Here is a 56,645-nt window from a genome sequence, read left to right as displayed (position 1 = left end):
AAACGATGTCACTTCGTAAGAAGGAAGCTCAGTGGCGAAGGCACCGGCCGAACTCGCAATCATGGCACCGGCAACGGCAATCATCGAGAGAACACGCATTGGAAAATCTCCGTGGAAGATGTCAATCGGAGGTTTGGTCGCGTCGACGCCGGAACAGGTTCGCTCGTGCGCGAACATTCCCGTCGCCTTCGGCGGAGATATTGATTGCTTGATGCGAACGGATGAAACGAGGAGGAAGTTGTCAGCGCCAATGTTTCCGGACGGTTTCGAGGAAGCGCCGATGCGCCGCTTAACGTTCTTGCAGATCAAGCTGCGGAGATTTGACCGGGGCGGGGGCCGCGGGAAAGCGCAGGCTCATCGTCGTGCCGCAGCCGGGCGTGGAAGAGACGATCAACTCGCCGCCGTGGGCGGCCATGATCTCGCGGACGATCGACAGGCCGAGGCCCGCGCCATCGCCGGCGGCGTTGCCGGTCTGAAAGGGCTCGATCAGCCCGTGCTCGGCGCCATCGGGCAGGCCCGCGCCGTCATCGTGAATCGAGATGCCATCGCGGCCGAGCGTGGCGACGATGCGTCGCGCGCCATGGGCGTGGATGATCGCGTTGCCGACGAGATTGGCAAGCGCACTGCGGATCGCAGCGTCCACACCCTGCACCAGGAATGGACCTTTCCCATCCTGCTCCAGCGCAAGCTCGATGCCGGCGTCCAGCGCCGATGGGCTGAAATCGGCCAGCACATCCAGCGTGACCTGGGCAAGATCGATCGGTCGCGTCTCGATCGCATGATTCTGCAGTCGCGCCAGGTCGAGCATGGCGGCGACCAGCGAGGTCAGGCGGCGGACGTCGCGCACCAATTCGGTTCTGAGGGCCGGCTCGGGCACGTCCTCGATTTTCGCGCGCAGCAGCGTCAGGGGCGTGCGCAGCTGGTGCGCGGCATTGCCGAGGAAGCGGCGCTGCATCCGGATATAGGCGTCGATCTCGCCGAAGGCGCGGTTCAGCGCCTCGACCAGCGGCTTCAACTCGCGAGGGACCTCGGACAGGGAGATCAGACCTTGCGGTGCTGCAGGGTCGATCGCGAGCGCGCGAAGCGCCACCCGTTCAATACCGCGTGAGACGAAACGCGCGGCCAGCGCCGCGCCGACGGCGACGGTCGCTGCAAAGGCCAGCGCCAGCAGCATGATCGAAAAGACGCTGCGGATGAGAAAGTTTCTTGCAAGCCGGCCGAAACGGACTTGAGGCTCGCCGACCATCATGGCGAGCTGCAACGAACCCCTTTGCACGACGGCGAGGCAAAAGGTGCTCTTCTGGTCGAGTGTGCTGAAGACCGATGAGCCGACGGGCCCGTGATAGGGAAACGCGAAGGGAAGGGCGGGCCGGCGTTCGCTGCCGTACTCGCTGACCAGCTCGCCCGCGGACACGACGTACCAGAGGTTCGGGCTGTCCGCCTTCAGCTCTTCGAGGGCGCGCGTCGGACGCACCGTGAGCTTCTGCCCTTCGATATCGGTGGCGCGATCGAGAACGGCGGCCACGGCCCGGCAAGCCCTGAACTCGCGCTCCTCCATCGGATAGCGCCATATGAAGAGGCCGAGCATGATCAGGAAAATCGTCGTCGCGGCGATGCCGAGCGACAGCTCAAAGGTTCGGGCGATCGACCTCATCGCGGACTTGCCAGCCGCAGGATGTAGCCGATGCCCCGCATGCTGCGGATCTCGACGTCGCCGCCGAGTTCGGTCAGCTTCTTCCGCAGGCGCGAGACCTGCGCTTCGAGCGTGTTGGACTCGATCTCGTCGTCGAAGCCGTAAATCTCCTCGATCAGGGCGGCGCGGGTGATGACGCGGTCGCGCCGCATCAGGAGTGCCCCCAAGATCAGCGCCTCGCGCCGGCGCAGCAGGATTTTGGTGTCGGCGACCACCGCCTCGTTGCTGCCGAGATGCAGCTCGACATTGCCGAGCGACAAGACGGACGGGGCGAGCAGCCGGGGCCGGCGCAAGACGGCGCGTACCCGCGCAAGCAGCTCCTGCGGCTCGAACGGCTTGCCGAGATAGTCGTCGGCGCCGCCGTTGAGGCCGTCGACGACATCCTCCTTGGTGTCCTTGGACGTCAGCATGATGATCGCGGGACGTTCCGCCGACTGGCTCAGCGCCGCGACCACCTGGAGTGCATCTCCGTCGGGCAGCATCCGGTCGACGATCGCCAGATCATATCTGAAGTTCTCCAGCGCCTGGCGGGCCTCTGCAATCGAGCCGACGAGGTCGACGATACCGTGCAGTTGCCCGAGCAGCCGGCTGACATAGGCGCCGATCTGCGGTTCGTCTTCGATCACGAGGGAGCGCACGCGGGTCGTCCTTGACTCTGCTGGGGTAACAAAACCCTGACCGTGACGCTCCCTGGCCGACGCCTGGCGTTTCGGCTCGTGCGCTAGGGTTCCCATTAAGGCAGCGAGCTTGGCGAATAAAAGGCAGGAACGGGAGAGTTCGCGGGCACCGCCCGTCAACATTTGAGGGCGTGACTGCGGCGCGGCAATGTTCGGGCAATGTTGGTCCGCCGGCGTCTGGCGCGCGACGTTTCGGACGACGGCTCTCGCCTTGCAATCTTGGGGCAATTTTGCCGGACCACATGCTGTGGCTCTGAACCACACGAGTCGACCAGGCCCGCAAGGCCGGTCCGGGGGCCCCCGTAATGATGTATTTCGAAGAAGCCGCTCTCCGCCTCACGGCGACCGCGCGGCGGACGACCGCCTGTCTTGCTGCGCTCGGTGCGATCATGGCGAGCGCGCAATCTGTATCGGCGCAGAGCGCGTTCACGCTGCCAGCGCCACCGTTCGAGCTGCCGATGCTGCCTTCGCCCTCCGGAAATTGGACCGTCATGGTCGGTATCGGCGGCGAATACATGCCTGACTTCGTCGGATCGAAGAACGGCAAACTCATGCCGATTCCGATCTTCTCCATTCGTCGCGCCGGATCGATCGACCAGTTTCGCGGTCCGCGCGACAGCGCCAGCATCGCGTTGCTCGACGTCGGCAATTTTCGCGCCGGGCCTGCGTTCAAGTACGTCGCCTCGCGCAAGAGCGACAAATATTCGGAGCTGACCGGCCTCGGCGACGTCAAGGCCGCCTACGAGCTCGGCGGCTTCGTCGAATATTATCCCGTCGACTGGCTCCGCCTGCGCAGCGAACTGCGCCAGGGGATGGGCGGCCATACCGGCACCGTGGTCGACGTCTCGGCCGACATCATCGTGCCGCTGATCCAAAGGCTGACGATCTCGGCCGGCCCACGCTTCACCTGGAAAAGCACCAAGGCGACCGCGCCGTATTTCGGCGTCGATGCCGTGCAGGCGCTGGCATCGGGGTTGCCGACGTACAATGCCAGGGGCGGCGCGCACTCGGTCGGCTTCGGCAGCCAGATCTCCTATCGCATCAATCCGCAGTGGGAGGTGCACGCCTATGTCGAGTACGAGAAGCTGCTCGGCGATGCCGCGGACAGTCCTCTGGTGAAGCTGCGGGGATCGTCGAACCAGACCACCGTCGGCCTCGGTGCGTCCTATTCGTTCGATTTCAGAATCCGATAGGTCGTCATGCGCCGCATTGCTTTTCTATGGGTTGGCCTCGCGGCCGCGTGTATCGCCCTCGGCGCCGCCGCGGCGTTCGAGACGCGCGCGACGAAGCTCCAGGCGATCAAGACCGTCGGCATCGTCTCGGCGATCGGCGAGGAGATGAGCCTGACGCAAGCCGGCCTGACCGCGCTCGGCAACACCGGGCAAAGCGTCTCGATTAACGCATGGGGGCTGGACGAGCTGATCGTCCAGCAGGCGACGAAGCTGCTCAGTGGACGTTTTCGCGTGCAGCCGGTGAACTACAGGCGCGCTGCCTTCGGTGCGATCAGGGATTCGGCGGTTGCGCCCGTCAATCTGCTGCGCAGCGATCCGTTCAAGGAGCTGGTGCGCAGCGATGTCACGCCGCAGGGTCTGGATGCGTACATCGTCATCACCCGGGCGAGATCGAAGCTTGGAAACGGCCGCAACGTCGAGGGCGTCGGGCTCGCCGAATATCGGACGCTGCTTGCGGACTACGGCCTGATCCACGCGCTCTACGAGGTTCGCGTCATCGACGGCAAGACGTACGACGTGATCGAGAAGCGCGCGGCCGCGCCGCTCGACAACACCGGCACGGTGAGGATCGCCGGCCCGAGCGGATCGGTCGACGAGTCGTTCGAGAGCTCGGCTTCGAGTGAACGGCTTCGCGCGGCGATAGCGGACCTCATCATCCGCAGCCTGCCGCTGACGCTGGGCGACATGCACCTGATCGACAGTCCGTGACCCCTCAGGTCACCGGCGCCGGATTGAACAGCGTCAAATCGTTGTGGATGCCCCAGCGGTCCGACCACGGCTTGGTGCGGCCAGAGGCGACGTCGAGGATCAGGCGGAACAGGTCCCAGCCGCATTCCTCAATGGTCTTCTCACCGGTGGCAATGCTGCCGGCGTCGAAATCGATCAGGTCCTTCCAGCGGCGCGCAAGCTCGCTGCGGGTGGCGACCTTGATCACGGGGGCGGCGGCAAGGCCATAGGGGGTGCCGCGGCCGGTCGTGAACACCTGCAACGTCATGCCGGAGGCGAGCTGGAGCGTGCCGCAGATAAAGTCCGAGGCGGGCGTTGCCGCGAACAGCATGCCCTTCTGCGTCGCCTTCTCGCCGGGCGAGAGCACGCCGGTGATGGCGCTCGATCCGGACTTCACGATCGAGCCCAATGACTTCTCGACGATGTTGGCGAGACCGCCCTTCTTGTTGCCCGGCGTGGTGTTGGCGCTGCGATCGGCGCCGCCGCGTGCAAGATAGGAATCGTACCAGGCCATCTCGCGCACCAGCGCGCGGCCGACATCCTCGTTGATCGCGCGCCGGGTGAGGAGCTGGATGGCGTCACGCACCTCGGTGACTTCCGAGAACATCACGGTGGCGCCGGCGCGCACCAGGAGATCGGCGGCGAAGCCGACGGCGGGGTTCGCAGTGACGCCGGAGAAGGCATCGCTGCCGCCGCATTGCAGGCCGATGACGAGATCGGAGGCCGGGCAGGTCTCGCGCTTGCGGGCGTTGAGCACCTTCAGCCGGGCCTCGGCCTGGGTCATGATCGCATCGACGATGGCGCCGAAGCCGTCGAAGGCTTCATCCTGCATGCGCACGATGGCATCGCCCACGCCTTGCGGCACCAGCCGTTCCGGCGCCAGCTTCTCGCAGCCGAGGCCGACGACCAAAATCTCGCCGCCGAAATTGGGATTGAGCGCGAGGTTCTGCAGGGTGCGGATCGGCACCACCGCGTCGGGCGCATTGATGGCGACGCCGCAGCCATAGGCATGGGTCAGCGGCACGACGTCATCGACGTTCGCATATTTCGGCAACAGCTCGGCGCGGATGCGCTTGACCGCATATTCCATCGTGCCCTTGACGCATTGCACGGACGAGGAGATGCCGAGGATGTTCTTGGTGCCGACCGAGCCGTCGGGATTGCGGTAACCCTCGAAGGTGAAACCTTCGAGCGGCGGCAGCGGCGCGGGGACGGCGGTGGAGATTTCCAGTCTGTCGAGGGCAGGGGCCTCCGGCATGCGGATGCGGGCTTCATCCACCCATTCGCCGGCCTCGATGGGAGAGAGTGCGTAGCCGATGATTTCGCCATAGCGGATGATGGGCGCGCCTTCCGCGATGTCGACCAGCGCCGTCTTGTGTCCCTGTGGAACAAAGGCGCGCAGCGTCAGTCCGCAGGCGAACCGGGAGCCGGCGGGAAGCCCGAAATCATTGACCACGATCGCGACATTGTCGCGCTCGTTGAGCTTGATGTAGCGGGGCTGCTCTTTTGCCGAGACGTCCTGGTCCATCTGCGCTTGCCTCAAGAACGGAAGAAGCCGTGTTTTCGTTCACCTCTCCCCGGAGGGGAGCGGTCGGCGCGTGGCGCCGGGTGAGGGGCCGCGGCTTCCAAGTGAGGGCGTAACCCCTCACCCGGATCGCTGTGCGATCCGACCTCTCCCAAAGGGAGAGGTGGGCACCTGCGCCGCGGCACGAACATCGCTCGTCAACCCGGATACGTATAAGCGGTCTTCACCGTCGTGTAGAACTCGCGGGCATAGGAGCCCTGCTCGCGGGCGCCGTAGCTCGAGCCCTTCCGGCCGCCGAATGGCACGTGATAGTCGACGCCGGCGGTCGGCAGATTGACCATCACCATGCCGGACTCGCTGTTGCGCTTGTAGTGCGAAGCGTATTTCAGGCTGGTGGTGCAGATGCCGGAGGCAAGGCCGAACTCGGTATCGTTGGAGATCGCGAGCGCCTCCTCGTAGTTCTTGGCGCGGATGACGGCGGCGACAGGGCCAAAAATCTCCTCACGCGCGATGCGCATGTTGTTGTTGGCTTCGGTGAAAAGGGCCGGCTGGAGATAGTGACCGGGGTTCTCGCGCTTGAGCAGCTCGCCGCCGAAGGCGAGCTTGGCGCCCTCGTCCTGGCCGATCTTGATGTAGCGCAGGTCCTGGTCGAGCTGGCTTTGATCAACGACGGGACCGATATGCACGCCGGCCTTGAGCGCGTCGTCCACCGACAGGGCCTTGAGCCGCTCGGCCATCGCCGCAACGAAGCGGTCATGGATGCCTTCGGTGACGATCAGGCGAGAGGAGGCGGTGCAGCGCTGGCCGGTGGAGAAATAGGCACCGTTGACGGCGACTTCGACGGCGGTCTTGAGGTCCGCGTCGTCGAGCACGACCAGCGGGTTCTTGCCGCCCATCTCGAGCTGGAATTTCTTCATGGGGTTCGACAGCACGCAGGCCTGCGCGATCTTGCGGCCCGTTTGCACCGAGCCGGTGAAGGAGATCGCGGCGACGTCGGGATGCTCGAGCAGCGTCTGGCCGACCACGGAGCCGGAGCCGACCACGAGGTTGAACACGCCGGCCGGAAGCCCGGAGCGGGCGATGATCTCGGACAGCGCATGCGCCGTGCCGGGCACCAGCTCGGCCGGCTTGAACACCACCGTGTTGCCGTAGCAGAGCGCGGGCGCGATCTTCCATGCCGGGATCGCGATCGGGAAATTCCAGGGCGTGATCATGCCGACGATGCCGACCGGCTCGCGCGTGAGCTCGACATCGAGGCCGGGACGGACCGAGGCGCCCTTCTCGCCGATCAGGCGCAGCGCTTCACCGGCGAAGAACGCGAAGATCTGGCCGGCGCGCGCGACCTCGCCGATGCCTTCCGGCAAGGTCTTGCCTTCCTCGCGGGCGAGCAGGCGGCCGAGCTCTTCCTTGCGGGAGAGGATTTCGGCGGAGATCTTGTTCAGCGCGTCATAACGCTCCTGCGGGGTCGAGCGCGCCCAGGCGGGGAAGGCGGCCTTGGCAGCGGCGATCGCCTTTTCGGTCTGCGCCTTGTCGGCCTTCGCATATTCGCCGACGAGGTCGTTGGTGTTGGAGGGGTTGATGTTCCTGGTGACGCCGGAGCCGTCGACCCATTCGCCGCCGATGAAGTTCTTCAGGATCGCTGTCATCTTTTTTCCTCCCTGTTCATGGGGCATGATCCTATCGGAAAACCGGTGTCCACTTTTCCGGGATCATGCCTGACGTTTCTTATCGCACGAGGCACGGACGCTTGTCGTCGAATGTCCAGCCCGGGATCAGGTCCTGCATGGCCATAGCGTCATCCCGGGCGCCAAGTCCATGCTTCTTGTAAAGCTCATGCGCAGCCTCGATGGCCGCGCGGTCGATCTCGATGCCAAGGCCGGGGCGATCCGGCACCGTGATCTTGCCGCCCCTGATCTGGAGCGGCTCTTTCGTCAGCGCCTGGCCGTCCTGCCAGATCCAGTGGGTATCGATCGCGGTCACGTTGCCGGGGGCGGCTGCCCCGACATGGGTGAACATGGCGAGCGAGATGTCAAAGTGGTTGTTGGAGTGCGAGCCCCAGGTCAGGCCGTTGTCACGGCAGGTCTGGGCCACGCGCACGGAGCCTTGCATGGTCCAGAAATGGGGATCGGCCAGCGGGATGTCCACCGACCCTAAGCGCAGCGCGTGGGAGAGCTGCCGCCAGTCGGTGGCGACCATGTTGGTTGCTGTCGGCAAACCGGTGGCGCGGCGGAACTCGGCCATGATCTCGCGGCCGGAAAAGCCGGCTTCAGGGCCGCAGGGATCCTCGGCATAGGCGAGGATCCCGTGCATGCCCTTGCAGAGCCTGACGGCCTCGTCGAGCGACCAGGCGCCGTTAGGGTCGAGCGTGACGCGCGAGCCGGGGAAGCGTTTTGCGATGGCGGTGACGGCCTCGATCTCCTGCTCGCCGCGGAGCACGCCGCCCTTCAGCTTGAAGTCGGCGAAGCCGTAGTGGTCGTGGGTGGCCTCCGCGAGCCGCACCACGGTCTCGGGCGTCATCGCCTCCTGATGGCGGAGGTTGAACCATTCTGCCTTGCCGGTCTCGCCTTCCACATAGGGCAGGCGGGACTTGCCGCGGTCTCCGACGAAGAAGAGATAGCCGAGAGTCTCGACGCTCTTGCGCTGCTGGCCTTCGCCGAGCAGAGCGGCGACCGGAAGGTCGAGATGCTGGCCGAGCAGATCGAGCAGCGCGGATTCGATTGCCGTGACCGCGTGGATCATGACGCGGAGGTCGAAGGTCTGCTTGCCGCGGCCGCCGGCGTCGCGGTCGGCGAAGGCGGTGCGGACATCGGCGAGGATGTTGTTCATCGCGCCGACGGTCTTGCCGATCACGAGATCGCGGGCGTCCTGGAGCGTCTGCCAGATCTTCTGCCCGCCCGGCACCTCGCCGACGCCGGTGTGACCTGAATTGTCGGTGAGGATGACGATGTTGCGCGTGAAGAACGGCGCATGCGCGCCGCTGAGGTTGAGGAGCATGCTGTCGCGGCCCGCGACCGGGATCACCTGCATCGCCGTGACAACAGGTGCGCCAGAGATATCAGTCCGGGCCATCGCATGCTCCTCCCTGTCGTCGTCCGTTATTCTGCCGCCTGTTGTGTCGATCGGATGGCGGGCAAATTCTTCACCAGCGCGGTCAGCTCCGCCATCTCCTGCTCGGTGAGGTCGGTCAGCGGCGGCCGGACCGGGCCGGAGTCGCGGTCGATCACCTTCATGCCGGCCTTGATGATCGAGACCGCATAGCCCTTCTTGCGGTTGCGGATCGCGATCAGCGGCAGGATGAAGTTCTTCAGGCCGGCATGGATCGTCTCGTGGTCGCGCTGGCGCACGGCGGCGTAGAAGTTGGTGGCGAACTCCGGAACGAAGTTGAACACCGCCGAGGAATAGGTCGTCACGCCCATGTCGAGATAAGGCAGCGCGAACGTCTCCGCGGTCGGCAGGCCGCCGATATAGGTGAGGCGATCGCCGAGCCTGGTGTAGACGCGGGTCATCAGCTCGATATCGCCGATGCCATCCTTGTAGCCGACCAGGTTCGGGCAGCGCTCGGCGAGGCGGGCCAGCGTGTCGGGCTGGAGAATGGCGTTGTCGCGGTTGTAGACGATGACGCCGATCTTCACGGCGGCACAGACTGCCTCGACATGGGCGGCGAGGCCGTCCTGCTCGGAATGGGTGAGATAGGGCGGCAGCAGCAGCAGGCCGTCGGCGCCGGCCTTCTCGGCACCGACGGCGATCTCGCGCGCGATTGCGGTGCCGTAGCCGGTGCCGGCAAGCACGGGCACGCGGCCCTTGGTCTCCTCGACGGCGACCTTGACGATCTGCGGAACCTCTGACGGCGTCAGTGAGAAGAACTCGCCGGTGCCGCCGGCGGCGAACAGGCCGGCAACGTCGTAGCCGCACAGCCAGTCCATGTTGGCGCGGTAGGTCGCCTCGTCGAAGGAGTAGTCAGCCCTGAACGGCGTGACGGGGAAGGACAGGAGGCCGGATCCGATCTTTCGGGCCATTTCCTGCGAGGTCATCTTGCTCACGGGCGCTGCTCCCTTCGTGCGTGCTACGGAGGACGCAAGCCTGCGCGTCCATGCGCCGTGGTTTAGAAGACCGTTCGATGCGCGTCCAAGCCAAAGCCTATATCGACCGATGCGGATTGAGCATCAATCCTCCGTCAGCTCCGCGGAGGACAATTCGCCGGCGATTTTGACCAGAGCCGAGAGCAGCGGATTCTCGTCCTCGCGCCGCCACACCATGAACAGCTCGACGGGCACGCGGGTGCGCAACTTCAGGGGACGCAGGCGCACGTCGGAGATCTTCAGGCTCGCGGCTGCGGCCGGCACGATGGCAAGGCCGAGGCCGGCGCGCACCATCGCGAGGATCGAGTGGATCTGGCTGAGATGCTGGACGTAGCGCGGCAGCACGTCGGCGCGGGTGAACAGCGCGACCAGGAGGTCGTGGAAGTAGCGGCTCTCATAGGGCGAGTACATCACGAAGGGCTGGTCGTCGAAATCCTTGATGGCGATGCTCTCGGCGTTCGCCAGCGGATGCTTTCTCGGGATCGCCGCCAGCAGCGGCTCTGCAACGACGCGGCGGCTGGCGAGTTCGGGACGCGCGATCGGCGGCCTCAGCAGGCCGGCATCGATCTGGCCGGAGGTCAGTGCCTCGAACTGGTCGCCGGACACCATCTCCTTCAGCGAGAAATCGACCTCGGGCAGCTTGGCGCGGCAGGCGGCGACGAGCTCCGGCAGGAAGCCGTAGGCCGCGGCCGCGGTGAAGCCGATCTTGAGCGAGCCGATCTTGCCGAGCGCGATGCGGCGGGCGACTTGCGAGGCGCTTTCCGCAAGCTTGAGGATGCGCCGCGCCTCCGGCAGGAAGCTGCGCCCGGCTGGGGTGAGGCGCACCGAGCGGCTGGTGCGTTCGAGCAGCGGCGCATCGATGATGTGCTCGAGCACCTGGATCTGCCGCGACAGCGGCGGCTGCGTCATGTTCAGCCGTGCAGCGGCGCGGCCGAAATGCAGTTCCTCTGCCACGGTGACGAAGCAGCGGAGCTGGTTGAGGTCGAACATCGATACATGCCTTAGATGGATAAGGCGTTTCCCCGGCACTTCTAGCATCGATCACCCCCAATACAAGACGGCGGCTGGTGAGCCGCCGCAAGTTGCCTGGTCAAGCTCCCGTGAGAGCCCTCAGGAGGAACCTTTGAGCACCACCCGCTCGATCTTGCCGACGATGACGAGATGGGCGAACGCCGCCACCAGCGCGTTGAGGCCGACGAACACCAGCGCGCCGTTGAAGGAGCCGGTCGCAGCCAGGATGTAGCCGATCACGATCGGAGTGGTGATCGAGGAGAGATTGCCGAAGGTGTTGAACAGGCCGCCGGAGACGCCGCCGGCCTCCTTCGGCGAGGTGTCGGAGACGACGGCCCAGCCGAGTGCGCCGATGCCCTTGCCGAAGAAGGCGAGCGCCATGAAGCCCACCACGAGCGCCTGGCCGTCGACATAGTTGCAGGCGATGATCGACATCGACAGCAGCATGCCGCCGACGATCGGGATCTTGCGCGCCATGGTCAGCGAGCCGGTCCTGCGCAGGATCGCATCGGAGATGATGCCGCCGAGCACGCCGCCGATGAAGCCGCAAAGCGCGGGAAGCGTCGCGACGAAGCCGGCTTGCAGGATCGACAGCCCGCGTTCCTTGACGAGGTAGACCGGAAACCAGGTCAGGAAGAAATAAGTCAGCGTGTTGATGCAGTACTGGCCGAGATAGACGCCGAGCATCATGCGGTTGGAGAGCAGCTGGCGGATGTGGTCCCACCCGGAGCCGGATTGCGGTGCACGCTCCTGCTTCAGATCGTCCTTGGGTGCATCGAGATCGACCAGCGCGCCGCCGTCCTTGATGTAGTCGAACTCGGCCTCGTTGATCGAAGGATGCTCCTTCGGGCCGTAGACGGTCTTGATCCAGGCGACACCCATGACGATGCCGAGCGCCCCCATCACGAAGAACACGAAGCGCCAGCCATAGGCGTGCGCGATCCAGCCCATCAGCGGCGCGAAGATCACGGTCGCGAAGTACTGCCCCGAATTGAAGAAGGCCGACGCAGTGCCGCGCTCATTGCCCGGAAACCAGGCCGCGACGATGCGGGCGTTGGCGGGAAACGACGGTGCTTCCGCGACGCCGACGAGGAGGCGCAGCGCGAACAGCACGACGACGGCCGCGCTGGCGCTAAGGAAGCCTACCCAGCCCTGCATCAGCGTGAACAGCGACCAGACGATGATGCTGAAGGCATAGACGAGGCGCGAACCATAGCGGTCGAGCAGCCAGCCGCCCGGCACCTGCGCGATCACATAGGACCAACCGAAAGCCGAGAAGATCCAGCCCATGGCGACGGGATCCAGAAGCAGCTCCCTGGAGAGCGCAGGGCCCGCGATCGACAGCGTGGCGCGGTCGGCATAGTTGACGGTCGTGACCAGAAACAACATGGTCACGATCAACAGCCTGACGCGAGACCTCCTCACGTCCGCTGCGGACACCAGTGCGCTCATCACGCGCCTCCTTAGAACTCGAACATTTCCTCGAGGCGAGTCCTAGAGGCGCGCGCGGCAAAGTGTCCAAGTTCAAGGCAGTATCGATCGATGCCGTCTTTGGATCGATGGGCCAAAGGCGCTGCCTGCGTTGTGGTACGGTGGTGCCACCGCCGTCAGTCTCGCATTTCGTCGCGTCTCGGCGATCACTGGACGGCGACGGCGGTCAGCTTGGCCGCGCCCGGGAACATCTCGGAGCCTGGCAGATTACCCTGAAGTCGAAACAGCCACGGTGATTGACATGCGCGTTCGTCTTCAAATCTCGGCCATGGTGTTCATGATGGCGCAGGCTGTGCTGTTCGGTGCAGGCATGCTGGGGATTCTGCTCAGTCCCCTTCGTGATGAGGCTTCGTTTTACATCCCGGTCATGATCGTCCTGAGCGCAATTGCCTCAGTTGCGATCGCTTGGGAAATCGCGCCGCGGCTGCAGATGCGTTACTGGCACAGCCGGGGCGTCGACCACGATTTCATTTCTGGCTGAACTCCCAGCCGTCGCGCCGAAGCAACGGTGCCCGACGCTACTGCCGCGCGCCCGGCAGCAGCGGTGCGAGCAGTCCGCGCGTTACGCCGGGCGGCACTGCATCGAGCCCCAGCACGGCGCTCGCGGCCGGCAGCGCGGCGTCCGCCATCGCGGCGTGGCCTTCGGCGCTCGGATGCACGGCGCCGCCATAGACGGCGGAGAGCACGCCCCAGGTCGCATCGTGAATGTCGGTGGGCTGGCTCGCGGCCGGTAAGCCCTGCGGATAGGTCATCGCTGCGAAATAGCTGTCATTGGCGTCGCGGATCCAGCGCGCGCGGGGCAGGTAGGCGCGATATTCCGAGGCGCCGCGGCCGCACAGCATGGGCTGGCTCGCCGCGCTGACAATGTCCGGATTGAAGCTCTGGCCGTTCTCGGCAAAACAGGTCCGGTCGAATTCGGGGTCATTGCCCGAATGGGCGCAGAAGCCGTGATCGGCGAACGCGGCCTGGTGCGCATCGACGAAGGTCATGCGGTCGGCTTCGGGATCGCGGCACAGCGCACCGCGGGTGCAGGTGGCGAGCCCTTTCAGCTGCGGCAGGAATTCCGTGTCGACGAAGGTGGAGACGCGGGCGATGCGCTGCGGATCGGCGTTGAAGGACGGATGGATGTCGAAGCCGGCGCGGCCGCCGCGGCAGGGCACGCCGCCGTCGGCGAGCGCAGGATTGGCGTAGGAGACATAGACGACGCGCGAGAGGTCGCCGCCGACGAGCGGCTTCAGCGCCTCGCGTAGCTTGACGAAGCTTTGCGGCAGCTCACGCGTTAGCGCATCGCGGGAATCATCGACGCTCGCCATCACGCCGGAGCGGCGGAACAGCGTCCGCTCGGTCGCGGTGTCGACGATGACGTCGGCGACGAGGCCGGAGAAGTAGACGTCGTTGGCGCCCACCGAAAGCAGCACGAGGTCGAGCGTCCGATCGGGCTGGCGCTTCTTTGCCGCGGTGAGCGCTTCGCGCAGCTCGGCGACCTGGGCGGTCACGCTGGTGTTGCAGACGCCGGACTTGCCGGGCGGGCATTCGCGGGCGCGCTGCGAGCCGAGCAGCCCGTCGGCAATGCTGGCGCCGGTGCAGGCGAGCGGCAGGTAGGTCACGGCGATGTGGGTGTAGCGCAATGCGAGCGCCAGCGCGGTGCGCGTCTGGTAGCTGTACAGCGAGCGGTGGCAGGGCGCGTTGAACCAGAGCGCGCTGTAGCGTTGCCAGTTGGCGAGCGTATCCGGCGCCTCGCAGGCGCGGCCGCCCTTGAAGCCGTGGCGGCTCGGCCGGTAGTACTGCGCGCCGGCGGTACCGAGATAGGAGCGGAAGCAAAATCCTTCGTCCGAGAGTGCCAGCGGCCGGTCCGGATTGCCCTCGCCGGAGGCGATGCTGTCCCCGAGGCCGGCGACGAAAATGTCGCGGACACGGATCTCGGTCTGGAGGCGCTGGGTCGGATCGGAGCCGGCGGAGACATCGACGGTCGCGACCGTCTGCCTGCCGTAGCGGACGCGCAGATTGATCGGCTCGGCGCAGTCGAAGGTCGATTGTTGCGGCCCGTCGCCGTCGTCGAACGACCAGGCGCAGGTGGCGCCCACCGGCACCGCGCCGGTCAGCCGTACCGTCACGGGATGGTCGATCGGGGTGATGTAGTTCTCTTTGACGTTGTCGCGGGTACAGGGCTGGTTGACCCGGCCCTGGAGGTCGATGCAGAGCCGGTTGACCATGTTGCGGGCCCAGCCGCGGCCTTCGCTCTGGAGCTCCAGCGATTGCTCGGCGGCGAGGATGCTGCGGTTACGCGCGTTCTCGACATGGAGCAGGAAGTCGCGCTCCTCGCGAAACAGCCGGAAGCGGTTACGCACCTCCCAATCGATCTGCATGGCGCCGGCATCCTGCGCGGCGGCGCGCTCGGACGGAAAGGCAGTCAAAAGCCCGGCAACCAGCAGAGCGGCCGCGGCGAGAATACGAAGGGGTAAAGGGATCATGGCCCGGGTCTTCAACGGCAAAGTTGAGGCGGAAATAAGAGAGCATTGCTCCGCCGCCCGCAACCTTTGTCTGCGCCAGCTGCCTTAGCGCTTATTGGCCTGCCGCAGCAATCGCTCCCGCTCCATCGGTGTCACTTGCTTTGGCAGGTTGGCCTGCGCGCAGGCCTCCGCCAGCCGCCGCCGCTCCTGCCAAGGCTCGACCACGTTCATCCAGAGCTCGCGCGTGCCCATGATGGAGATGGCGAGGCCGAACGGGATCACGAAATAGAGGATGCGGAACACCAGCAGCGTTGCCAGAAGCTGCTCGCGGCCGAATTCGGGCAGCGCCACCAGCATGGCAGCATCGAACACGCCGATCGAGCCGGGCGCGTGGCTGGCAAAGCCGATCAGGGTCGCCAGAATGAACACGACGGCGAGCGACATGAAGTCGATCGATGGGCTCGCCGGCATCAACAGGTACATGGCCGTGGCGCAGAAGCCGAGATCGACCACGCCGATCAGGATCTGTACCAGGGTCAGCGGCGCCGATGGCAGCACCACCTTCCAGCCCTTTTGGCCGAGCTCGCGGCGCTTCTTGCCCATGCAGAGCCAGACCAGATAGGCGCCGATCGAGGCGAGGCCGCCGAGAGCGATCAGACGGTTGATCGACGACGGGAGCTGATCGATCGCGGAGGCGGCATCCGGATGGATGGCCAGGCCGATCGAGAGCACGAAGATGTTACCGAGCCAGAAGGTCAGACCCGACAGGAAGCAGATTTTGGCGACGTCGATCGCGTTCAGCCCGTAGTCCGAATAGATCCGGAAACGGATCGCACCACCGGTGAATACCGTCGCGCCGATGTTGTGGCCGATCGAATAGGACGTGAAGCTGGAAAGCGCCGCGATGCGATAGGGCACGTGCTTCTTGCCGATCGTTCGCAGCGCAAAAAAATCGTAGAAGGTCAGCGTGCAGAACGCGAAGAAGACGCAGATCGCCGCCAGTCCGATGCTGCCGCGCGGAATCTCGGTCAACGCGGTCAGGATGACCCCGGTATCGATGCCCTTGAGGGTCCGCACCAGCGTGGTGATCGCGAAGGCGATGATGAAGATGCTCGCGGCAATTCCCAGCCGTCGCCAGCCGATCCATCTCTTGAAGCCGCGCTTCAACGCGGGCAGCAGTCCGTGCATTCATCCTCCCGGCGGGGGCAAGACCGGCCGGGCCAGGCTTGGCCGGTCGGGCGCGATCATGGCCAAAGGCAGGCATCGATCGCTAGGCATGATCAAGCTCATTTAAGGCAAAATCAGCGGCTTGTGCAGCCCTTGACAACAATAGGTTCTGCGTTGGACCGGCCACTTTTGTCATACGCGGTTCATATCGGATGCGCGTTAAGCATATGAGTCGTGAAACGGCTCCGCTCGCGCGTTCAGTGCGCCGAGATGATTTCAGATCCTGGCGCCGTCCGCATTGTTCCAGCGCAAGCGGTATCGGCACTTTTTGGAACGTCGATGCCACGTGCTCGTTAGGATTCATCAGCAATCGAACATGGCGGAATATGCGGCTTTTCTCGTGCAAGCCGGCGCCTCCGTGTTCCCCGAAACCCGAGAGGATCGGAACGATGGGACTGTTCACAAAAGACATCAAAACCATGAACGACCTGTTCGTGCATCAGCTTCAGGACATCTATTACGCCGAGCAGCAGCTCACCAAGGCGCTGCCGAAGATGGCAAGCAAGGCCACCGATCCGCAGCTGAAACAGGGCTTTTTGACGCACCTCGAGGAAACCAGGCAGCACGTCGCTCGACTTGAGGAAGTGTTCAAGATGCACGGCATCCCCGTCAAGGCGGTCGACTGCCCGGCCATCGACGGCATCATCGAGGAAGCCGACGAGACCGCCGGCGAAGTCGCCGACAAGGCGGTGCTCGACGCCGCACTGATCAACGCGGCGCAGGCCGCCGAACATTACGAGATCGTGCGCTACGGCAGCCTGATCGCCTGGGCCAAGCAGCTCGGTCGCAACGATTGCGCGGCGGTGCTCGCCAAGACGCTCGAGGAGGAAAAGGCGACCGACAAGAAGCTGACGACGCTCGCCGAAAGCAAGGTGAACCTGCGCGCAGCGAGCTAGCAATAACAGTGCAGCCAGAAAGCGCCGCGCGGCCAACGCGCGGCGCTTTCGTTTCACGCATATCATTCGGTGCTATGAGCGCGCCTGCGTGGGTCGGCGTAGCGCGCGTCAGCCGCGGCGCAGCGCGAAATGCGCGCCGCAAAACGCCATGACGGCACCGAGGCAGAGCGCGGCGAGCCCGGCCAGCACGCCCGAGACGGTCGGGATCGGGCTCGGCGCCGAGGCAGCCTGGCCCGCTCCCGCTAGCAGCAGCACGCCGACCGCGATCAGGAATTGCCGCATCCGCTGCGGGATCTGTCCGGAGACGGCGCTCTGCATCAGGCTCGCCGTGAAATAGCCGCCGGAGAAGCCGACCGTGGCGATCAGCCACCATGCGATCGCCGCGCCCGCCGGCATGAACTCGTGCGTGTCGGAGCGCCAGAGGCCGCCGAGGTCGAGACCATAGCGCGCGCCCAGCATGTGGACCGCGAGCGCGAGCAGCACGCCGGAGATCACGGCGGCGCCGAGAATCAGGCGGCGCGGAAAAAACATCGTCTGAGCCATGTCTCGCTTGTAGGATGGGCGAGGGCGGTCGCGCAAGCGGATCGCGAACGGGATCAATGATCGAGATGCGGGGAGCTGAAGCTGGTTCGGCCACGAGCTACGCCTACAAGGCCTCGCTGATCGGGTCGGCGCATCGTTTCGAGCTGACGGAGCAGGGGCTGTCCTGGCACATCGCCGGACGCTCCGGCCTGTGGCGCTACGACGAGATCTCGGCGATCCGGCTGTCGTTCCGCCCGGTCTCGATGCAACAGCACCGCTTCCGTGCCGATGTCAGCCGCACTGGCGGCGGGCGCATCGCGATCCTCTCGACGAGCTGGCAGACCGCGGCGCTGATGGCGCCGCAGGACAGCGGCTTCCGCGATTTCATTCTCGCGCTGCACGCGCGGATGGCGCAGGCCGGCAGCCGGGCCGAGTTGACCGCCGGCCTTGGCCGCAAGACCTATGCGGCGGCGCTGGCTTTCCTGGCGGTGCTGGCGGTGGCGATGGCGGGGCTGTTGATCCGCGCGCTTCTGATCGGCGAGTTCGCCGGCGCGCTGTTCATTGTCGGCTTCGCCGCGCTATTCGCCTGGCAGGTCGGCGGCTTCGTGCGGCGCAATCAGCCGCAGAGCTACAGTTTCGATCGCGTGCCGATGGCCCTGCTTCCTTAAGTGCAATCGGCCGCAATCAAACGTGACTTCGCCTCGCGGCGCCGGCGTCGCATCTTGCATTCATGTCAGTCATGGACCGCAGCACCCGTCTGCCGACGGCAGACGAGATCGCCAGAATCAACCGCACGCATCTGATCGACACGCCGCTGCGGCCAGCCGACCTGCTGTTCATGTTCGGCACCCGCGAAGACGTTGGCTTGCGTGCCGACACTGCCGCAAGGCTCTGGCGCGAGGGTCTGTTCCGCTGGTCGATTGTCAGCGGCGGTGTAACGCCGGGCTCGGAGCAATCCGAGTGCACGATCATCAAGGCAGCGATGATTGCGGCGGGCATTCCGGCGGACGTTATCCTCGAGGAGCATCGCGCGATGAACACCGGCGAGAACGTGATCTTCTCGCTGCCGGTCATCGACGCGGCGCTCGGACGGCAGAACATCCGCAGTGTGATCTGCCTCGGCAACACCTGGACCGCGCGGCGTTACCCGATGACGCTGCAGCGGCACTGGCCGGAGGTCGAGAAGATGCTGCTCACTGTCGATAGCTTCGCGACGCCGCGTGCGCTCTGGCATACCGATGTCGAATTTCGTCGCCGCATGCTGCACGAATGGGACAAGATCGAGCCTTACAAGGCGTGGGGCTTCATCGCGGATTGGCCGGAGGTCTGAGCTACTCCGTCGAGTCGAAATCCTCTTCCTTGGTGCCGAGTAGCGAGGCGATCGTGCGCAGGCCGGAATCGAGCTGCTCGGGCGACGGCGGAGCGAGGGCGAGCCGCACCGCGTTTGGTGCATGACCATGCGCGATCGCGAAGGTCGAGGACGGCGTCAGCGCGATGCCACGCCTTGCCGCCGCGGCGACGAAGGTCTGCGAGCGCCAGTGCGGCGGCAGTGTCAGCCAGAGATGATAGGAGCGCGCATCCGCGGCGAGCTGGTAGCCGGCCAGGAGCCTTGCGGCGGTCTGCTGGCGGCGCGCCGCGTCGATGCGCTTCAGGCGCGTCAACTCGGCGACGGTGCCGTCGGCCATCAGCCGCTGCCCGGCCGCCAGCGCGTGGCCGGAGGCGATCCAGCCGCCGGTGCGGACCGCGCTCATGACGCTTTCGCGCAAGTGAGGCGGCGCGACCAGGATGCCGAGCGCAAGGCCGGGCGCGACCTTCTTGGACAGGCTGTCGATCACGATGCAGCGATCCGGCCCGAGCGCGGCCAGCGGCGTGTCGTCGGCGAGGAAGCCGTAGACGGTGTCCTCGATGATGGGAAGATCGAGCTTTTCGGCGACGCGCATGATGTCGGCGCGCCGCGTCGCGTTCATGGTGACACCGAGTGGATTCTGGATGATGGGCTGGAGATACAGCGCCGACAGGTGCGCCTCGCGATGCGCCTTCTGGATCGCATCCGGCCGCGCGCCGTGCTCGTCCATCGGAATCGGGACCAGCGTCACACCTAGCCGCGCGGCGATGCTCTTGACGTATGGATAGGTCAGCGCCTCGACACCGCAGCGGCCACCGGTGGGAACGAGCGCCGCAAGCGCGGCCGCGAGCGATTGCTTGCCGTTGGCGGTGAAGAAGATCTGGTCTGCCTGCGGCGCAAAATCCCTGCGCGCGAGATAGGCGGCGGCCGCAACGCGCGCGCTCCTGGTGCCGGTGCTGGTCGAAACGCGCAGCGCGGACTCGAGCGCGTCGACGCGCTCCAGTCCCGCAAGGCTCTTGGCGATCATCGCCCATTGCTGCGGCAGCAGCGGGTAATTGACCTCGAAATTGATGCGCGCCTCGGCCGGCTCGCGCGTCGTCTCGACCTGGCGCCTGATGTCGCCGGAGATGAAGGTGCCGCGGCCGACCTCGCCGACCACGAGGCCGCGGCGGAGCAATTCCGTATAAACCCGGCTCGCGGTCGAGACCGCAATGCCACGGTCATAGGCAAAATTGCGCTGCGGCGGCAGCCGGTCGCCGGGCCTTAACGTGCCGTTAGTGATATCGGCCGCAATGGCATCGGCAAGCTTCACGTACTCGAACTTGGACATTATTGCACCGAGAGCAATGTTTTGCTTGCTCCGAGGAATGTACCGGAGCATTTAAGTTCCATCAAGGTCCGCGATTGAGCCGAGGAGAGCGAGAGCAATCCGACGGCAAATGAGGTGCAGGCGCTGACAGCGTCCGCACCAACGGCACTGCCGTGCCGCGCGGGACGACAGGCCGGAGAAGAAAAATGACCACGATCTCGCAAACTGCCGGGCGGAGTTTACGCCCATCCTCGTCGGGCGGATTTTTCGGCGCGCTCGCCCATGGTGTCTCTGCGCTGTTCGATCGCATCGAGCGCCGCTCCGCCGTCAAGACGCTGAACGAGCTCGACGACCGCGCCTTGCGCGACATCGGCATCACGCGCAGCCAGATCGAGGACGCGGTGTACGGGCAGTTCAAGGCCGGGCTGACGCGGTATTTGTGACTCTCTCTTGTGTCCCGGACGCGCCGCAATGCCTAGCATTGCTGCGCAGAGCCGGGACCCAGCAGGCCACGGCACGCGCTGACGCATGGGCCCCGGCTCTGCCGCGCATCGTCGAAGAGACGCTGCGCTGCGTCCGGGGCACGAGACCGTGGTTTCGTCGCACACTGCGTCAACATCGTCATTGCGAGCCAAGGGGTCCGCGCGAAGCGCGGCCCGATGACGGGTCCGCGAAGCAATCCAGAATCCCACTGCGGAAAGACTCTGGATTGCTTCGTTGGCTCGCAATGACGGAGCAAGGGGCGAGAGCGTACTCTTCAAATTCGCATCTCGCCTGCAATGGGACGCGTTCAGCGCGCCGCACTCAATGCCTGACCACCAGCACCGAGCATTTCGCGTAGCGCACGACGTGCCCGGCGTTGGAGCCGAGGAAATAGGTGCGCATCGCCGGCCGGTGCGAGGTCATCACGATCAGGTCGGCCTTCATCTGCGCGGCTTCCTCCAGGATCTCGTGGTAGATGCCGCCCTGGCGCACCACGCTGGAGATGCGGCTCGGTTCGATGCCGGACTCGCGCGCGACGATGGCGAGGGCCTCCTCCGAGGTCTGACGCTGCTGCTCGTCGAAATCGGCCGGTACGTATTCGGCCAGCATCACCGGCGTCATCGGCAGCACGTTGAGCAGGCGCACCGTGCCGCTCCAGGTCTGCGACAGCGTCGCCGCTGTTGCGATCGCCGGCTTGGCGAGATCGGTGTCGGCGAGGTCGATGGGCACGAGGATGGACTTGAACATCTGCGCCTCCAAATCTTTCGGTCAGCATGTCTTGCCGTAGGTCGCGCGATCATCCCGATCGAAGCAGCTTGGGGCTGACGAACAGCACCAGCTTGCCGCGGCGGTAGGCCACGTCTCCCCAATCCTTGACGTCAAAGTCGAAGATCGCAAGCCCCGCGGTGGGCAGGTTGTCGCTGAGCGCCTTGGCGCCGGCCGGGTCGCCGCCGCCTATCAGCATCAGGGCGGCCTCGTGCATGCCGGGGTTGTGGCCGATCAGCAGCAACCGCTTTGGGTCGGCCGGGGCGGTTGCGGTGCGAATGGCTTCAAGGATTTCCGCGGAATCGGCGCCGTAGAGTTCCGGCAGGACCTCGACCTGCGGCACGGGGACGCGGTCCTTCATCGCCTCCCAGGCGATGTCCCAGGTCTGCCGGGCCCGCACGGCGTGCGACACCAGCACGGTATCGGGGAAGGGTGGATGGGCGGCGATCCAGTCGCCCATCCGCGCAGCATCCTTGTGGCCACGCTCGTCGAGCCGGCGGTCCTGGTCGCGGCCGCTCGGCGCGTCGGTCTCGGTCTTGGCGTGACGCAGCAGCATCAAACGGCGCATGGCATTCTCGAATCGTTGTGTGTCTAGAATAATCTACGGGCGCGGGTCGAGAACAAGGTGACAAGCGCCGGACAGGTCCAAAAGCGCGATGAGTTGGGACGAATCGCCATCGCGCTTTAGAGTTATTGTTTTGAGCATGATCTCCGCGCAAACGCATTTTGCGTTCGTCGCGAGGGAAAACCGCTGCACACCTCTTCGGATCATGCTCTAAGAAAACGACATGAGCGAGACTTTCACAAGCGTGTCCCAGGAAGAAGCCGGCCTTCGCGACCGCGTGCGGCTGACGTTCGATCTCGACGCCGACATCTGCGTCATCGGCGCGGGCCTTGCCGGCCTCTCCATCGCGCTGGAGGCGGCCCGGCTCGGGGCCAGCGTCGCGGTGCTCGAGGGCCGTCATATCGGTTGGAACGCCTCCGGCAACCAGCTTGGCACCGTGATGCCTGGCTTCGCGCTGCCGCTCGCCGACCTGATCGAGCGCATCGGCTTCGAGGACGCGCGCGAGTTGTGGACCCTGTCGAAGGAAGGCGCCCAATTCGTCCGCGCCAATGCCACGGAAGAGAACATGCCGGGAATCGGCCTCAGCGAGGGCGTGCTGGAGGTCTCCAACGTCGATACCGGCGACCGGCTGATCAGCCGGTTGCAGATGCTGAACGAGGATTTCGATACCGAGGTCGAGGGCTGGCATGCCGATCGCGTCCGCGGGCTGCTCAAGACCGACCGCTACTTCCACGGCGTGTATTATCCCAAGGCGTTCCAGGTCGACGGCCGGAAATATGTGCACGGTCTTGCGGCGCTGGCGCGGCGGGCAGGCGCCCGCATCTTCGAGGACACGCCGGTCGTCAGCATCGATCATTCCGGCATCCGCAAACGCATCGTCACGCCCTCGGCACGGCTGCGCGCAACCCACATCGTGCTCGCCGGCAACATTCATCTGGGCGCGCCTCTGAAGCGCCTTTCGGAGACGCTGCTGCCGGTCTGGCGCTATGCCGGCGTCACCGCGCCGCTCGGCGAGCGCCTTCATGAGATCATCGCCTTCAAGGGATCGGTGATGGATTCCGACGGCGTCGATCATTTCAGGATCGTCGAGGGCGACCGGCTGATATGGGAGAGCCCGGAGACCACCTGGGCGGCGCGTCCGCAGCGCTTCGCGGGCGCCATCAGGCGGCGGATCCGCACGATCTTTCCCGAGCTCGGCAATGTCGAGATCACCGACATGTTCGGCGGCGCCACCGGCCAGACCGTGCACGGCATGCCGCAGATCGGCCAGTTGCGCAAAGGCCTGTGGGTGGCGAGCGGGTTCGGCCGCCAGGGCATGAACACCTCCGCCATGGCCGGACAGATGATCGCGCGCAGCATCCTGTGGGGCGATGAGCGCTGGCGGCTGTTCTCGCCGTTCGAGCTGGTCTGGGCGGGCGGCGCCACGGGGCGCGTCGCGGGCCAGCTGGTCGGGATATGGAGCAGGGCGAGCTCCGCCGCGGCAGGCTCGCTCGCCCGCTATCGCGAACGTGCCAGGGTCAAGGACAGGGAACGCGAGGCCCGCCTCGCCAAAGCCAACCGGGCCGCCGGCACCGGCCCGCGCCGTCCGCCGTCCGGCGTTCGGCCGCGGCCGGCCCCGCCGCCGAAACCTGCGGCCCAACGCACAGAACAGGACACAGAACAGGGCACGGAACCGGCTCCTCACGAAGCCGGCATCTCGCGATAAGCCCGAGAAAAATCCCGCCCGGAAGTGTAACGTCGGCCGTTAGAGCCCGTATCTCAGGGCGTGGACTCCCCGCGCACGGAGAATGAGATGGTTGACCGCCGCATCCTATTGACGACTGTCGCCGGCCTGTTTGGCCTTTCGGCCTTTCGCTGGCTGAGAGCATCCCCCGCCGAGGCCGGCGAGAAGGCCGCGGAAAAGTTCGAGATTGTGAAGACGGAGGCCGAATGGCGTGCCCAGCTCACGCCGCAGCAATATGAGATCCTGCGCAATCACGGTACCGAGCGGCCCGGCTCAAGCCCGCTGCTGAAGGAGCATCGCAAGGGCATCTTCGCCTGCGCCGGCTGCGACCTGCCGCTGTTTGCGTCCGAGACCAAGTTCGAGAGCGGCACGGGATGGCCGAGCTTCTACCAGCCGATCGAGGGCAATGTCGGCAAGACCGAGGACCGTGCCTACGGCATGGTCCGCACCGAGGTGCATTGCCGGCGCTGCGGCGGCCACCTCGGTCACGTCTTCGACGACGGTCCGAAGCCGACCGGCTTGCGCTACTGCATCGACGGTTTCGGGCTGGTCTTCCATCCCGCGGCGGCGTCGGCGACGTAAGTCTTTCTCGTCGTCATTCCGGGGCGGTCCGCAGGACCGAACTATGGTGCGCAATTGCGCACCTGAGAATCTCGAGGTTCCGGATTCGATGCTGACGCATCGCTCCGGAACGACACTCGCCCCGGCAATTGTTGCCGGCCCGGCAATTGTGCCCCGGTCGTCCGACCGGGGCCTTTCTGTTTAAGTCATTGATTTCCTGAAGATCCCCGCATTGGCATAGGCCTTGCGACGTCTCTGCCGACTGCGGCCATGGTCGACCGGCCGCCGGGATCGGATTTGGAGACAAGGTTATGGGTATCTTCGATGCAATGAACACCTCGGTGGGTGGCCTGCAGGCGCAGTCCTTCGCGCTTCAGAACATTTCCGGCAACATCGCGAACTCATCCACCACCGGTTACAAGGGCATCGGCACCAGCTTCGTCGACCTCATCCCCGGCTCATCCGTGCCGAGCAAGCAGGTCGCGGGCGGTGTGACGGCCAATTCGAAGGCCACCATCACCACGCAGGGCACGATCTCGTCCTCCACGGTGGCCACCAACATGGCGATCACTGGCGACGGCTTCTTTTCGATCCAGAAAGCGACCGGCGTCGTCGACAACGTGCCGGTGTTCAGCGGGGTCACCTACTACACGAGGCGTGGCGACTTCCAGCTCAATGCCAACGGCAATCTGGTCAACGGCGCCGGTTATTACCTGATGGGCGTCACGGTCGACCCGAAGACCGGCAACCCGACCGGCAGCGTGGCGAACGTCCTGCAATTCCAGAACAACTTCATTCCGGCGCAGGCGACCACCTCGATCCAGTACGCGGCGAACCTGCCGACCCAGCCGAACACGGTGGCGAAAACCACCGCCTCGACCGGCACGCTGCTGGCGGCTGGCGGACTAAACCCATCCGACTTCTCCGCCAACCCGCTGCCGGTCGGCACGCCGCCCGCGCCCTATGCCAACGCAACGGTGTCAGGCGCGGCAGCAACCGGCAACATCCGCTCGGCCTATTCGTCGACGACGGCGACGGGCACGGTTGCGCTCCAGAACAATTCGTCGGCGGTCGCCTCGACAACCACGTCCCTTGACAACGCCGCCGGCACACATCTCGCCTCCAGCATTCTGACCGCGTTGAGCGGCCAGACGCTGACCATCAACGGCAACACCGTCACGTTCGACGGCGGCACCACCGTCTCGACCGTCGGCAGCAATACGACGATTGGTCTCGGTGCGGGCACGACGGCGACCGTGGCCGACATCCTGAATGCGATTCAGACTGCCGGCGGCCCCGGCGTCACCGCTTCGCTCTCGGTCAGCGGCAATATCCAGATCTCGACCGGCACCGGCACTGACGTCGCGATCGGCAGCGGCACGGCCGCCACCGCGCTCGGCATCAGCAGCGTGACGCGCGGCGGCAACGTGTTGTCCTCGCCCGCGATCTCGGGCGCGACCGTGCTGAGCGGCACTGCGACCGCCGGCGGCGCCCAGGTGCTCTCGTCCGGCTTCTCCGCCGGCGACACCATCACCGTCAACGGTCAGACGCTGACCTTCATGAACTCGGGCGCCGCGGGACCGAACCAGATCAACATCACCGACAACGTCACGACCCTGCTCGGCAAGATCGACGCGCTCTCCGGCGCCTCGGGGTCTACGGTCAGCAGCGGTGGCGTGATCACACTGAACACGGGCACCGTCTCCAACCTCTCGGTGTCCAGCTCCAACAGCGCTGCCTTCTCGGCGCTCGGCTTCACCTCGACGATCACCAAGAATCGCGACGGTGGCGGCACGGCCGGCACCGGCGGCGTGATCGGCAACGACGTCGCCACCTTTACCAAGGAATCGATCAGCGGCGGCGCAGTGACCGCCTATAACGCCGCAGGTACGCCGGTGAACCTGCAATTCCGCTGGGCCAAGACCGATAGCGCCTCGCTGGGCGCGGGTCATTCCGACACCTGGAACCTGTTCTACCAGACCGACCCGAATGCGACCGGCACCACGGTCGGCTGGGTCAATACCGGCCAGCCCTTCACCTTTGCCGCCGATGGCTCACTGACGTCGCCGAGCGGCTCGGGCATCACCATCAACAACGTCAGCGTCAGCGGTCAGTCGCTCGGCTCGGTGGCCTTCAACATCTCCTCGGGCGGGCTGACGCAATATGCCAGCACTAGCGGCGCGGTGACCATCAACACCAACACCCAGAACGGCTATGCCGCCGGTCAGCTCCGCTCGGTTGCCGTCAACAACAATGGCGTCGTGGTCGGCACCTTCTCGAACGGCCAGAACCTCAGCCTCGCTCAGGTGCAGCTGTCGCATTTCAACGGCACCAACTATCTGAAGGCACTCGATGGCGGCGCCTATGCCGCGACTGAACAGTCGGGAGACGCCATCGACGGCGCCTCGGGCACCATCAGCGGCTCGTCGCTGGAGGGATCCAACACCGACATCGCCGACGAATTCACCAAGCTGATCGTGACCCAGCAGGCCTATTCGGCCAACACCAAGGTGATCACGACCGCGAATTCGATGGTGCAGGACCTCTTGAACGTATTGCGCTGATCGGCGCGTAACGTAACCAAAGGCGGGTCAGTGATATGGGTTTGAGTTCAGCCCTCGCCAGCGCGATGAGCGGTCTGCGTGCCAACCAGGCCGCGCTCTCGATCGTCTCATCGAACGTCGCGAATTCGCAGACGCCGGGTTACGTCGTCCAGACGCCGAACCAGATCGAGGTCACCACCGGCGACTTCGGCTCGACGGCGATGACCACCGGTGTCAGCCGCGAGCTCGACAGCTACGTGCTGAACCAGCTGCGGACCGAGACCGGCGGCAGCGGTTACGCCGACCAGATGGCCAACATTCTGAAGCAGCTTCAGAATGTCTATGGCACGCCCGGCAATAGCGGCACGCTCGAAACTGCGCTGAACAAATTCACGACGGCGCTTCAGGCGCTCTCGACCAGTTCGGGCGCTTCGTCGGCGCAGACCGTTGTGCTCGGTGCGGCGCAGGCCCTGGCGCAGCAGCTCAACGTCACCACCAAGGGCATCCAGTCGCTGCGATCCAACGTCGAGCAGGATCTCGGTAACTCGGCGCGAGCCGCCAACGCGGCGATGCAGCAGATCGCTGACATCAACACCAGGCTCCAGGGCCTGTCGCCCAACGATCCCTCGGCCGCCACGCTGATGGACCAGCGTGACCAGGCCATCAACACGCTGTCGAAATATGTCGACGTCCGCGTCACCACCGACGGTTCGAACCAGACCAACATCTACACCACGACGGGCATTCAGCTCGTCGGCGCCGGGCTCGCCTCGGAATTCTCCTTCGCCTCCGCCGGAGCGCTGTCGGCGACCTCGCTTTACAACATCGACCCGGCCAAGTCCGGCGTCGGCGCGTTCAACATCAAGCTGCCGAACGGCTCGCAGGTCGACGTCGTCGCCAACAACGTGGTGTCTTCCGGCCAGATCGCGGCCGACCTGAAGCTGCGCGACCAGACGCTGGTGCAGGCGCAAGACCAGATCGACCAGCTCGCTGCCACGATGGCGAGCGCGCTGTCCGACAAGACCACGGCCGGAAGCACGGTCACCGGCCCGCCGGCCGGGTTCGATCTCGACCTTGCCGGCGCGGCGCCGGGCAACACCGTCAACATCACCTACACGGACACGGCGACCAACACGCAGCGCCAGATCACGCTGGTCAACGTGACCGACCCGGCCGCGCTGCCGCTTCAGAACGCGACGAACGCCAACCCGATGCGGATCGGCGTCAACTTCTCCGACGGCATGGGAGCGATCGCCTCCGCGCTCAACACCGCGCTGTCAGGCACGCATCTGTCGTTCTCCGCCGCCCCGGCGCCGGCGACCGCCACGACGCTGCGGGTGAACGACGACAACTCCGGCCTTGCCAAGGTGAACTCGGCGTCGACCACAAAGACGATCTCGTCGCTGACCTCCGGCAATCCGCAGTTGCCGCTGTTCACCGACGGCGGCCAGGCGCTCTACACCGGCGCGATCACGGCGTCCGGCTCGCAGATGACCGGCCTTGCCGGGCGCATCGCGGTGAACACGCAGCTGGTTTCAGATCCTAGCCGGCTGTCGGTCTACAACACCTCGCCGGTGACGCCAGCGGGCGACACCACGCGTTCGGACTATCTCTATTCGCAGCTCACCAATGCGGTGTTCTCCTATTCGCCGCAGACCGGCCTCGGCTCGGCGAACCAGCCTTTCACCGGCAGCGTCTCGAACTACCTCCAGCAGTTCCTAAGCGTCCAGGCCAACGCCGCCACCCAGGCGACCCAGCTCCAGCAGGGCCAGAGCGTCGTGGTCTCGACGCTCCAGGCCAAGTTCGACTCGACCTCCAGCGTCAACCTGGACTCGGAGATGTCGAACCTGATTCAGCTTCAGAATGCCTACGCCGCCAACGCCCACGTCATGTCGGTGGTGCAGAGCATGATGAACACGTTGCTCCAGGCTCAAGTGTAGCAAGTAACAGGGCTCTGAAAGATGTCGATCAGCAGCATCAACTACTCTTCGTCGATTCTCGGCGCACAGATCCGCAACATCAATCAGCAGCTCACCGACTTGTCGACCCAGCTTTCGACCGGCAAGCTGTCGCAGAACTATTCCGGCATGGGCACCAACGAGGGTTTTGCGATCGCAGGGCGCGCGCAGCTCTCCAACATCGCCGGCTATACCGACACGATCACCAACGTCAACGTCAGCATCAATCTCGCCAACACCGCGCTGCAGTCGCTGACGAAGATCCGCAACACGGTGCAGACGGGCTCGGCCAACACCGCGCAGGACCTCAACGTCAACGGCCAGACGATCGCGCAGAACACCGCCGCCGCCCAGTTCGGCTCGATGATCGGCGTCCTCAACACGCAGACGGGCAGCCGCTATCTGTTCTCCGGGACGGCCGTCAACACGCAGTCGGTTGCGGATGCCGGCGACATCATCAACGGCACCACGACGCAGGCCGGCTTCAAGACCGTCATGGCGGAGCGCCAGGCTGCCGACCTCGGCGCCAACGGCATGGGGCGGCTGGTGCAGACGCAGCCGACGCCGAGCTCCGTGCAGGTGTCGGAAGACGTTGCCGGATCCCCGTTCGGGCTCAAGATCAAGGCGGTGTCCTCGACGCTCACGGGCGCGACCGTTACCGGTCCGAGCGGCTCGCCGGTGTCGTTCTCGGTCGATCTCAACGGCGTCAATCCGAACAACGGCGACAAGCTCAGCATTCAGTTCACGCTGCCGGACGGCACCACCGAGCAGATCGACCTGACCGCCTCGACGGCGACGCCGACGCCGCTCGGCAGCTTCGCCATCGATGCGAGCACCCCCGTCAATCCGAACAACACCGCGACCAACCTCAACACCGCGCTGAACACCGCGATCACCAAGCTCGCCAACACCTCGCTGGTGGCGGCATCCGCGGTCGTCGCCGGCGACAACTTCTTCAACACCGCGAGCTCTGCGATCGGCACGCCGGTCAATAACCAGGCGGCACCGCCGGCACCCGTCACCGGCGCGACGGCGCTATCAGGCGCGAGCCCCTCGGACTCGATCTCGCCGGGCTTCGTCGCCGGCGACACCATCACCGTCAACGGCACCACGCTGACCTTCGTCAGCTCGGGCGCGACCGGCGACCAGCTCAACGTCACCGACAGCATCCAGACCCTGCTGAGCAAGATCGACCAGATCACGGGAACGTCGAAGCCCTCGACGGTCCATGGCGGTTCGATCACGATCAACACCGACGATGCGGCGAGTCTCAACATCACGACCTCGAATACGGGAGCGCTGAGTTCGCTTGGCTTCAGCGCGACGCCCGTGACCGCGACGCAGCCGCCGCTGCGCGTTGGCTCTTCGCCCGCGAGCTCGGCGACGACGCTGGTGAACGGCTCGGCCACCACCGTGAAGTGGTACCTGGGCAATGACGGTCCCGGGTCGCCGCGCTCCACGGCGACGGCGCGGGTCGACGATGCCGTCACGGTGCAATATGGCGCCCAGGCGAACGAGGATGCGATCCGCCGCCAATTGCAGGCGATCGCGGTGTTCGGGACCTTCTCGACTTCGCCGACCGGGCAGTATTCGGGCGGGCAGGTGTCGGCGCTGAGCCTGCGGGTGACGCAGGCGCTGACGCAGCAGCCCGGCCAGCAGCGCATCGAGGACATCCAGACCGACATCGCGATGGCCCAGAACACGATGAAGGACGCGACCACGCGCCAGACCCAGGCCAAGGCGCAACTCCAGAGCATCATCGACCAGGCGGAATCGGCCCCGCCGGACCAGGTCGCAAGCGAGATCCTGGCGCTCCAGAACGCCCTCCAGGCGTCCTACCAGGTGACCTCGAACCTCGCGCAGCTCTCGCTCGTCAAGTTCCTGTAAGGGTGCGTTAAGGCGCCGTTAACCATGCCTGTTTACCTCTTGGTGAGGATTGGAGCGGGGCGGGGCGGTCGATGTCGGACAAGATGCAGCTGGTGGTGGCAACGCCGTGCTTCGGCGGGCAGGTGTCGAGCATCTATGCGAGCTCGATCTTCGCGCTGCAGCGCGCCGTGCACGGCATGTCCAATCTCGAGCTCAAGGTGCTCCTGCGCGACGGCGACGCGCTGATCACCCGCGCGCGGGCCAATTTGGCCGCGATGTTCCTGGACGATCCCAAGGCGACGCATTTCCTGTTCATCGATGCCGATATCGGGTTCAAGCCGGAGCAGGTGTTCCGGCTGATCGAATGCGGTGCGGACGTCGTCGCCGGCTGCTATCCGATCAAGCGGGTCAACTGGGACAAGGCCGCGCGTGCGATCCAGTCCGGTCGGGCCGACGTGCCCGCCGCCTCGCTCGACTATGTGCTCGAGATCGAGGATCCCGACCGTATCGTCGTGGTCAACGGCTTCACCCGCGTGCGCTACGCCGGCACCGGCTTCCTGATGATCCGGCGCCACGTGCTGGAGGCGATGTGCCGTCACCCGGACTATGCGAACCTGCAGTTCTTTCGCGAGCATTCACACGACACGCTGGCGGCAAGCCAGAACCGGTTCGCGCTGTTCGAATGCATGATCGATCCGGAGACGGGCACGTATCTTTCCGAGGACTTTGCCTTCTGCAAGCGCTGGACCGATATCGGCGGCGAGATCTGGGCCGATATCCAGAGCTCGCTCGATCACGTCGGGCCGTCGGTGTTCCGCGGCGACATCGCCTCGCAATTCGCAGCCGTGCCTGCGGCGGCGGCCGATGCCGCGGCGTGAGGTTTGCGGGATGAGCGGCCGCGCATCCCGTTGGTCAGATCCGGAACGGGCGTCCGACGGCGGGTCGCGCTATCGCCTGCGCGATCTCTTCACGCCGCTCGACACGCTGCTCGTCTCCGGCGGAGATCCGCGGCTCGCGCTCGATCCCGAGGACCGCGTCAACGCCTATGGCTGCGCGGCCTCGCCGGAACCGGAGATCTGGAATTTCGCCTCCGCGACCGCATCGACGATCTCGCAAGCGGCCTATGACCGCGCTGCGCTGGCGCGCGAAGAGCTGATGCACAAGTGCCTGTTCGACGAGGTCGAGGTCGCCTTCGACGCACGCTGCGAGGACATGCGAGACGAGCTGCGCGGCCATCTCCAGCTCTCGCCGCGCGTCGACGTGGTGTTCTCGCCCTCCGGCACGGACTCCCAGCTCCACGCCCTGCTCCTGGCGCGCACGATCCTCGGCGCGCGGCCGGTGACGATCGTGGTCGGCGCCGACCAGACCGGAAGCGGGACGACCCATACTGCCCGCGGACACCATTTCAGCTCCATGACGGCGAGCGGCGTTGCGGTTCGCAAGGACGGCGCGGTTGCGGGGCTCGCCGGTACCAGTCTTGCGTTGCCGCTGCGCGAGGCCGCCCCCGGGATCGCGATGCGCGCGGACGCCGATGCCGCGGTGCTGCATGCGGTCGAGGCTACGATCGCGCAAGGCGCGCCCGTGCTGCTCCAGATCATGGATTGCTCGAAGCTGGGATGGCGTGCGCCGAGCGCGGCCTGCCTCGACGAGATCGCGCGGCGCTGGCCGCGCAAGGTCCAGATCGTCGTCGATGCCTGCCAGGCCAGGCTCGGCCGCCGCCGGCTGCGCTCCTATCTCGACCGTGGCTATATGGTGCTGATCACCGGCTCGAAATTCTTCGGCGGGCCTGCCTTCAGCGGTGCGCTGCTGGTGCCGAAGGGCCTTTCGCGCTCGCTCGACCGGGGCAAGGGGATCGCGCCCGGCATCTTCGACTACGCCGGCCGTTGCGATTGGCCGGTGGCCTGGACGGCGCTGCGTTCGCGCTTCGAGCGCCGTCCGAATTTCGGTCAATGGCTGCGCTGGGAGGCGGCGCTGGCCGAGATCGGCAGCTACTACGCCGTGCCCGCGGTTTTCCGCGCCGAGATGCTCGCCGCGCTCGCCGCCGGCATCGATAGCATGATCGCGTTGTCGCCGTCGTTTCGCTCCGTTTCAACCGCGATCAACATGGGCGACGCGGACGACGAGGAATTCGCGCAGGCCACGATCTTTCCGTTCACGCTGCTGCGCGACGGCAAGCCGGTCTCGATCGCGGAGACACGGGCCGTTCATCGTGCGCTGGCGCGTGACGTGAGCGAAGAGATCAGCGGCAGTGCGGCAGACCGAGAGGTCGCCGCGCAGCGCTGCCTGATCGGCCAGCCGGTCCGGCTGGAGCGGCAGGACGAGACGCCGCAGGCCGTGCTGCGCCTCTGCGTCGGCGCACGGCTCGTGACGGAAGCCTGGTCGCCGGACATGGCGAAGGCGCGACGCAATGTGCAGCAGGTTCTCGACCGCATCGCCCATGTCCTGGTGAAGATCGAGCTGCTGCTCGACCGTGGTGCAGCCGCGGCCGTGCCGGTCAAGTCCGCGTTCGAGGTGTGAAATGCAGCATCCAGTTTCCGCGCCGATCGGCTTGACTGCGGCGAACTATGCCGACCGCATCGGCTTTGCGCAGCTGACGCGCCAGGCCTTCGAAGGCGTCGATCTACATCCGTTGCGCGACCAGCTCGTGGCGCGGATCGCGGCGGGGACCGCGCTGGCAGGCGAAGGGCTGGATCTGTCCTTGATCACCCAGCTTCTGGGCGACAAGGATCAGGGGCTTGCGATCCAATCCGAGGTGCTGACCTTCCATCAATTGTTCCGTACGCCCAGCGCGGCTCCGCAGCCGGGCTTGCGCGTGCTCGCGCTTGCAGCCGACATCGACATGGGCGGCAACACGCCTATCGATTTCCTGCTGGAAGGCTCCGACATCGAGTTGCTGACACTCTACGTGGTCAAGGGCGTCGGTCTGCCGGAAACCTTGCCCGAGCACGACGTCGCCATCGTGGTCGCGTCAGATTCCGAGGAATGCCGGGAGGCACTCGCGCTGATCGAAAAGGCCGCGCCGCACTGGCCGCGGCCGCTGCTCAATCGGCCCGATCGCATCGGAAATCTCGATCGTGACAAGCTGCATCGGCTGCTCGCCGATGTGCCGGGTCTGGACATTCCCGCGACCATCCATGCGACGCGTGCGCAATTGTCCGATCTCGCCCAGGGCCAGATCGCCTGTGAGGACATCGCGGGCGAATTGCACTTCCCGATCATCGCGCGGCCGCGCGGCTCGCATGCCGGCGTCGGGCTCGCGAAGCTCGACGATGCGGCGGCGCTCGCGGCCTATCTCGCCGAACGGAAAGAGCAGGACTTCTTCGTCGCACGCTTCGTCGACTATGTCAGTCCCGACGGGCTCTACCGCAAATATCGCCTCGCCATGATCGACGGCAAGCCTTACGCCTGCCACATGGCGATCGCCGACCGCTGGGACATCTGGTATCTCAACGCCTACATGGCATTCAGCGAGGAGAAGCGGGCCGAGGAAGCCGTCTTCATGCTCGACTTCGATCACGTCTTCGCCGCGCGCCACAAGAGCGCGCTCGACGAGATGAGCCGACGCGTCGGCCTCGATTACTTCATCGTCGATTGCGCCGAGAACGAGAGGCGCGAGCTCCTGGTGTTCGAGGCCGACAACACCGCCGTCGTGCACAACATGGATTCGCCAGCCGTGTTTCCTTACAAGCCGCCGCAGATGCGCAAGATCTTTGCCGCGTTCACGGCCATGCTGTCGCGGTACGCAAGGGCGGGCAGGGAGAGCGCAACATGAACGAGATCATCCGCAACACGCAGAGGCCCGTCACGGGCACCTCGCTCGATCCGCAGGACTGGAGCGAATTTCGCACGCTGGCCCATCGCATGCTGGACGAGACGATCGACGGTATCGCCAACGTTCGGGCGCGGCCCGTCTGGCAGCCGATCCCAGAAGACGTCCGTGCGGCATTCAGGGCCGACCTGCCGCGCGAGGCGAGCGACCTCGCCGAGGTGTATCGCGAATTCGCCGAACATGTCGCGCCGTATGCGACCGGCAACGTCCATCCCGGTTTCATGGGCTGGGTGCATGGCGGCGGCACCGCGGTCGGCATGCTCGCGGAAATGCTTGCGGCAGGCCTCAACGCCAATCTCGGCGGCCGCGACCACATGCCGATCGAGGTCGAGCGCCAGATCGTCGACTGGATGTGCCGCCTGTTCGCCTTCCCCGACGGCGCGAGCGGCATCTTCGTCACGGGCACGTCGATGGCCAATCTGATGGCGGTGCTGGTGGCGCGCACGAATGCGCTCGGCACGCTGGCGCGGCAGCACGGCATCGGCAATGACGGTGCGCTGCTCACGGCCTACACGTCGCAGGCGGCGCATGGCTGCGTCTCCAGAGCGATGGACGTTGCCGGGCTCGGCACCGATGCGTTGCGCAGGATCGACGTCGATGCCGATCATCGCATCGACGTTGCCGCGCTGCGCGCGCAGATTGCGATCGATCGTGAGGTCGGCTTCAAGCCTTTCCTGGTGGTCGCGTCCGCCGGCACCGTCGATATCGGCGCGATCGACGATCTCAGGGCGATCGCCGAGCTGTGCCGCGAGGAAGGAATCTGGTTTCACGTCGACGGCGCTTTCGGTGCGCTGGCGATCCTGTCGCCCGAGCTCGCGTCGCTGCTCGACGGCATCGATCTCGCGGATTCCATCGCACTCGACTTCCACAAATGGGGACAGGTGCCTTATGACGCAGGCTTCCTGCTGGTGCGCGACGGCGAGCGGCATCGGCAGGCCTTTGCGCAGCCGGCGGCCTATCTGCGCCGCGAGGCGAGGGGGCTTGCGGCGGGCGCGGTCTGGCCCTGCGATCTCGGCCCCGATCTGTCGCGCGGCTTTCGTGCGCTGAAGACGTGGTTCACGCTGAAGACCTTCGGCACCGACCGGCTTGGCGCGGTGGTCACGCGAAGCTGCGCGCTGGCGAAGTATCTGGAGGCGCGCGTGTTGGCCGAACCTTGGCTCGAATTGCTGGCGCCGGTCAATCTCAACATCGTCTGCTTCCGCTACCGTGCCGATGATGCGGTCAATCGCGAGATCGTCGCCGATGTCCAGGAGTCCGGCGTGGCAGCGCCGTCGAGCACGACGCTGGACGGCAGGCTCGCGATCCGCGCCGCGATCGTCAATCACCGCACCGAGGAAGCGGACATCGATGCGCTGGTCGCGGCCGTGCTGGAGTTCGGCGGACGGCGGAGCCGTGGCGGACTGATCGAGGTCGAGGCGCCGCCGCTCGCCGCGCAGTAGCATCGATTCGTGCCTGAAACGACGACGGCCCCGGAGATAATCCGGGGCCGTCGTCGTTCGCAGCTTGGGCGACGCGAAAGCGTGTGGTCAGGCGGCGGAGCTCACGTCGGCCTTGTCCGCTTCGGCCTTGGGATGCGCGGCCGCGTATTGATCCCGCAGCTTCTCTTCATAAGCAATCAGCTTGCGGGCATCCTTCAGCGCCCGGTAGAGGTCGCCGTTCAGGATGTTGTTGTTGATGCCTTCGATGATCGGCCAGGAGCTCGGCACCGCAGTGACGATGTCGCGCACCAGGTTGAAATAGGTGCCGTGCTGGGTCTGCGGATCCGGTGAGATGTACATGAGCTGGACCGCGAGATAGACGAGCTTGGCGGGCGTATTGGCGGTCTCCGGCGTGAGGATGTCGCGCTCACGCAGGATCGGCACGTTGTCGCCGTCGATCAGGAGGCGGGCGCGCTGGTCCGTGTTGGTAATCACGCAGTTGCCGACGATGATGCGTTCGTGCGGTCTGAGCTCGACCTTGAGGGCCATGCCTGTTCTCCATCAACGCTTTCGTAACCGAGCGTTCGTTGCGGCTCATCAAGGCCTGATTCTCGCTCGCAATTAGTTAACGAGCTGTAAATCTCCGGCATTCGCGAGAAAAAGCTCAATCTTCTCAACGTTATGTCTGTGCGGTGGTGTGGCGATGTGCGGGGCTTCGGCGCCCCGAATCACGCGTGACCCGGCAAAAGCGCGGGTTTCATTTCATGCTTCGTTAGAAGTCTCGGCGCCACGGTCCGCCCGTCGCTGGGTCAATCTCGATCCAAGCAGACGCGTAACAGTAGCGTCGTTTACCAGAAAGGTAACAGAGTCATGTCCGGTATCGTTCTCTCCGCATCGGTTCGTCAGAACCTGCTCTCCCTCCAGTCCACCGCTGACCTCCTCGCCACCACGCAGAATCGTCTGTCGACCGGCAAGAGCGTCAACTCGGCCCTGGACAATCCCACCAACTTCTTCACCGCCCAGTCGCTCGACAACCGCGCCAGCGACATCAACAACCTGCTCGACGGCATCGCCAACGGCGTGCAGGTGCTGCAGGCTGCCAACACCGGCATCACCTCGCTGCAGAAGCTGATCGACAGCGCCAAGTCGATCGCCAACCAGGCGCTGCAGACCACCGTCGGCTACTCCACCAAGTCCAACGTCTCCACCACGGTCTCGGGCGCGACCGCCGCCGACCTGCGCGGCACGACGTCGTATGCCAGCAACACGGCGCTCAGCAGCGTGCTGTACAGCGGCGCTGCCGGCGGCACGACCGCTGCAACTGGCACGACGACTCTCGGCGCGACCCAGGGCACGTTCTCGAACACGGTTGCCGTGAACGCCGCCGACGGCACCACCGCTGTGACGGGCACGATGACCCTGATCGGCACCACCGCCGCCACGAAGATCGGCACGGCTCCCGCCGACGGCGACACGCTGACGGTGAACGGCAAGACCATCACCTTCCGCTCCGGCTCGGCTCCCGCGTCGACCGCGGTCCCGAGCGGCTCGGGCGTCAGCGGCAACCTCGTGACCGACGGCAGCGGCAACACCACCGTCTATCTCGGCACCGCCGCGGCGCCGACTGCGACCGTCAACGACGTGCTGACCGCGATCGACCTCGCCAGCGGCGTGCAGACCTCGACGATCACCAACGGTGCTGCGACGATCGGTGCCGCCTCCGGTGCGACGGCGTCGTCGATGGCCGCAGGTATCGTGACGCTGAAGAGCTCGGCGGGTGCGGACGTGTCCGTGACCGGCAAGGCCGACCTGCTCAAGGCGTTTGGCCTGACCACCGCAACGGGTGGCGGCAACGCCACGGCGACGGCGACCCGTACGACCAGCTCGAGCTCGCTGGGCGCTCTGATCACGGACGGTTCGACGCTGAACGTCGACGGTCACGTCATCACCTTCAAGAACGCACCGGTCCCGGGCTCGACCAACGCCCCGGCGATCCCGACCGGCTTCGGCAAGAGCGGCAACGTGATCACCGACGGCAACGGCAACTCGACGGTCTACCTCCAGGCCGGCACCGTCTCCGACGTGCTCAACGCGATCGACCTTGCCACCGGCGTGCAGACCGCCACCATTGCCGCCAACGGCAGCGCGACGCTTGCGGCCGCCTCGGGCCAGATCGCCTCGTCGATCAACGCCTCCGGCCAGCTCAAGCTCTCGACCGGCATCAATGCCGACCTGTCGATCACGGGCACCGGCAACGCGCTGAATGCGCTTGGCCTTGCCGGCAACACCGGCACCGCCACCGCGTTCTCGGCGGCCCGCACCTCCGGCATCGGCGGCATCAGCGGCAAGACCCTGACCTTCACCTCCTTCAACGGCGGCACCGCGGTTGACGTCACCTTCGGCGACGGCACCAACGGCACGGTCAAGACGCTGGACCAGCTCAACTCGAAGCTTCAGGCCAACAACCTGTCCGCGACGATCGACGCCAACGGCCTGCTGACGATCTCGACCACCAACGACTACGCGTCCTCGACCATCGGATCGAGTGCCGCGGGTGGTGCGATCGGCGGCACGCTGACCTCGTCGCTCACCTTCTCGACGGCTTCCACACCCGTCCAGGATACGGTTGCGCAGACCTCGCGTGCGAACCTGGTGTCTCAGTACAACAACATCCTGAACCAGATCGATACGACGGCGCAGGACTCCTCGTTCAACGGTGTCAACCTCTTGAACGGCGACCAGCTCAAGCTGGTGTTCGACGAGACCGGCAAGTCGAACCTGAGCATCACCGGCGTGACCTACAACTCCAAGGGTCTGGGCCTCGCTGCGCTGACCAGCGGTGTCGACTTCATCGACAACGCTGCCACCAACAAGGTGCTGACCAACCTGAACGCTGCGTCGAGCACGCTGCGCTCGGAAGCCTCGAGCCTCGGTTCGAACCTCTCGGTGGTGCAGGTGCGTCAGGACTTCAACAAGAGCCTGATCAACGTGCTGCAGACCGGTTCGGCCAACCTGACGCTGGCCGACACCAACGTCGAGGCGGCCAACAGCCAGGCGCTGTCGACCCGTCAGTCGATCGCGGTCTCCGCGCTGTCGCTGGCCAACCAGTCGCAGCAGAGCGTGCTCCAGCTGCTCCGCTAAGTCGCGGACGACATCGCAAGCAGGATCCGGCGGCGGGGCTTCGGCCCCGCCGTTTTGTTTTTGCATCGGCATCTGAGTGCCGCTCTCTGGAACAGAGACAGCGCATTGGATGCAGCCAATTGCGTACTCTTAGTTATGGTTGACGAGTGGCAAATGCCGCCACATTGGGCAAGAAAACGTCGTCTTATCAGGGCGGTATCCGCGAGCTCGACTGAGCATGACGCTGCCATATGGTGAATCCGCGCAAGGTTTGGTGCGACACGCTTTATGTTTTGTTAGCCGTCTGCGTTCACCGTCCCGGGCATCGATTAATCCTAATCGAAGTTTTGTTGCGTTGCGTACCAGAAGGGTAACACTCAATGTCCGGTATTGTTCTCTCCGCGTCGGTTCGTCAGAACCTGCTCTCCCTCCAGTCCACCGCTGACCTTCTCGCCACCACGCAGAGCCGTCTGTCGACCGGCAAGAGCGTCAACTCGGCCCTGGACAATCCCACCAACTTCTTCACCGCCCAGTCGCTCGACAACCGCGCCAGCGACATCAACAACCTGCTCGACGGCATCGCCAACGGCGTGCAGGTGCTGCAGGCTGCCAACACCGGCATCACCTCGCTGCAGAAGCTGATCGACAGCGCCAAGTCGATCGCCAACCAGGCGCTGCAGACCACCGTCGGCTACTCCACCAAGTCCAACGTCTCCACCACGGTCTCGGGCGCGACCGCCGCCGACCTGCGCGGCACGACGTCGTATGCCAGCAACACGGCGCTCAGCAGCGTGCTGTACAGCGGCGCTGCCGGCGGCACGACCGCTGCAACTGGCACGACGACTCTCGGCGCGAGCCAGGGCACGTTCTCGAACGCGGTTGCCGTGAACGCCGCCGACGGCACCACCGCTGTGACGGGCACGATGACCCTGATCGGCACCACCGCCGCCACGAAGATCGGCACGGCTCCCGCCGACGGCGACACGCTGACGGTGAACGGCAAGACCATCACCTTCCGCTCCGGCTCGGCTCCCGCGTCGACCGCGGTCCCGAGCGGCTCGGGCGTCAGCGGCAACCTCGTGACCGACGGCAGCGGCAACACCACCGTCTATCTCGGCACCGCCGCGGCGCCGACTGCGACCGTCAACGACGTGCTGACCGCGATCGACCTCGCCAGCGGCGTGCAGACCTCGACGATCACCAACGGTGCTGCGACGATCGGTGCCGCCTCCGGTGCGACGGCGTCGTCGATGGCCGCAGGTATCGTGACGCTGAAGAGCTCGGCGGGTGCGGACGTGTCCGTGACCGGCAAGGCCGACCTGCTCAAGGCGTTTGGCCTGACCACCGCAACGGGTGGCGGCAACGCCACGGCGACGGCGACCCGTACGACCAGCTCGAGCTCGCTGGGCGCTCTGATCACGGACGGTTCGACGCTGAACGTCGACGGTCACGTCATCACCTTCAAGAACGCACCGGTCCCGGGCTCGACCAACGCCCCGGCGATCCCGACCGGCTTCGGCAAGAGCGGCAACGTGATCACCGACGGCAACGGCAACTCGACGGTCTACCTCCAGGCCGGCACCGTCTCCGACGTGCTCAACGCGATCGACCTTGCCACCGGCGTGCAGACCGCCACCATTGCCGCCAACGGCAGCGCGACGCTTGCGGCCGCCTCGGGCCAGATCGCCTCGTCGATCAACGCCTCCGGCCAGCTCAAGCTCTCGACCGGCATCAATGCCGACCTGTCGATCACCGGCACCGGCAACGCGCTGAATGCGCTTGGCCTTGCCGGCAACACCGGCACCGCCAGCGCATTCTCGGCGGCCCGCACCTCCGGCATCGGCGGCATCAGCGGCAAGACCCTGACCTTCACCTCCTTCAACGGCGGCACCGCGGTTGACGTCACCTTCGGCGACGGCACCAACGGCACGGTCAAGACGCTGGATCAGCTCAACTCGAAGCTTCAGGCCAACAACCTGTCCGCGACGATCGACGCCAACGGCCTGCTGACGATCTCGACCACCAACGACTACGCGTCCTCGACCATCGGATCGAGCACCGCGGGTGGTGCGATCGGCGGCACGCTGACATCGTCGCTCACCTTCTCGACGGCTTCCACACCCGTCCAGGACGTCGTCGCGCAGACCTCGCGTGCCAATCTGGTCAACCAGTACAACAACATCCTCCAGCAGATCGACTCGACCGCGCAGGACTCCTCGTTCAACGGTGTCAACCTGCTCAACGGCGATCAGCTCAAGCTGGTGTTCGACGAGACCGCCAAGTCGAGCCTGAGCATCACCGGCGTGACCTACAACTCCAAGGGTCTGGGCCTTGCTGCGCTGACCAGCGGTGTCGACTTCATCGACAACGCTGCCACCAACAAGGTGCTGACCAACCTGAACGCTGCGTCGAGCACGCTGCGCTCGGAAGCCTCCGCTCTGGGTTCGAACCTGACCATCGTGCAGGTGCGTCAGGACTTCAACAAGAACCTGATCAACGTGCTGCAGACCGGTTCGGCCAACCTGACGCTGGCCGACACCAACGTCGAGGCGGCCAACAGCCAGGCGCTGTCGACCCGTCAGTCGATCGCGGTCTCCGCGCTGTCGCTGGCCAACCAGTCGCAGCAGAGCGTGCTCCAGCTGCTCCGCTAAGTCGCGGACGACATCGCAAGCAGGATCCGGCGGCGGGGCTTCGGCCCCGCCGCTTTTTTCGTATGTCATTCGACCTTTCGAGAAACCAGGAGACGCTCTGAAAAGTAACCAGCGGTTATGGTTAATGGAGCGTAAGCGCAGAGAAACGGCAGTCATTTCAGACGGATTGTCGATGCCATCCGCGCCTTCCGGCAGCTTATGGTGAACCGCCGCTTATGCCGGCGAGACGCGTTTCACCCTTTGTTAGCCATGTCCGCGCAGGCTGTGCCCGTCACTCGATCCGAAGCGATCGAACGAAGACGCGTAAGCCAGAAGGGTAAGAGTCATGTCCGGTATTGTTCTCTCTGCGTCGGTTCGTCAGAACCTGCTCTCTCTCCAGTCCACCGCTGACCTCCTCGCCACCACACAGAACCGTCTGTCGACCGGCAAGAGCGTCAACTCGGCCCTGGACAATCCCACCAACTTCTTCACCGCCCAGTCGCTCGACAACCGCGCCAGCGACATCAATAACCTGCTCGATGGTATCGCCAACGGCGTGCAGGTGCTGCAGGCCGCCAACACCGGCCTGACCTCGCTGCAGAAGCTGATCGACAGCGCCAAGTCGATCGCCAACCAGGCGCTGCAGACCACCGTCGGCTACTCCACCAAGTCGAATGTCTCCACCACGATCGCCGGCGCGACCGCCGCCGACCTGCGCGGCACGACCTCCTATGCCAGCGCAACCGCCTACAGCAACGTGCTGTATAACGGCACGGCGGGCGGTGTTACCGCGGCCGTCGCAACCACCACCCTCGGCGCGACGCAAGGTACGTTCTCGAATACGGTGGCTGTCAACGCTGCCGACGGCACCACCGCCGTGACGGGCACGATGACGCTGATCGGCACCACCGCCGCCACGAAGATTGGCACGGCTCCCGCCGATGGCGACACGCTGACGGTGAACGGCAAGTCCATCACCTTCCGCTCCGGCTCGGCGCCGGTTGCCAGCGACGTTCCGGCCGGCTCGGGCCTCAGCGGCAACCTCGTGACCGATGGCAACGGCAACACCACCGTCTATCTCGGAACCGCCGGCACTCCGGCTGCGACGGTCAACGACCTCCTGACCGCGATCGACCTCGCCAGCGGCGTGCAGACCTCGGTCATCTCAAGCGGGCTGGCGACAATTGCGACCAGCACGGGCCAGACAGCCTCCTCGATTGCCGCGGGTATCACCACGATCAAGAGCTCGACGGGTGCCGATCTATCGTTGACGGGCAAGGCCGACCTGCTGAAGGCGCTGGGCCTCTCCAGCGCGACGGGCGGCGGCAATGCGTCGCTGAGCGTCGCCCGCACGACGAGCTCGAGCTCACTGGGATCGCTGATCACCGACGGCGCATCCCTGAATGTCGACGGCCACGTCATCACCTTCAAGAACGCGCCGGTCCCGGGCTCGACGGGTGCGCCGGCCATTCCGGCCGGGTTCGGCAAGAGCGGCAACGTGATCACCGATGGTAACGGCAACTCGACGGTCTACCTCCAGGCCGGCACTGTCGCCGACGTGCTCAACGCGATCGATCTCGCCACCGGCGTGCAGACCGCGTCGATTGCGGCCAACGGCGCGGCGACGCTGAACACCGCGACCGGCCAGAGCAAGTCGTCGATCAACACAAGCGGCCAGCTTCAGCTCTCGACCGGCATCAATGCCGATCTGTCGATCACGGGCACCGGCAACGCGCTGGCGGTGTTTGGTCTTTCGGGTAACACCGGCAACGCGACGGCGTTCTCGGCGGCGCGCACCTCCGGCATCGGCGGCATCAGCGGCAAGAGCCTGACCTTCACCGCCTTCAACGGCGGCACCGCGGTTGACGTCACCTTCGGCGACGGCACCAACGGCACGGTCAAGACGCTGGATCAGCTCAACTCGAAGCTTCAGGCCAACAACCTGTCTGCGACGATCGACGCCAACGGCCTGCTGACGATCACGGCGTCCAATGATTATGCCTCCTCGACGCTCGGCTCGACTGCCGCGGGCGGTGCGATCGGCGGCACGCTGACCTCGGCGCTGACGTTCTCGACGGCTTCCACGCCCGTCCAGGATGCGGTCGCACAGACGGCCCGTGCGAACCTGGTATCTCAGTACAACAACATCCTGAACCAGATCGACACGACCGCGCAGGACTCCTCGTTCAACGGCGTCAACCTCCTGAACGGCGACCAACTCAAGCTGGTGTTCGACGAGACCGGCAAGTCGAGCCTGAACATCACCGGCGTGACCTACAACTCGAAGGGTCTCGGCCTCGCCGCGCTGACCGTCGGCGTCGACTTCATCGACAACGCCGCGGCCAACAGGGTGCTGACCAATTTGAACGCGGCGTCGAGCACGCTGCGCTCGGAAGCCTCGAGCCTCGGTTCGAACCTCTCGGTGGTGCAGATCCGTCAGGACTTCAACAAGAACCTGATCAACGTGCTGCAGACCGGCTCGTCCAACCTGACGCTGGCCGACACCAACGTCGAAGCCGCCAACAGCCAGGCGCTGTCGACCCGCCAGTCGATCGCGGTCTCGGCGCTGTCGCTGGCCAACCAGTCGCAGCAGAGCGTTCTCCAGCTGCTCCGCTAATAAGCCACTGAAACTGCAAATCAAAATCGAGTGGCGGGGCCATTTGCCCCGCCGCTCTTTTTGCATTTGGAGGCGGGCAGGAGCCTTCACCCGCCATTAACCCTATCCCTTAAACCGGCGTTAACCATACTTTAAAGGACACCTTCTAGAACTGGACAAAAGCCCCGCTTTGCAACCGCGCGGCCGATTCGTATCCGGTTCAAGAGGAAGACTCGACATGTCCAACATCGTTCTCTCGGCGTCCGTTCGCCAGAACCTGTTGTCGCTGCAGTCGACGGCCGACTTGCTGGCCACGACGCAGGAGCGGTTGTCGACCGGCAAAAAGGTCAATACGGCGCTCGACAATCCCACCAACTTCTTCACGGCGCAGGGGTTGGACAACCGGGCGAGCGACATCAGCAACCTGCTCGACGGCATCAACAACGGTGTGCAGGTGCTCCAGGCCGCCAACACCGGCATCACCTCGCTGCAAAAGCTGATCGACAGCGCAAAATCGATCGCCAACCAGGCGCTGCAGACCACGGTCGGCTACTCCACCAAGTCGAACGTCTCGACCACCATTCCCGGTGCGACGCCGGCCGATCTGCGCGGCACGACGTCGTATGCAAGCGCGACCGCCAACAGCAATGTGCTCTACACCGGCGCACCCGGTGGCGTGACGCCGGTGACGGCCGCCGCCGCTCTCGGTGCATCGTTGGGCTCGACTGCGGGCACGCTGACCGGCTCTGCCGCGAACGCGGCCGACGGCACCACTGCACTGACCGGCACCGCGACGCTGATCGGCACCACGGCAGCCAGCACCCTCGGCTCGTCGCCTGCCGACGGGGACTCGATCACCGTCAACGGCAAGACCATTACCTTCCGGACCGGCGCGGCGCCCGCGACGCAGCCGACCGGCTGGGGTTTGGATGCCAGCGGCCACATCGCCACCGACGGCAACGGCAATTCGATCGTCTACATGGGCACGAGCGCCGCGCCGACCGGCACCGTCAACGACCTGTTGAGCGCGATCGATCTGGCGAGCGGCGTCAAGAGCGCGACGATCAGCGCCGGCGCCGCGACCATCTCCGTCAGCGGTTCGGCCGGTCCCGTCGGCACGCTTCAGGTGGCATCGTCGATCGCGGGCGGCCAGGTCACGCTGAAGAGCTCGACTGGCGCCGATCTGAGCGTGACCGGAAAGGCCGACTTCCTCAAGGCGCTCGGTCTGACGTCCGCAACCGGCGCCGGCAATGCCAACGTCACTGCGGCCCGGTCGACCACCGCGGGTTCGCTCGGTACCCTCGTTCAGGACGGCTCGACGCTGAACATCGACGGCCACACCATCACCTTCAAGAACGCGCAAACGCCGCAATCGGCGGCGAGCGTCACGTCGGGTGGCGTCAGCGGCAACATCGTCACGGACGGCAACGGCAACTCGACCGTCTACATCCAGAGCGCGACGCTGACCGACCTGCTCAACGCCGTCGACCTTGCGACCGGCGTCAAGACGGCCAGCATCTTCAACGGCGCGGCGACGCTGTCGACCACTGCGGGCCAGATCCCGTCGTCGGTCAACAGCAGCGGCCAGCTTGCGCTCTCCACCGGCGTCAACGCCGATCTCTCGATCACCGGCACCGGCAATGCCCTCGGCGCATTCGGTCTCAGCGGCAACACGGGAACGGCGACCGCCTTCACTGCGGCCCGCACGTCCGGCGTCGGCGGCATCAGCGGCAAGACGCTGACCTTCACCTCGTTCAACGGCGGCACGCCGGTGAACGTCACCTTCGGCGACGGCACCAACGGCACCGTCAAGACGCTGGACCAGCTCAACGCGCAGCTGCAGGCCAACCACCTGACGGCGACGATCGATGCCAATGGCGTGCTCACGGTGACCACGGTCAACGAATACGCCTCCTCGACGCTCGGTTCGACCCTCGCGGGCGGCGCAGTCGGCGGCACGATCACCGGTGTTCTGGCCTTCACCACCGCGCAGCCGCCGGTCCAGGATCCCGTGGCGCAGACCGCGCGCTCCAACCTGGTCAACCAGTTCAACAACATTCTGGCCCAGATCGACACGACGTCGCAGGACTCCTCCTTCAACGGCGTCAACCTGCTCAATGGCGACACGCTGAAGCTCGTCTTCAACGAAACCGGCAGCTCCACGCTGAGCATCAACGGCGTGGTGTTCAATGCGGCGGGCCTCGGTCTCAGCAATCTCGTCAACGGCGTCGACTTCATCGACAACGGCGCCACCAACAAGGTGCTGGCCAGCCTGAACGCAGCCTCGAGCACGCTGCGCTCGGAAGGATCCACCCTCGGTTCCAATCTGTCGATCGTGCAGGTGCGTCAGGACTTCTCCAAGAACCTGATCAACGTGCTGCAGACCGGTTCGTCCAACCTGACACTCGCCGACACCAATGAGGAAGCGGCGAACAGCCAGGCGCTTTCGACTCGCCAGTCGATCGCGGTCTCCGCGCTGTCGCTGGCCAACCAGTCGCAACAGAGCGTGCTGCAGCTGCTCCGCTAATTTCGCAGCGCAAGTTCGCTACTCGAGATTTCGCGGCGGGGCTAACGCTCCGCCGTTCTTTTAAGGGAGATCGCTAAGACAAGATTAGCTGAGATCGACACGCATGACGCGAAGCGAGTTTACATCGTGCGTGCGTGCATCTAGCGTTGCGCTGACGAAGAGCTCCGCGCCCCGTAATTGTCCGGAGCGCTTCCAAGCACACACGTAAGCAAATCTTAAGCGGTGCTGCCTAGGGTTGGGAAAGAAATCCTTAAGCGCGTCCAACGCGCTGGGTAACGTCCAGGGTGTGATTGATGTCGAATTCCGCTGCCTCGGCTTATGCGCGTGTTGCAACGACCACCGCATCCCCTCGGGACATCGAGGCGCAGACCCTGCTCAAGGCCGCCAACAAGCTCCAGGACGCGGTGAACAACGCCGATCCGCTCAGCGAGCAGACCATGCAGGCCCTGATGTTCAACCGCAAGCTCTGGACCATCTTCCTGAGCGAGGCGATGCGTGACACCAATCCGCAGCCGATCGACGTCCGGCAGAAGATCGCCAACATCAGCGTGTTCGTGCTGAGCCAGACTGCCGCGCTCCAGATGAGCCCGCAGTTCGATCATTTCCGCCCGCTGATCGAGATCAACCGCAATATCGCTGCGGGTCTGTCCGGGCGTCCGTGACGGAGAGCCGTCGCGGTCGAGCATCTGTTCGACCGCGGACCAAGTTCACGCTGACGGATGCCGGTGGGGGCGGATCAATGACAACGCCACCGAACTTGCGACCGGCCTGACCGTTGTCGATCCGTGACGGTCGACACCTGGTCGTCAGGCGCTGACGTCCGTGCTGAGCGGACGCGAGGGCTCGGACTTCATATCCAGCGCATGGAAATAGGCGCGCCGGCGCAGCATCGCCTCGTCGGGGAACTGGTTCACCACCACGTCGGTCTTGGCGTTGACGACCTGGAAGACGAAGGACGCGGCCGCCTGGTCGAACACGACCTGGCGCGAGACGTTCTCGTGGTTCGGCAAATCATTGCGCACAGCTGCGCCGGTATCGCTCGCAGCGACCGTCTGGCTCACCGGAAGATCCGTTTGCACAGCCTCGTTCGCCGCCGCATTGGACGTCGGTACGATTTGCGTGGGCGCCGGGATCCCCACCGGCCTGATGCTGAAATCTGTACTCATGGCAGCCTCCTGGTTGCCTTACGTGAGTCAAATCCCAACCCCTCTAATAGCGCAACCATGGAACACCAGGTTTGAAGACCTGGTAAGGAAACGTGCCTAACCTCACGACGATATCGCCGCGCAATTTTTCGTAAAACTGTCGCGTGTTCCTGCGCGCTCAGAGCGAGCGGCTGACCGCGAGCGGGGTGATGTGGCGTGGACCCGGCGCGGCGCGGCGCCCCGCGGCCGTATAGGTGTTCGGCACGTTGCGCTTCTGGATCTCGGCGTTGACGCCGCGCACGACGCTCTCGGAAACCGCGTGCGCGGTCGCGAGCACGGTGAGATTGACCTGGAGCATCGCGCGAAAAGCATCGTGATGGCGATGCAGCGTGGAGAGCAGCTCCGGCTCGGATTTCGCGAACTGGGCCTGGTTCGCCTTCAGCTGGCTGACGGCGCCGACGTAGTTGCGCGACAGCTCCTGCTTCTTGCTCTCGAGCGTCATCGCCTCGCGGACCTTGCCGGCGCGAACGAGTTCGGTCTCGCGCTCGATCAGTCCGAGCAGGGCGCTCATCGCGTCCATCAGGCCTTCGGCAAGCTTGCGCGCCTCGGTGTTGCCGGGTGCGGTGTTCGGACGCTGAGCTTGCATCGGCTGACGTGAGGCGTTGAAATGGTTCATCTCGTTTGACCTTATGCCGTGCGGATCGTTTTCGCCTGCTGCATGATCAGGGTGCGGTAGACTTCGGTGGCGACGCCGACGCCGCCGGCCTGGGCGAAGCTCTTGGAATATTGCTCGGTCAGCATCGAGCGCCACACGCCGGTGCCGGTCGTATCGCCGAACGGACCTTCGCCCTTCAGGCTCGAGGTCATCTGCGAGAACATGCTGTTGAGGAACATCGCCTCGAAATCGGTGGCGGTCTTCTGCGCCTTGGCCTGCTGCTGCGGCGAGACTTTTTGCAACGCGGCGGCGAGCTCGAAGTCCGGCCGGCCGTTGCGGCTCTCCACCGAGAACGCCGAAGAGGTGGCGACGCGCGGGGTGTTGATCGAGCCTGCCTGCATCACATCACCTCGATGTCGGCTTCGATCGCGCCGGCGGCCTTGATCGCCTGGAGGATGCTGATCATGTCTCGGGGGCCGATGCCGAGGCCGTTGAGGCCGTCGACGAGCTGCTGGAGCGAGACGCCGTCCTTGACGACGGCCAGCTTCTTGCCGTCCTCGGTGACGGTGACACTGGTGCGCGGCGCGACCACGGTGCGGCCGCGCGACAGCGGGTTGGGCTGACTGACCTGCGGGCTCTCGGAGATGGTGACGGTGAGGTTGCCCTGCGCCACAGCGACGGTGGCGACGCGGACGTCGCGGCCCATCACGATGATGCCGCTCCGTTCGTCGATGATGATCTTGGCGGCGAGATCGGGATCGACCTGGAGCTGCTCGATCTCGGTGAGGAATGCGACGACGTTGCCCTTGAACTCCGGCGGGACCGACAGCTGCACCGTCGAGGGGTCGATCGGCTCGGCGGTCTTGACGCCGAGATAGTCGTTGACCGCAGCCGCGATCCGCTTGGCTGTGGTGAAATCGGCGTTGCGCAGGGCCAGGCGCACGTTCGGCAGCCGGTTGAGCGCGAACTCGATCTCGCGCTCGATGATGGCGCCGTTGGCGATGCGTCCCACGGTCGGAACGCCGCGAACGATCTTGGCCGCCTCGCCCTCGGCCTGGAAGCCGGAGATCGCCAGCGAACCCTGCGCCACCGCATAGACATTTCCGTCGGCGCCCAGCAGGGGGGTCACGAGCAGGGTGCCGCCCTGGAGATTCTTGGCGTCGCCGAGCGCGGAGACGGTGACGTCCATGCGCGTGCCCTGGGTGGCGAAGGCCGGCAGGTTGCCAGTGACCATCACTGCGGCGACGTTGCCGGTGCGGATGGTGGCGCCGCGGATGTTGACCCCCATGCGCTCGAGCATCGCTTGCAGCGATTGCTTGGTGAAGGGGATGTTGTTGAGCGTGTCGCCGGTGCCGTTGAGGCCCACGACGAGGCCGTAGCCGATGAGCTGGTTTTGCCGCACGCCTTCGATGTTGGCGAGATCCTTGATGCGCGAGGTCGCAGCCGCTGACGTGACCGAGAGCGCCAGCGCTGACAGCACGGCGCAGGCCACCCCAACAATCCTCACCCAACGAACGCCTGGCATCCTCTGCTCCCCAAGGCTCCTAGAAAGGCTCCTCAAATCGGACGGACCTGCACGACACTCCCATGACGAGCTGGTCCGGCGCTTTCCTTGCGAGCGCTGTGCCAACCCGGGGCTTCGGGATAGGTCGCTGAATAGGTTGAATAAATCTGTTTGGACCGATGTCAGCCGGTGTTGTGCCTGAGGAGCGAAACTGCCGCCTGTCGGCAGATTTTGCCGGGCTGTTTACGCGCCGTTAACCATAAGACGGCGAAGGTGAGGCATCGATCATCCGGATTCTTCCGATGCGCATCTACGGACCGAACGGCACCACGCTTGGAGCGCCGGCCAGCCAGGCCAGGCGGACGGGCACCGGCACCTTCGTGCTGCCCGACACCTCATCGGCGCAGGAGATGCGGAGCGCTTCCGCACCGAAGGCCACCGCCAACATCGATGCGCTGCTGGCATTGCAGGGCGTCGAGGAGGATCCGGTCGAGCGCCGCAAGCGCTCGGTCGCCCGTGGCAGGACTGCACTCGACGTGCTCGACGATCTCAAGATGGGACTGCTGTCCGGCAATCTCGATGCGTCGACCGTGATGCGGCTGCGGGATGCTGCGGCGGACCTGAAATCGTCCTCGGGAGATCCAGGTCTCGATACGGTGCTTTCCGAGATCGAACTGCGCGTCGAGGTCGAGCTCGCCAAGGCCGGGCAGGCTTAATAGTCATCCGTCTCTCAGAGATGACGGGTCTGCTACTCGTCCGGTTACGCCGCTTCCTCCTTCTGCTGCGCGTCATAGCGACGCTGGGCGGCGAGCACGTCTTTTAGGTTCTGCTCGGCCCAATCGCGCAGAGGATCGACCGCCGCGGCCAGCGTCAGCCCGAGCTGCGTGATCGAATACTCCACCGTCACGGGCACGGTTGCGATGGCATGGCGCCTGATCAGGCCGTCGCGTTCAAGGGACTTGAGAACCTGGCTCAGCATCTTCTGCGAGATGCCTTCAATCGTGCGGCGCAACCGGTTGAAGCGCATCGGCTCCTCGCGCAGCAGAAGGAGGATCAGCACGGCCCATTTGTCGCCGACGCGATCGAGGATCTGACGGGTGGGGCAGTTCGCTGCGTAGACGTCCGGTTTCATCCTCGGTTCCTCATTCCACCGCTGGCGGTGCGCGCGTCAGCTGTGCGTGATCGGTTAAGCGTCCAGGTTACCGTTGCGTAATCAGGTAAGCACAAAGTGCTCTCTTAACACCAGCATTCTTTGCGATATCTAGTCACCATTGGTTACTATGTAGCAAAGGAGCCTTCCATGAAAATCGCAGTCGCCGGCGCTTCGGGCCGGGCCGGGTCGGAGATCACCAGGGAACTATCCCGCCGCGGCCACGCCGTCACAGCCATCGCCCGGAACCCCGAGAAGATCGCAGCCCTCCCCAACGTCACCCCGACCAAGGGGGATGTGCTCGACCAGGCCGGCCTCGCCAAGCTGTGGGCCGGGCACGACGTCGCCGTGAGTTCCGTGCACTTCCTGGCCAGTGACCCGCTCAAGCTGATCGGTGCGGCGAAGGACTCCAAAGTCGGTCGTTATCTCGTGGTCGGCGGCGCCGGCAGCCTCGAGGTTGCCCCTGGCGTGAAGCTGATCGCGACTCCCAACTTTCCCGAACAATACAAGGCTGAGGCGGAGGCGGGCTCGTCCTTTCTCGACCTGCTGCGGCAGGAAAAGGACCTGAATTGGACCTTCATCTCGCCATCGGCGTTGTTCGTCGAGGGGGAACGCACGGGCAAGTTCCGGCTTGGCACCGACCAGCTTCTCGCAGATGCGAACGGCAAGAGCTGGATCACCTTCGCCGACTACGCCATCGCGCTCGCCGACGAGATCGAACGGCCCACCCATCTGAAGCAGCGCTTCACGGTCGGCTATTGAGCCGTCGACCGCCTCCGAGCCCTCTAGGATAAACCTTCCTGTGCAAGGGCTTGGGGGCGACGACTGGGGCGGCAGGGAAATATTGTCTGTCACGGGAGGCCACTATATAACCGCCGGCTCAACGGACCCCGTTCCGTTCCCGAGTCGTTGCTTAAGAAGATAGGCCTCCCTTGGAAAAGTTGAAAAACTACCGACCGACCGACAAAGAGCCTTTCATGAACGACCGGCAGAAGGAGTACTTCCGTTTGAAGCTCCTCGCCTGGAAGGATGAGATCCTCAAAGAGTCCAAGCTCACCCTGCAGGCTTTGCAGGAGGAGAATGTGAACCACCCCGATCTCGCCGATCGGGCATCATCCGAAACCGACCGCGCCATCGAGCTCCGCGCCCGCGACCGCCAGCGTAAGTTGATCGCCAAGATCGACGCCGCGCTCCAGCGCATCGAGGACAACACCTACGGCTATTGCGAGGAAACCGGCGAGCCGATCTCGTTGAAGCGGCTCGAAGCCCGGCCCATCGCGACGCTCTCGGTGGAAGCGCAGGAGCGCCACGAGAAACGCGAGAAGGTTTATCGCGACGAATAGAGCCCGGGCCGCCAAGTGCGGCTCTTTGTTTTTGGGACGCAAGGCGCCGGTTGGCGCCGTGATCAGCATTTTGCCTGCCGCTTGCGGCCGCACGGCAACGCGCGAGCGTGATCGCGAAAAGTGAATCACGATCAATGGGCTAGACTCGATTCCTCCGAGCTCACGTGAGTTCGGATCAGAAACAGCCTTCACTTCAGGTGGGGCGAGTTTTGCGAGTCGCATCAACGACATCGGCTTGAATGGTGAGACGCTGATCCAGCTGCATCAAGCATCGGTGCAATCAGGTCTGCCGCGACGCCATGAGGCGCGCGTCCCCATAAAGCCTGGACCAGCTCAACATTTCCTTAAAGGCCGGCAAGAGGCCGTAAGCCGCATCCGTCAGTTCGTACTCGACCCTCAAGGGTTTCTCCGCGAGGACGATGCGCGATACGAGGCCATCCTCCTCGAGCTCGCGAAGCTGCGTGGTCAGCATGTGCTGGGTGATGCCGCCGATCGATCGTCGCAAGGCACCGAAGCGAACCGCACCGTTCATCAGCGTAAACAGGATCTCCAGTTTCCACTTGCCGCCGAGGGCGTGGATGGCCCGCTTGAAGTCGTCGAGCAGGGCAGGATCTGGGATGCAGTCGCAGTCGTCGTCGCAGTTGCTGGTCAGGTTTTCCATACCGGTCTCGAAATCCATTCTACTTGTCCCCTTGGAGATAGTGACCAGATGCGGCCTTGAGCAGGGCCGCAGCGGAACCGATCCGCCGGCCCTTGCATCGAGGGGAATTTGGCAATGAGCACTGTTCTGGTCACCGGCGGGTCGGGCTTCGTCGGCATTCACGTCGTCCTGCAACTTCTGGCCGTGGGCCATGCCGTGCGGACGACGGTACGTCGGCCTGATCGTCGGGACGACGTGCTGGCGATGCTGCGCGAGGGCGGGGCGGCTTCGCCGGAAACTGTGTCCTTCTTCACGGCGGACCTCACGGCAGACGCGGGCTGGCGCGAGGCGATCGCCGGGTGCGACTACGTCCTGCACGTCGCCTCGCCGCTGTCGACCAGCGTGCCCGAGGACGAGAACGAGATGATCGTCCCGGCCCGCGACGGCACGCTGCGGGTGCTGCGTGCCGCACGCGCGGCCGGCGTCAGGCGCGTCGTCATCACCTCGTCGCTTGGCGCGATCGGCTACGGACATCCGCCGCGTCAAAAACCGTTCGACGAGACCGACTGGACCAATCTCGATGGTCCCGGCCTGCAGCCCTACATCAAATCCAAGACGCTGGCCGAGCGGGCAGCCTGGGATTTCATCGCGCGCGAGGGCGGCGGCCTCGAACTGTCGGTGGTCAATCCCGCCGGCATTTTCGGTCCCGTGCTGGGGCCGGACTTCTCCGGCTCGATCGAGATCGTCAAATCGCTGCTCGACGGCGCCATGCCGGCGGTGCCGCGGGTTTATTTCGGCGTGGTCGACGTGCGCGATGTCGCCGATCTGCACCTGCGGGCGATGACGGCGCCCGAGGCCAAGGGCGAGCGCTTCATCGCGGTCTCCGGTGAAACGATGTCGATCCTCGGCATCGCCAAAGTGCTGCGGCGGGAACTCGGGCCGTCCGCACGCCGGGTTCCGCGGCTTCAGGCCCCCGACTGGCTGGTGCGGCTGGCCGCGACCCGGATTCCCCTGCTGCGTGCGGTCGTGCCGATGCTCGGCAGGGTGCGGCATTCCACCAGCACCAAAGCGAGGTCGCTGCTCGGCTGGGAGCCCCGTTCCAACCACGAGGCGATCCTTGCGACCGCCGAGAGCCTGATCCGGCTCGACCTGGTCAAGGCGTGAGGTTGCCCCTGGCTTGTCACGCGCGGGCGGGGATGCTCAAGTGCCGCCTTCGAACGCGTAGCGTGGGAGGCGGCGCCGATGGACAGGATTCTCCAAGCCGCAAAGGCGATCGCGCTGGCGCGCCGCAATCATGCGCCGCTCGCGGCGCTGGAGCGCCCTCCCGCTGATGAAGCCGAGGGCTATCAGGTCCAGCGCGGCGTGCACGATCTCCTGCTGCCGCATTTCGGCCCGCTCGTCGGCTACAAGATCGGCTGCACCAGCCAGGTGATGCAGGAGTATATCGGCATTCCGCACCCCTGCGGCGGCGGCGTGTTCCAGAAGGGCGTCCATGACAGCGGCGCCAAGCTCGCCACCTCCAACTATGTCCGGGTCGGTGTCGAATGCGAGATCGCGGTGCGGCTCAAGCGCGACCTCGCCGCCGGCGAGGCGCCGTTCACGGCCGAATGGGTCGGCGAGGCCGTCGAGGCCTATCATCCCGCGATCGAGATCGTCGACGATCGCTATGTGAAGTGGGAAACGATGGGCGCCCCGACCTTGATCGCCGACGATTTCTTCGCCGCCGGCTGCGTGCTGGGACCGTCGGTGCCGCGCTCGTCGGTTCCGGACCTGAAGGCGGTCAAGGGCCGCGCCATCGTCAACGGCGAGGAGGTGAGCCAGGGCACCGGCGCCGACGTGCTCGGCCATCCCCACAACGCCCTCGCCTGGCTCGCCAATCATCTCGCCGCCGAGGGCAAGGGGCTGCATGCGGGGCAGCTCGTGCTGACGGGCAGCCTGGTCAAGACGCTGTGGCTGAAAGCCGGCGACAAGGTGCGGATGGAGCTGGACGGGCTGGGCGTGGTGGAGGCGGAGTTTACGTAGCCTCTCCGTGCCGTCATCGCGAACGAAGCGATCCAGAAGCTTGCCGCGGTGGCAGTTTGGATTGCTTCGCTTCGCTAGGAATGACGGGGTTTGAGACGGCGGCATCGCAATAGATGCGCGGACCGACACGCTGTACGCAACGGCCCGTTTGCCAAAATACGTGCGGCCCTCGCCAGGGGAGCTAGCGAGGGCCGCGTAGTACATCGTCGCTCGCGCCTAGGTTCGCGAACACGATGTGGGAGCTCTTGAAGAAGGTTAGAAGGGCAGCAGCACGTCCATGACCTGCTGGCCGTAGCGCGGCTGCTGCACGTCGGTGATCTGGCCGCGGCCGCCATAGGCGATGCGGGCCTGGGCAATCTTGGTGGAGTCGATGGTGTTGTCGCTCTGGATGTCCTCGGGGCGCACGATGCCGGCCACGATCAGCTCGCGGATCTCGAAGTTGACGCGTATCTCCTGCTTGCCTTCGACGACCAGGTTGCCGTTCGGCAGCACCTGGGTCACCACGGCGGCGACGTTGGTTTGCAGGGCTTCCTTGCGGTCGACGCTGCCCTTGCCCTCGCTTGACGAGGTCGAGTCGGCGGTCAGGATACGGCCGGGCAGGATTTTGTTGGCCTGGGTGACCGTTTGGGAGCCAATGAAGTCGGTGATCCCGGAATCTTCCTTGTTGGTGCGGCTGCGCGAGGTGTCGTTCTCGATGTTGGCCTTGTCCGTGATGTTCACGGTCACGGTCAGGAGGTCGCCGACCTGGCGGGCGCGCTGGTCCTTGAAGAACGCGCGGCTGCCGTTGCGCCACAGCGAGTTCGGATTGTAGGAGGCGACTTCCGGCTTCGGCATCGGCATCTGCACCGGCTTGTAGCCGGGCTGCGTCGTCGGATTGTCGATCGCCGACAGCTTCGGCTGCTCGCCGATCTGCGACAGGCGGTCGATCGAGGAGCAGCCGCTAGCCAGCGCACAAGTTGCCAGCAGCAGGGCAGAGATCGCGATGCGACGAAGACGGAAAGCCGAACTGAACCTGGACATGACTTACTCTGACTTGGCTGGAGCTTGCGAGAGGCGAACTTGCGGAATCTGGGCCTGGGCGATCTGGGCCGGAGACGCGGGCGTCTGGATCAGGCTCTGCGCCAGGGCTGCGGCCGGCGGCACGTCGTCACGCTTGATCGACGAGGTCTGCTCGACCGCAGGCGCCATCGGTGCGGACTGGGCGGCGCCCTGGACCGTCACCTGGCCGCGGCCGGTGACGACGCCGGTCAGCGTGCGCTTGGAGTGTAAATTCAGCACGCTGACGGTGTCGCCCTCGGCGCCGTTCTCGATCGCCTTGCCGCGCGTGGTGAGATAGAGGCCGGGCACCTGGTAGATGATCGTGACGGCCTGATCGCGCAGCACGAAGTCGGGCTTGACGATGTCGGCCATGCGGAGCGG

At 65.2% G+C, this 56,645-nt stretch carries 50 protein-coding genes (2 of these 50 running past the window's edge); 26 read left to right on the top strand and 24 right to left on the bottom strand.

The window, feature by feature from the left end:
- The 3 genes from ACSHT2_RS10660 to ACSHT2_RS10650 form a co-directional block, all read right to left on the bottom strand.
- Positions 1 to 99, bottom strand: partial view of a hypothetical protein gene (locus ACSHT2_RS10660; RefSeq protein WP_440641525.1) — the 5' portion only. 171 nt of this gene lie to the left of the window's left edge; 99 of the gene's 270 nt are visible here — the first part of the coding sequence; it begins with the start codon at positions 97 to 99; the stop codon falls past the left edge of the window.
- A gap of 190 nt (positions 100 to 289) precedes the next feature.
- Positions 290 to 1,654 carry a sensor histidine kinase gene (locus tag ACSHT2_RS10655; RefSeq protein WP_440641524.1) on the bottom strand — a complete coding sequence of 455 codons (1,365 nt, stop codon included), beginning with the start codon at positions 1,652 to 1,654 and terminating at the stop codon, positions 290 to 292.
- The gene (locus ACSHT2_RS10650) at positions 1,651 to 2,331 is read right to left on the bottom strand and encodes a response regulator transcription factor (protein ID WP_440641523.1); all 681 of its coding nucleotides are present in this window, start codon (positions 2,329 to 2,331) and stop codon (positions 1,651 to 1,653) included. The genes ACSHT2_RS10655 and ACSHT2_RS10650 overlap by 4 nt, the downstream gene beginning before the upstream one ends.
- Positions 2,332 to 2,675: 344 nt before the next feature.
- Here ACSHT2_RS10650 and ACSHT2_RS10645 point away from each other — a divergent pair, with 344 nt between their 5' ends.
- The gene (locus tag ACSHT2_RS10645; protein ID WP_440641522.1) at positions 2,676 to 3,563 is read left to right on the top strand and encodes a MipA/OmpV family protein; all 888 of its coding nucleotides are present in this window, start codon (positions 2,676 to 2,678) and stop codon (positions 3,561 to 3,563) included.
- A 6-nt stretch (positions 3,564 to 3,569) separates the two neighbouring features.
- Positions 3,570 to 4,310 (top strand): hypothetical protein, encoded by a 741-nt coding sequence (locus ACSHT2_RS10640; RefSeq protein ID WP_440641521.1) that lies wholly within the window; start codon positions 3,570 to 3,572, stop codon positions 4,308 to 4,310.
- Positions 4,311 to 4,314: 4 nt separating this feature from the next.
- Here ACSHT2_RS10640 and garD read toward each other — a convergent pair whose 3' ends face one another.
- The 6 genes from garD to ACSHT2_RS10610 all read right to left on the bottom strand — a co-directional run bounded on the left by garD (position 4,315) and on the right by ACSHT2_RS10610 (position 12,395).
- Complete coding sequence (gene garD, locus ACSHT2_RS10635) at positions 4,315 to 5,856, bottom strand: galactarate dehydratase (protein ID WP_440641520.1); 1,542 nt, start codon at positions 5,854 to 5,856, stop codon at positions 4,315 to 4,317.
- Positions 5,857 to 6,050: 194 nt separating this feature from the next.
- Positions 6,051 to 7,499, bottom strand: a complete 1,449-nt coding sequence (locus ACSHT2_RS10630) for an aldehyde dehydrogenase family protein (RefSeq protein ID WP_440641519.1) — start codon at positions 7,497 to 7,499, stop codon at positions 6,051 to 6,053.
- A 79-nt stretch (positions 7,500 to 7,578) separates the two neighbouring features.
- A complete protein-coding gene (gene gudD, locus ACSHT2_RS10625) occupies positions 7,579 to 8,922 on the bottom strand; it encodes a glucarate dehydratase (protein WP_440641518.1) in 1,344 nt (447 codons plus the stop codon).
- 26 nt (positions 8,923 to 8,948) lie between these two features.
- Positions 8,949 to 9,893, bottom strand: coding sequence for a 5-dehydro-4-deoxyglucarate dehydratase (gene kdgD / locus ACSHT2_RS10620; protein WP_440641517.1), 945 nt, complete (start codon positions 9,891 to 9,893; stop codon positions 8,949 to 8,951).
- 123 nt (positions 9,894 to 10,016) lie between these two features.
- Entirely contained in the window at positions 10,017 to 10,922 is a 906-nt protein-coding gene (locus ACSHT2_RS10615; RefSeq protein ID WP_440641516.1) for a LysR substrate-binding domain-containing protein, read from the bottom strand.
- Positions 10,923 to 11,042: 120 nt separating this feature from the next.
- A complete protein-coding gene (locus ACSHT2_RS10610; protein ID WP_440641515.1) occupies positions 11,043 to 12,395 on the bottom strand; it encodes an MFS transporter in 1,353 nt (450 codons plus the stop codon).
- 280 nt (positions 12,396 to 12,675) lie between these two features.
- On the opposite strand from ACSHT2_RS10610, the gene ACSHT2_RS10605 reads away from it, so the two are divergent.
- On the top strand, positions 12,676 to 12,915 hold the full coding sequence (locus tag ACSHT2_RS10605; RefSeq protein WP_035671870.1) for a hypothetical protein: 240 nt from the start codon (positions 12,676 to 12,678) through the stop codon (positions 12,913 to 12,915).
- A 37-nt stretch (positions 12,916 to 12,952) separates the two neighbouring features.
- Here the strand turns inward: ACSHT2_RS10605 and ACSHT2_RS10600 are convergent, their stop codons facing one another.
- Both ACSHT2_RS10600 and ACSHT2_RS10595 read right to left on the bottom strand, forming a co-directional pair.
- Positions 12,953 to 14,905, bottom strand: a complete 1,953-nt coding sequence (locus ACSHT2_RS10600; RefSeq protein ID WP_440641514.1) for a hypothetical protein — start codon at positions 14,903 to 14,905, stop codon at positions 12,953 to 12,955.
- An 84-nt stretch (positions 14,906 to 14,989) separates the two neighbouring features.
- The gene (locus tag ACSHT2_RS10595) at positions 14,990 to 16,072 is read right to left on the bottom strand and encodes a lysylphosphatidylglycerol synthase transmembrane domain-containing protein (RefSeq protein ID WP_440641513.1); all 1,083 of its coding nucleotides are present in this window, start codon (positions 16,070 to 16,072) and stop codon (positions 14,990 to 14,992) included.
- A gap of 428 nt (positions 16,073 to 16,500) precedes the next feature.
- On the opposite strand from ACSHT2_RS10595, the gene ACSHT2_RS10590 reads away from it, so the two are divergent.
- Complete coding sequence (locus ACSHT2_RS10590; RefSeq protein ID WP_440641512.1) at positions 16,501 to 17,007, top strand: YciE/YciF ferroxidase family protein; 507 nt, start codon at positions 16,501 to 16,503, stop codon at positions 17,005 to 17,007.
- 108 nt (positions 17,008 to 17,115) lie between these two features.
- On the opposite strand, the gene ACSHT2_RS10585 is transcribed toward ACSHT2_RS10590, so the two are convergent.
- Positions 17,116 to 17,550, bottom strand: a complete 435-nt coding sequence (locus ACSHT2_RS10585) for a hypothetical protein (RefSeq protein ID WP_440641511.1) — start codon at positions 17,548 to 17,550, stop codon at positions 17,116 to 17,118.
- 56 nt (positions 17,551 to 17,606) lie between these two features.
- On the opposite strand from ACSHT2_RS10585, the gene ACSHT2_RS10580 reads away from it, so the two are divergent.
- The gene (locus ACSHT2_RS10580; protein ID WP_440641510.1) at positions 17,607 to 18,197 is read left to right on the top strand and encodes a hypothetical protein; all 591 of its coding nucleotides are present in this window, start codon (positions 17,607 to 17,609) and stop codon (positions 18,195 to 18,197) included.
- A gap of 62 nt (positions 18,198 to 18,259) precedes the next feature.
- Positions 18,260 to 18,859, top strand: a complete 600-nt coding sequence (locus tag ACSHT2_RS10575; protein ID WP_440641509.1) for a YdcF family protein — start codon at positions 18,260 to 18,262, stop codon at positions 18,857 to 18,859.
- Between the two features lies 1 nt (position 18,860).
- Here ACSHT2_RS10575 and ACSHT2_RS10570 read toward each other — a convergent pair whose 3' ends face one another.
- Positions 18,861 to 20,204, bottom strand: a complete 1,344-nt coding sequence (locus ACSHT2_RS10570) for a PLP-dependent aminotransferase family protein (RefSeq protein WP_440641508.1) — start codon at positions 20,202 to 20,204, stop codon at positions 18,861 to 18,863.
- A gap of 185 nt (positions 20,205 to 20,389) precedes the next feature.
- On the opposite strand from ACSHT2_RS10570, the gene ACSHT2_RS10565 reads away from it, so the two are divergent.
- The gene (locus ACSHT2_RS10565; RefSeq protein WP_440641507.1) at positions 20,390 to 20,626 is read left to right on the top strand and encodes a DUF1127 domain-containing protein; all 237 of its coding nucleotides are present in this window, start codon (positions 20,390 to 20,392) and stop codon (positions 20,624 to 20,626) included.
- Between the two features lie 361 nt (positions 20,627 to 20,987).
- On the opposite strand, the gene ACSHT2_RS10560 is transcribed toward ACSHT2_RS10565, so the two are convergent.
- Entirely contained in the window at positions 20,988 to 21,413 is a 426-nt protein-coding gene (locus tag ACSHT2_RS10560) for a universal stress protein (protein WP_035707892.1), read from the bottom strand.
- Positions 21,414 to 21,462: 49 nt separating this feature from the next.
- Positions 21,463 to 21,999, bottom strand: a complete 537-nt coding sequence (locus ACSHT2_RS10555) for a SixA phosphatase family protein (RefSeq protein ID WP_028177408.1) — start codon at positions 21,997 to 21,999, stop codon at positions 21,463 to 21,465.
- 220 nt (positions 22,000 to 22,219) lie between these two features.
- Between ACSHT2_RS10555 and ACSHT2_RS10550 the strand changes: the two genes are divergently transcribed.
- From ACSHT2_RS10550 to ACSHT2_RS10510, 9 genes are all read left to right on the top strand, one after another.
- Positions 22,220 to 23,701 carry an NAD(P)/FAD-dependent oxidoreductase gene (locus ACSHT2_RS10550; protein ID WP_440641506.1) on the top strand — a complete coding sequence of 494 codons (1,482 nt, stop codon included), beginning with the start codon at positions 22,220 to 22,222 and terminating at the stop codon, positions 23,699 to 23,701.
- Between the two features lie 87 nt (positions 23,702 to 23,788).
- The gene (gene msrB, locus ACSHT2_RS10545; protein WP_271533172.1) at positions 23,789 to 24,301 is read left to right on the top strand and encodes a peptide-methionine (R)-S-oxide reductase MsrB; all 513 of its coding nucleotides are present in this window, start codon (positions 23,789 to 23,791) and stop codon (positions 24,299 to 24,301) included.
- A 290-nt stretch (positions 24,302 to 24,591) separates the two neighbouring features.
- Positions 24,592 to 26,844, top strand: a complete 2,253-nt coding sequence (locus ACSHT2_RS10540; protein WP_440641505.1) for a flagellar hook-basal body complex protein — start codon at positions 24,592 to 24,594, stop codon at positions 26,842 to 26,844.
- A gap of 35 nt (positions 26,845 to 26,879) precedes the next feature.
- Entirely contained in the window at positions 26,880 to 28,763 is a 1,884-nt protein-coding gene (gene flgK, locus ACSHT2_RS10535) for a flagellar hook-associated protein FlgK (protein ID WP_440641504.1), read from the top strand.
- A 21-nt stretch (positions 28,764 to 28,784) separates the two neighbouring features.
- A complete protein-coding gene (locus ACSHT2_RS10530) occupies positions 28,785 to 30,668 on the top strand; it encodes a flagellar protein (protein WP_440641503.1) in 1,884 nt (627 codons plus the stop codon).
- Between the two features lie 71 nt (positions 30,669 to 30,739).
- Positions 30,740 to 31,525, top strand: coding sequence for a hypothetical protein (locus tag ACSHT2_RS10525; protein ID WP_440641502.1), 786 nt, complete (start codon positions 30,740 to 30,742; stop codon positions 31,523 to 31,525).
- A 10-nt stretch (positions 31,526 to 31,535) separates the two neighbouring features.
- A complete protein-coding gene (locus ACSHT2_RS10520) occupies positions 31,536 to 33,164 on the top strand; it encodes a hypothetical protein (protein ID WP_440641501.1) in 1,629 nt (542 codons plus the stop codon).
- A gap of 1 nt (position 33,165) precedes the next feature.
- The gene (locus ACSHT2_RS10515; protein WP_440641500.1) at positions 33,166 to 34,419 is read left to right on the top strand and encodes a hypothetical protein; all 1,254 of its coding nucleotides are present in this window, start codon (positions 33,166 to 33,168) and stop codon (positions 34,417 to 34,419) included.
- Positions 34,416 to 35,915 carry a pyridoxal phosphate-dependent decarboxylase family protein gene (locus ACSHT2_RS10510; RefSeq protein ID WP_440641499.1) on the top strand — a complete coding sequence of 500 codons (1,500 nt, stop codon included), beginning with the start codon at positions 34,416 to 34,418 and terminating at the stop codon, positions 35,913 to 35,915. Before ACSHT2_RS10515 ends, ACSHT2_RS10510 begins: the two co-directional genes overlap by 4 nt.
- Before the next feature lie 87 nt (positions 35,916 to 36,002).
- On the opposite strand, the gene flbT is transcribed toward ACSHT2_RS10510, so the two are convergent.
- The gene (gene flbT / locus ACSHT2_RS10505; protein ID WP_035671936.1) at positions 36,003 to 36,443 is read right to left on the bottom strand and encodes a flagellar biosynthesis repressor FlbT; all 441 of its coding nucleotides are present in this window, start codon (positions 36,441 to 36,443) and stop codon (positions 36,003 to 36,005) included.
- 321 nt (positions 36,444 to 36,764) lie between these two features.
- Here flbT and ACSHT2_RS10500 point away from each other — a divergent pair, with 321 nt between their 5' ends.
- The 5 genes from ACSHT2_RS10500 to flaF all read left to right on the top strand — a co-directional run bounded on the left by ACSHT2_RS10500 (position 36,765) and on the right by flaF (position 47,429).
- Entirely contained in the window at positions 36,765 to 39,035 is a 2,271-nt protein-coding gene (locus ACSHT2_RS10500; RefSeq protein ID WP_440641498.1) for a DUF1522 domain-containing protein, read from the top strand.
- A 359-nt stretch (positions 39,036 to 39,394) separates the two neighbouring features.
- Positions 39,395 to 41,665, top strand: a complete 2,271-nt coding sequence (locus ACSHT2_RS10495) for a DUF1522 domain-containing protein (protein WP_440641497.1) — start codon at positions 39,395 to 39,397, stop codon at positions 41,663 to 41,665.
- Positions 41,666 to 41,990: 325 nt separating this feature from the next.
- On the top strand, positions 41,991 to 44,261 hold the full coding sequence (locus ACSHT2_RS10490; protein WP_440641496.1) for a DUF1522 domain-containing protein: 2,271 nt from the start codon (positions 41,991 to 41,993) through the stop codon (positions 44,259 to 44,261).
- 217 nt (positions 44,262 to 44,478) lie between these two features.
- Positions 44,479 to 46,767 carry a DUF1522 domain-containing protein gene (locus ACSHT2_RS10485; RefSeq protein ID WP_440641495.1) on the top strand — a complete coding sequence of 763 codons (2,289 nt, stop codon included), beginning with the start codon at positions 44,479 to 44,481 and terminating at the stop codon, positions 46,765 to 46,767.
- A 293-nt stretch (positions 46,768 to 47,060) separates the two neighbouring features.
- Positions 47,061 to 47,429: a flagellar biosynthesis regulator FlaF gene (flaF, locus tag ACSHT2_RS10480; protein ID WP_028181463.1), complete on the top strand. Its 369-nt coding sequence runs from the start codon at positions 47,061 to 47,063 to the stop codon at positions 47,427 to 47,429.
- Between the two features lie 144 nt (positions 47,430 to 47,573).
- Here the strand turns inward: flaF and ACSHT2_RS10475 are convergent, their stop codons facing one another.
- From ACSHT2_RS10475 to ACSHT2_RS10460, 4 genes are all read right to left on the bottom strand, one after another.
- Positions 47,574 to 47,933 carry a hypothetical protein gene (locus tag ACSHT2_RS10475; RefSeq protein ID WP_440641494.1) on the bottom strand — a complete coding sequence of 120 codons (360 nt, stop codon included), beginning with the start codon at positions 47,931 to 47,933 and terminating at the stop codon, positions 47,574 to 47,576.
- 157 nt (positions 47,934 to 48,090) lie between these two features.
- Positions 48,091 to 48,588 carry a hypothetical protein gene (locus tag ACSHT2_RS10470; RefSeq protein WP_440641493.1) on the bottom strand — a complete coding sequence of 166 codons (498 nt, stop codon included), beginning with the start codon at positions 48,586 to 48,588 and terminating at the stop codon, positions 48,091 to 48,093.
- Positions 48,589 to 48,599: 11 nt separating this feature from the next.
- Positions 48,600 to 48,968, bottom strand: coding sequence for a flagellar assembly peptidoglycan hydrolase FlgJ (gene flgJ / locus ACSHT2_RS10465; RefSeq protein WP_440641492.1), 369 nt, complete (start codon positions 48,966 to 48,968; stop codon positions 48,600 to 48,602).
- Positions 48,968 to 50,092 (bottom strand): flagellar basal body P-ring protein FlgI, encoded by a 1,125-nt coding sequence (locus ACSHT2_RS10460; protein WP_440641491.1) that lies wholly within the window; start codon positions 50,090 to 50,092, stop codon positions 48,968 to 48,970. Before ACSHT2_RS10460 ends, flgJ begins: the two co-directional genes overlap by 1 nt.
- Before the next feature lie 281 nt (positions 50,093 to 50,373).
- Here ACSHT2_RS10460 and ACSHT2_RS10455 point away from each other — a divergent pair, with 281 nt between their 5' ends.
- A complete protein-coding gene (locus tag ACSHT2_RS10455) occupies positions 50,374 to 50,787 on the top strand; it encodes a flagellar assembly protein FliX (RefSeq protein ID WP_440641490.1) in 414 nt (137 codons plus the stop codon).
- A 44-nt stretch (positions 50,788 to 50,831) separates the two neighbouring features.
- Here ACSHT2_RS10455 and ACSHT2_RS10450 read toward each other — a convergent pair whose 3' ends face one another.
- On the bottom strand, positions 50,832 to 51,203 hold the full coding sequence (locus ACSHT2_RS10450; protein WP_440641489.1) for a winged helix-turn-helix transcriptional regulator: 372 nt from the start codon (positions 51,201 to 51,203) through the stop codon (positions 50,832 to 50,834).
- A 168-nt stretch (positions 51,204 to 51,371) separates the two neighbouring features.
- On the opposite strand from ACSHT2_RS10450, the gene ACSHT2_RS10445 reads away from it, so the two are divergent.
- Both ACSHT2_RS10445 and dksA read left to right on the top strand, forming a co-directional pair.
- A complete protein-coding gene (locus tag ACSHT2_RS10445) occupies positions 51,372 to 51,983 on the top strand; it encodes an NAD(P)-dependent oxidoreductase (RefSeq protein WP_440641488.1) in 612 nt (203 codons plus the stop codon).
- A 215-nt stretch (positions 51,984 to 52,198) separates the two neighbouring features.
- Complete coding sequence (gene dksA, locus ACSHT2_RS10440; protein WP_085966600.1) at positions 52,199 to 52,564, top strand: RNA polymerase-binding protein DksA; 366 nt, start codon at positions 52,199 to 52,201, stop codon at positions 52,562 to 52,564.
- A 280-nt stretch (positions 52,565 to 52,844) separates the two neighbouring features.
- On the opposite strand, the gene ACSHT2_RS10435 is transcribed toward dksA, so the two are convergent.
- Positions 52,845 to 53,243 (bottom strand): winged helix-turn-helix transcriptional regulator, encoded by a 399-nt coding sequence (locus ACSHT2_RS10435; RefSeq protein ID WP_440641487.1) that lies wholly within the window; start codon positions 53,241 to 53,243, stop codon positions 52,845 to 52,847.
- 96 nt (positions 53,244 to 53,339) lie between these two features.
- On the opposite strand from ACSHT2_RS10435, the gene ACSHT2_RS10430 reads away from it, so the two are divergent.
- Both ACSHT2_RS10430 and ACSHT2_RS10425 read left to right on the top strand, forming a co-directional pair.
- Positions 53,340 to 54,368 carry an SDR family oxidoreductase gene (locus ACSHT2_RS10430; protein WP_440641486.1) on the top strand — a complete coding sequence of 343 codons (1,029 nt, stop codon included), beginning with the start codon at positions 53,340 to 53,342 and terminating at the stop codon, positions 54,366 to 54,368.
- A gap of 78 nt (positions 54,369 to 54,446) precedes the next feature.
- The gene (locus ACSHT2_RS10425; protein ID WP_440641485.1) at positions 54,447 to 55,226 is read left to right on the top strand and encodes a 2-keto-4-pentenoate hydratase; all 780 of its coding nucleotides are present in this window, start codon (positions 54,447 to 54,449) and stop codon (positions 55,224 to 55,226) included.
- 255 nt (positions 55,227 to 55,481) lie between these two features.
- Here ACSHT2_RS10425 and flgH read toward each other — a convergent pair whose 3' ends face one another.
- A complete protein-coding gene (flgH, locus tag ACSHT2_RS10420) occupies positions 55,482 to 56,246 on the bottom strand; it encodes a flagellar basal body L-ring protein FlgH (protein WP_440641484.1) in 765 nt (254 codons plus the stop codon).
- Between the two features lie 3 nt (positions 56,247 to 56,249).
- A protein-coding gene (gene flgA / locus ACSHT2_RS10415) for a flagellar basal body P-ring formation chaperone FlgA (protein WP_440641483.1) crosses the window boundary here: on the bottom strand, positions 56,250 to 56,645 show its final stretch. 735 nt of this gene lie beyond the right edge of the window; 396 of the gene's 1,131 nt are visible here — the last part of the coding sequence; its start codon lies beyond the right edge, outside the window; the stop codon is at positions 56,250 to 56,252.

The organism is Bradyrhizobium sp. PUT101, from assembly GCF_052043945.1.
Lineage (GTDB): Bacteria > Pseudomonadota > Alphaproteobacteria > Rhizobiales > Xanthobacteraceae > Bradyrhizobium.
The sequence above is the reverse complement of the archived record's forward strand: the minus strand, read 5'-3'. Positions and strand labels throughout refer to the sequence as shown.

Coding starts and splice junctions, on each gene's coding strand:
- ACSHT2_RS10555 (WP_028177408.1), bottom strand. CDS start 21,999: ATGCGCCGTTTGATGCTGCTGCGTCACGCCAAGACCGAGACCGACGCG.
- ACSHT2_RS10520 (WP_440641501.1), top strand. CDS start 31,536: ATGAGCGGCCGCGCATCCCGTTGGTCAGATCCGGAACGGGCGTCCGAC.
- flgJ (WP_440641492.1), bottom strand. CDS start 48,968: ATGCAGGCAGGCTCGATCAACACCCCGCGCGTCGCCACCTCTTCGGCG.
- ACSHT2_RS10500 (WP_440641498.1), top strand. CDS start 36,765: ATGTCCGGTATCGTTCTCTCCGCATCGGTTCGTCAGAACCTGCTCTCC.
- flaF (WP_028181463.1), top strand. CDS start 47,061: ATGTCGAATTCCGCTGCCTCGGCTTATGCGCGTGTTGCAACGACCACC.
- ACSHT2_RS10630 (WP_440641519.1), bottom strand. CDS start 7,499: ATGACAGCGATCCTGAAGAACTTCATCGGCGGCGAATGGGTCGACGGC.
- ACSHT2_RS10615 (WP_440641516.1), bottom strand. CDS start 10,922: ATGTTCGACCTCAACCAGCTCCGCTGCTTCGTCACCGTGGCAGAGGAA.
- ACSHT2_RS10585 (WP_440641511.1), bottom strand. CDS start 17,550: ATGGCTCAGACGATGTTTTTTCCGCGCCGCCTGATTCTCGGCGCCGCC.
- ACSHT2_RS10645 (WP_440641522.1), top strand. CDS start 2,676: ATGATGTATTTCGAAGAAGCCGCTCTCCGCCTCACGGCGACCGCGCGG.
- ACSHT2_RS10550 (WP_440641506.1), top strand. CDS start 22,220: ATGAGCGAGACTTTCACAAGCGTGTCCCAGGAAGAAGCCGGCCTTCGC.
- ACSHT2_RS10595 (WP_440641513.1), bottom strand. CDS start 16,072: ATGCACGGACTGCTGCCCGCGTTGAAGCGCGGCTTCAAGAGATGGATC.
- ACSHT2_RS10580 (WP_440641510.1), top strand. CDS start 17,607: ATGATCGAGATGCGGGGAGCTGAAGCTGGTTCGGCCACGAGCTACGCC.
- ACSHT2_RS10510 (WP_440641499.1), top strand. CDS start 34,416: ATGAACGAGATCATCCGCAACACGCAGAGGCCCGTCACGGGCACCTCG.
- ACSHT2_RS10560 (WP_035707892.1), bottom strand. CDS start 21,413: ATGTTCAAGTCCATCCTCGTGCCCATCGACCTCGCCGACACCGATCTC.
- ACSHT2_RS10490 (WP_440641496.1), top strand. CDS start 41,991: ATGTCCGGTATTGTTCTCTCTGCGTCGGTTCGTCAGAACCTGCTCTCT.
- gudD (WP_440641518.1), bottom strand. CDS start 8,922: ATGGCCCGGACTGATATCTCTGGCGCACCTGTTGTCACGGCGATGCAG.
- ACSHT2_RS10455 (WP_440641490.1), top strand. CDS start 50,374: ATGCGCATCTACGGACCGAACGGCACCACGCTTGGAGCGCCGGCCAGC.
- ACSHT2_RS10575 (WP_440641509.1), top strand. CDS start 18,260: ATGTCAGTCATGGACCGCAGCACCCGTCTGCCGACGGCAGACGAGATC.
- ACSHT2_RS10475 (WP_440641494.1), bottom strand. CDS start 47,933: ATGAGTACAGATTTCAGCATCAGGCCGGTGGGGATCCCGGCGCCCACG.
- msrB (WP_271533172.1), top strand. CDS start 23,789: ATGGTTGACCGCCGCATCCTATTGACGACTGTCGCCGGCCTGTTTGGC.
- flbT (WP_035671936.1), bottom strand. CDS start 36,443: ATGGCCCTCAAGGTCGAGCTCAGACCGCACGAACGCATCATCGTCGGC.
- flgK (WP_440641504.1), top strand. CDS start 26,880: ATGGGTTTGAGTTCAGCCCTCGCCAGCGCGATGAGCGGTCTGCGTGCC.
- ACSHT2_RS10570 (WP_440641508.1), bottom strand. CDS start 20,204: ATGTCCAAGTTCGAGTACGTGAAGCTTGCCGATGCCATTGCGGCCGAT.
- ACSHT2_RS10530 (WP_440641503.1), top strand. CDS start 28,785: ATGTCGATCAGCAGCATCAACTACTCTTCGTCGATTCTCGGCGCACAG.
- ACSHT2_RS10540 (WP_440641505.1), top strand. CDS start 24,592: ATGGGTATCTTCGATGCAATGAACACCTCGGTGGGTGGCCTGCAGGCG.
- ACSHT2_RS10485 (WP_440641495.1), top strand. CDS start 44,479: ATGTCCAACATCGTTCTCTCGGCGTCCGTTCGCCAGAACCTGTTGTCG.
- ACSHT2_RS10515 (WP_440641500.1), top strand. CDS start 33,166: ATGCAGCATCCAGTTTCCGCGCCGATCGGCTTGACTGCGGCGAACTAT.
- flgH (WP_440641484.1), bottom strand. CDS start 56,246: ATGTCCAGGTTCAGTTCGGCTTTCCGTCTTCGTCGCATCGCGATCTCT.
- ACSHT2_RS10565 (WP_440641507.1), top strand. CDS start 20,390: ATGACCACGATCTCGCAAACTGCCGGGCGGAGTTTACGCCCATCCTCG.
- ACSHT2_RS10610 (WP_440641515.1), bottom strand. CDS start 12,395: ATGAGCGCACTGGTGTCCGCAGCGGACGTGAGGAGGTCTCGCGTCAGG.
- ACSHT2_RS10445 (WP_440641488.1), top strand. CDS start 51,372: ATGAAAATCGCAGTCGCCGGCGCTTCGGGCCGGGCCGGGTCGGAGATC.
- ACSHT2_RS10525 (WP_440641502.1), top strand. CDS start 30,740: ATGTCGGACAAGATGCAGCTGGTGGTGGCAACGCCGTGCTTCGGCGGG.
- garD (WP_440641520.1), bottom strand. CDS start 5,856: ATGGACCAGGACGTCTCGGCAAAAGAGCAGCCCCGCTACATCAAGCTC.
- ACSHT2_RS10495 (WP_440641497.1), top strand. CDS start 39,395: ATGTCCGGTATTGTTCTCTCCGCGTCGGTTCGTCAGAACCTGCTCTCC.
- ACSHT2_RS10425 (WP_440641485.1), top strand. CDS start 54,447: ATGGACAGGATTCTCCAAGCCGCAAAGGCGATCGCGCTGGCGCGCCGC.
- dksA (WP_085966600.1), top strand. CDS start 52,199: ATGAACGACCGGCAGAAGGAGTACTTCCGTTTGAAGCTCCTCGCCTGG.
- ACSHT2_RS10450 (WP_440641489.1), bottom strand. CDS start 51,203: ATGAAACCGGACGTCTACGCAGCGAACTGCCCCACCCGTCAGATCCTC.
- ACSHT2_RS10430 (WP_440641486.1), top strand. CDS start 53,340: ATGAGCACTGTTCTGGTCACCGGCGGGTCGGGCTTCGTCGGCATTCAC.
- ACSHT2_RS10640 (WP_440641521.1), top strand. CDS start 3,570: ATGCGCCGCATTGCTTTTCTATGGGTTGGCCTCGCGGCCGCGTGTATC.
- ACSHT2_RS10600 (WP_440641514.1), bottom strand. CDS start 14,905: ATGATCCCTTTACCCCTTCGTATTCTCGCCGCGGCCGCTCTGCTGGTT.
- ACSHT2_RS10435 (WP_440641487.1), bottom strand. CDS start 53,243: ATGGATTTCGAGACCGGTATGGAAAACCTGACCAGCAACTGCGACGAC.
- ACSHT2_RS10655 (WP_440641524.1), bottom strand. CDS start 1,654: ATGAGGTCGATCGCCCGAACCTTTGAGCTGTCGCTCGGCATCGCCGCG.
- ACSHT2_RS10470 (WP_440641493.1), bottom strand. CDS start 48,588: ATGAACCATTTCAACGCCTCACGTCAGCCGATGCAAGCTCAGCGTCCG.
- ACSHT2_RS10605 (WP_035671870.1), top strand. CDS start 12,676: ATGCGCGTTCGTCTTCAAATCTCGGCCATGGTGTTCATGATGGCGCAG.
- ACSHT2_RS10590 (WP_440641512.1), top strand. CDS start 16,501: ATGGGACTGTTCACAAAAGACATCAAAACCATGAACGACCTGTTCGTG.
- ACSHT2_RS10460 (WP_440641491.1), bottom strand. CDS start 50,092: ATGCCAGGCGTTCGTTGGGTGAGGATTGTTGGGGTGGCCTGCGCCGTG.